Source organism: Streptomyces sp. BE303 (genome assembly GCF_036290945.1).
Lineage (GTDB): Bacteria > Actinomycetota > Actinomycetes > Streptomycetales > Streptomycetaceae > Kitasatospora.
In genome coordinates this window covers 1-44,212 of record NZ_JAQYWZ010000356.1, presented here as the reverse complement: position 1 = coordinate 44,212, position 44,212 = coordinate 1, and the positions used below count along the sequence as shown (strand labels likewise).

Annotated in this window: 41 protein-coding genes, 1 tRNA gene and 2 pseudogenes; 18 read left to right on the top strand and 26 right to left on the bottom strand. The window is 71.5% G+C overall.

Annotated elements, in window-relative coordinates:
- On the bottom strand, positions 1 to 189 hold a 189-nt coding region (locus PUR56_RS06115), incomplete at its 3' end, for a PIN domain-containing protein (RefSeq protein WP_329879723.1).
- A gap of 331 nt (positions 190 to 520) precedes the next feature.
- Entirely contained in the window at positions 521 to 1,315 is a 795-nt protein-coding gene (locus PUR56_RS06110) for an isoprenyl transferase (RefSeq protein WP_329879722.1), read from the bottom strand.
- 406 nt (positions 1,316 to 1,721) lie between these two features.
- On the opposite strand from PUR56_RS06110, the gene PUR56_RS06105 reads away from it, so the two are divergent.
- The gene (locus PUR56_RS06105) at positions 1,722 to 3,341 is read left to right on the top strand and encodes a chitinase (protein WP_329879721.1); all 1,620 of its coding nucleotides are present in this window, start codon (positions 1,722 to 1,724) and stop codon (positions 3,339 to 3,341) included.
- 141 nt (positions 3,342 to 3,482) lie between these two features.
- Here PUR56_RS06105 and PUR56_RS06100 read toward each other — a convergent pair whose 3' ends face one another.
- The gene (locus PUR56_RS06100) at positions 3,483 to 4,199 is read right to left on the bottom strand and encodes a prepilin peptidase (RefSeq protein WP_329879720.1); all 717 of its coding nucleotides are present in this window, start codon (positions 4,197 to 4,199) and stop codon (positions 3,483 to 3,485) included.
- A 144-nt stretch (positions 4,200 to 4,343) separates the two neighbouring features.
- Here PUR56_RS06100 and PUR56_RS06095 point away from each other — a divergent pair, with 144 nt between their 5' ends.
- Both PUR56_RS06095 and PUR56_RS06090 read left to right on the top strand, forming a co-directional pair.
- A complete protein-coding gene (locus PUR56_RS06095; protein ID WP_329948150.1) occupies positions 4,344 to 5,090 on the top strand; it encodes a hypothetical protein in 747 nt (248 codons plus the stop codon).
- 111 nt (positions 5,091 to 5,201) lie between these two features.
- Positions 5,202 to 6,416 (top strand): pyridoxal phosphate-dependent aminotransferase, encoded by a 1,215-nt coding sequence (locus PUR56_RS06090; RefSeq protein WP_329879718.1) that lies wholly within the window; start codon positions 5,202 to 5,204, stop codon positions 6,414 to 6,416.
- A gap of 200 nt (positions 6,417 to 6,616) precedes the next feature.
- Here the strand turns inward: PUR56_RS06090 and PUR56_RS06085 are convergent, their stop codons facing one another.
- Positions 6,617 to 8,458, bottom strand: coding sequence for a phosphoenolpyruvate carboxykinase (GTP) (locus PUR56_RS06085; RefSeq protein WP_329948149.1), 1,842 nt, complete (start codon positions 8,456 to 8,458; stop codon positions 6,617 to 6,619).
- Between the two features lie 281 nt (positions 8,459 to 8,739).
- On the opposite strand from PUR56_RS06085, the gene trhA reads away from it, so the two are divergent.
- A complete protein-coding gene (gene trhA / locus PUR56_RS06080; protein ID WP_329879716.1) occupies positions 8,740 to 9,414 on the top strand; it encodes a PAQR family membrane homeostasis protein TrhA in 675 nt (224 codons plus the stop codon).
- On the opposite strand, the gene PUR56_RS06075 is transcribed toward trhA, so the two are convergent.
- Entirely contained in the window at positions 9,385 to 10,050 is a 666-nt protein-coding gene (locus PUR56_RS06075; protein ID WP_329948148.1) for a hypothetical protein, read from the bottom strand. The genes trhA and PUR56_RS06075 overlap by 30 nt on opposite strands.
- A 308-nt stretch (positions 10,051 to 10,358) precedes the next feature.
- Here PUR56_RS06075 and PUR56_RS06070 point away from each other — a divergent pair, with 308 nt between their 5' ends.
- Positions 10,359 to 11,981 (top strand): MFS transporter, encoded by a 1,623-nt coding sequence (locus PUR56_RS06070; RefSeq protein ID WP_329948147.1) that lies wholly within the window; start codon positions 10,359 to 10,361, stop codon positions 11,979 to 11,981.
- An 8-nt stretch (positions 11,982 to 11,989) separates the two neighbouring features.
- Positions 11,990 to 12,646: a TetR family transcriptional regulator gene (locus PUR56_RS06065; RefSeq protein WP_329948146.1), complete on the top strand. Its 657-nt coding sequence runs from the start codon at positions 11,990 to 11,992 to the stop codon at positions 12,644 to 12,646.
- A gap of 96 nt (positions 12,647 to 12,742) precedes the next feature.
- Here the strand turns inward: PUR56_RS06065 and PUR56_RS06060 are convergent, their stop codons facing one another.
- Together PUR56_RS06060 and PUR56_RS06055 are read right to left on the bottom strand one after the other, a co-directional pair.
- Positions 12,743 to 13,582 carry a hypothetical protein gene (locus PUR56_RS06060; RefSeq protein ID WP_329948145.1) on the bottom strand — a complete coding sequence of 280 codons (840 nt, stop codon included), beginning with the start codon at positions 13,580 to 13,582 and terminating at the stop codon, positions 12,743 to 12,745.
- Between the two features lie 9 nt (positions 13,583 to 13,591).
- Positions 13,592 to 14,248 carry a papain-like cysteine protease family protein gene (locus PUR56_RS06055; protein WP_329879711.1) on the bottom strand — a complete coding sequence of 219 codons (657 nt, stop codon included), beginning with the start codon at positions 14,246 to 14,248 and terminating at the stop codon, positions 13,592 to 13,594.
- A gap of 264 nt (positions 14,249 to 14,512) precedes the next feature.
- Between PUR56_RS06055 and PUR56_RS06050 the strand changes: the two genes are divergently transcribed.
- On the top strand, positions 14,513 to 15,445 hold the full coding sequence (locus tag PUR56_RS06050; protein WP_329879710.1) for a hypothetical protein: 933 nt from the start codon (positions 14,513 to 14,515) through the stop codon (positions 15,443 to 15,445).
- A 10-nt stretch (positions 15,446 to 15,455) separates the two neighbouring features.
- Here the strand turns inward: PUR56_RS06050 and PUR56_RS06045 are convergent, their stop codons facing one another.
- The 3 genes from PUR56_RS06045 to PUR56_RS06035 form a co-directional block, all read right to left on the bottom strand.
- Positions 15,456 to 16,214: a sterol desaturase family protein gene (locus PUR56_RS06045; protein ID WP_329948144.1), complete on the bottom strand. Its 759-nt coding sequence runs from the start codon at positions 16,212 to 16,214 to the stop codon at positions 15,456 to 15,458.
- A gap of 97 nt (positions 16,215 to 16,311) precedes the next feature.
- Positions 16,312 to 17,235 (bottom strand): GNAT family N-acetyltransferase, encoded by a 924-nt coding sequence (locus PUR56_RS06040; RefSeq protein WP_329948143.1) that lies wholly within the window; start codon positions 17,233 to 17,235, stop codon positions 16,312 to 16,314.
- A gap of 54 nt (positions 17,236 to 17,289) precedes the next feature.
- Entirely contained in the window at positions 17,290 to 19,362 is a 2,073-nt protein-coding gene (locus PUR56_RS06035) for a thioredoxin domain-containing protein (protein WP_329948142.1), read from the bottom strand.
- Positions 19,363 to 20,332: 970 nt separating this feature from the next.
- Between PUR56_RS06035 and PUR56_RS06030 the strand changes: the two genes are divergently transcribed.
- Complete coding sequence (locus PUR56_RS06030; protein ID WP_329948141.1) at positions 20,333 to 21,199, top strand: toll/interleukin-1 receptor domain-containing protein; 867 nt, start codon at positions 20,333 to 20,335, stop codon at positions 21,197 to 21,199.
- A gap of 18 nt (positions 21,200 to 21,217) precedes the next feature.
- Here PUR56_RS06030 and PUR56_RS06025 read toward each other — a convergent pair whose 3' ends face one another.
- Together PUR56_RS06025 and PUR56_RS06020 are read right to left on the bottom strand one after the other, a co-directional pair.
- On the bottom strand, positions 21,218 to 22,078 hold the full coding sequence (locus PUR56_RS06025) for a hypothetical protein (protein WP_329948140.1): 861 nt from the start codon (positions 22,076 to 22,078) through the stop codon (positions 21,218 to 21,220).
- A 266-nt stretch (positions 22,079 to 22,344) separates the two neighbouring features.
- The gene (locus tag PUR56_RS06020; RefSeq protein WP_329948139.1) at positions 22,345 to 22,878 is read right to left on the bottom strand and encodes a Uma2 family endonuclease; all 534 of its coding nucleotides are present in this window, start codon (positions 22,876 to 22,878) and stop codon (positions 22,345 to 22,347) included.
- 209 nt (positions 22,879 to 23,087) lie between these two features.
- Here PUR56_RS06020 and PUR56_RS06015 point away from each other — a divergent pair, with 209 nt between their 5' ends.
- A complete protein-coding gene (locus PUR56_RS06015) occupies positions 23,088 to 23,654 on the top strand; it encodes a Uma2 family endonuclease (protein ID WP_329948138.1) in 567 nt (188 codons plus the stop codon).
- Between the two features lie 158 nt (positions 23,655 to 23,812).
- Here PUR56_RS06015 and PUR56_RS06010 read toward each other — a convergent pair.
- The 3 genes and pseudogenes from PUR56_RS06010 to mca all read right to left on the bottom strand — a co-directional run.
- Positions 23,813 to 23,971, bottom strand: a pseudogene (locus tag PUR56_RS06010) (DUF255 domain-containing protein); the annotation flags it as partial.
- 46 nt (positions 23,972 to 24,017) lie between these two features.
- Positions 24,018 to 24,209 carry a hypothetical protein gene (locus PUR56_RS06005; protein ID WP_329879706.1) on the bottom strand — a complete coding sequence of 64 codons (192 nt, stop codon included), beginning with the start codon at positions 24,207 to 24,209 and terminating at the stop codon, positions 24,018 to 24,020.
- 49 nt (positions 24,210 to 24,258) lie between these two features.
- Positions 24,259 to 25,164, bottom strand: coding sequence for a mycothiol conjugate amidase Mca (gene mca / locus PUR56_RS06000; RefSeq protein ID WP_329948136.1), 906 nt, complete (start codon positions 25,162 to 25,164; stop codon positions 24,259 to 24,261).
- A 242-nt stretch (positions 25,165 to 25,406) separates the two neighbouring features.
- Here mca and PUR56_RS05995 point away from each other — a divergent pair, with 242 nt between their 5' ends.
- Positions 25,407 to 25,817, top strand: coding sequence for a DUF4307 domain-containing protein (locus tag PUR56_RS05995; protein ID WP_329879704.1), 411 nt, complete (start codon positions 25,407 to 25,409; stop codon positions 25,815 to 25,817).
- A gap of 314 nt (positions 25,818 to 26,131) precedes the next feature.
- Positions 26,132 to 26,632, top strand: a complete 501-nt coding sequence (greA, locus tag PUR56_RS05990; RefSeq protein ID WP_329879703.1) for a transcription elongation factor GreA — start codon at positions 26,132 to 26,134, stop codon at positions 26,630 to 26,632.
- A gap of 142 nt (positions 26,633 to 26,774) precedes the next feature.
- Here greA and PUR56_RS05985 read toward each other — a convergent pair whose 3' ends face one another.
- From PUR56_RS05985 to ilvA, 3 genes are all read right to left on the bottom strand, one after another.
- The gene (locus PUR56_RS05985) at positions 26,775 to 27,632 is read right to left on the bottom strand and encodes an ABC transporter permease (RefSeq protein ID WP_329879702.1); all 858 of its coding nucleotides are present in this window, start codon (positions 27,630 to 27,632) and stop codon (positions 26,775 to 26,777) included.
- A gap of 1 nt (position 27,633) precedes the next feature.
- The gene (locus PUR56_RS05980; protein WP_329948135.1) at positions 27,634 to 28,698 is read right to left on the bottom strand and encodes an ATP-binding cassette domain-containing protein; all 1,065 of its coding nucleotides are present in this window, start codon (positions 28,696 to 28,698) and stop codon (positions 27,634 to 27,636) included.
- Positions 28,699 to 28,968: 270 nt separating this feature from the next.
- Complete coding sequence (ilvA, locus tag PUR56_RS05975) at positions 28,969 to 30,180, bottom strand: threonine ammonia-lyase (protein ID WP_329948134.1); 1,212 nt, start codon at positions 30,178 to 30,180, stop codon at positions 28,969 to 28,971.
- 122 nt (positions 30,181 to 30,302) lie between these two features.
- On the opposite strand from ilvA, the gene PUR56_RS05970 reads away from it, so the two are divergent.
- Complete coding sequence (locus PUR56_RS05970) at positions 30,303 to 30,782, top strand: MarR family winged helix-turn-helix transcriptional regulator (protein WP_329879699.1); 480 nt, start codon at positions 30,303 to 30,305, stop codon at positions 30,780 to 30,782.
- Between the two features lie 19 nt (positions 30,783 to 30,801).
- On the opposite strand, the gene PUR56_RS05965 is transcribed toward PUR56_RS05970, so the two are convergent.
- Positions 30,802 to 31,956 carry a cystathionine gamma-synthase gene (locus PUR56_RS05965; RefSeq protein WP_329948133.1) on the bottom strand — a complete coding sequence of 385 codons (1,155 nt, stop codon included), beginning with the start codon at positions 31,954 to 31,956 and terminating at the stop codon, positions 30,802 to 30,804.
- Between the two features lie 210 nt (positions 31,957 to 32,166).
- Between PUR56_RS05965 and msrA the strand changes: the two genes are divergently transcribed.
- Positions 32,167 to 32,835, top strand: a complete 669-nt coding sequence (gene msrA, locus PUR56_RS05960) for a peptide-methionine (S)-S-oxide reductase MsrA (protein WP_329948132.1) — start codon at positions 32,167 to 32,169, stop codon at positions 32,833 to 32,835.
- A 118-nt stretch (positions 32,836 to 32,953) separates the two neighbouring features.
- Positions 32,954 to 33,322, top strand: a complete 369-nt coding sequence (locus tag PUR56_RS05955) for a cupin domain-containing protein (protein WP_329948131.1) — start codon at positions 32,954 to 32,956, stop codon at positions 33,320 to 33,322.
- Positions 33,323 to 33,348: 26 nt separating this feature from the next.
- Here PUR56_RS05955 and PUR56_RS05950 read toward each other — a convergent pair whose 3' ends face one another.
- The 4 genes from PUR56_RS05950 to PUR56_RS05935 all read right to left on the bottom strand — a co-directional run bounded on the left by PUR56_RS05950 (position 33,349) and on the right by PUR56_RS05935 (position 37,686).
- Positions 33,349 to 33,843 carry a DUF1203 domain-containing protein gene (locus tag PUR56_RS05950; protein WP_329948130.1) on the bottom strand — a complete coding sequence of 165 codons (495 nt, stop codon included), beginning with the start codon at positions 33,841 to 33,843 and terminating at the stop codon, positions 33,349 to 33,351.
- Between the two features lie 152 nt (positions 33,844 to 33,995).
- Positions 33,996 to 35,339, bottom strand: coding sequence for a L,D-transpeptidase (locus tag PUR56_RS05945; protein ID WP_329948129.1), 1,344 nt, complete (start codon positions 35,337 to 35,339; stop codon positions 33,996 to 33,998).
- A 194-nt stretch (positions 35,340 to 35,533) separates the two neighbouring features.
- Positions 35,534 to 35,872: a hypothetical protein gene (locus PUR56_RS05940; RefSeq protein ID WP_329879693.1), complete on the bottom strand. Its 339-nt coding sequence runs from the start codon at positions 35,870 to 35,872 to the stop codon at positions 35,534 to 35,536.
- Between the two features lie 410 nt (positions 35,873 to 36,282).
- Positions 36,283 to 37,686, bottom strand: a complete 1,404-nt coding sequence (locus PUR56_RS05935) for a cystathionine beta-synthase (RefSeq protein WP_329879692.1) — start codon at positions 37,684 to 37,686, stop codon at positions 36,283 to 36,285.
- 373 nt (positions 37,687 to 38,059) lie between these two features.
- Between PUR56_RS05935 and PUR56_RS05930 the strand changes: the two genes are divergently transcribed.
- From PUR56_RS05930 to PUR56_RS05920, 3 genes are all read left to right on the top strand, one after another.
- The gene (locus PUR56_RS05930; protein ID WP_329948128.1) at positions 38,060 to 39,253 is read left to right on the top strand and encodes an SGNH/GDSL hydrolase family protein; all 1,194 of its coding nucleotides are present in this window, start codon (positions 38,060 to 38,062) and stop codon (positions 39,251 to 39,253) included.
- A 112-nt stretch (positions 39,254 to 39,365) separates the two neighbouring features.
- The gene (locus PUR56_RS05925) at positions 39,366 to 40,583 is read left to right on the top strand and encodes an acetyl-CoA C-acetyltransferase (RefSeq protein WP_329948127.1); all 1,218 of its coding nucleotides are present in this window, start codon (positions 39,366 to 39,368) and stop codon (positions 40,581 to 40,583) included.
- 292 nt (positions 40,584 to 40,875) lie between these two features.
- Positions 40,876 to 41,841: a hypothetical protein gene (locus PUR56_RS05920; RefSeq protein ID WP_329948126.1), complete on the top strand. Its 966-nt coding sequence runs from the start codon at positions 40,876 to 40,878 to the stop codon at positions 41,839 to 41,841.
- Between the two features lie 164 nt (positions 41,842 to 42,005).
- On the opposite strand, the gene PUR56_RS05915 is transcribed toward PUR56_RS05920, so the two are convergent.
- The 3 genes from PUR56_RS05915 to PUR56_RS05905 form a co-directional block, all read right to left on the bottom strand.
- The gene (locus PUR56_RS05915) at positions 42,006 to 42,383 is read right to left on the bottom strand and encodes a hypothetical protein (RefSeq protein ID WP_329879688.1); all 378 of its coding nucleotides are present in this window, start codon (positions 42,381 to 42,383) and stop codon (positions 42,006 to 42,008) included.
- 126 nt (positions 42,384 to 42,509) lie between these two features.
- On the bottom strand, positions 42,510 to 43,418 hold the full coding sequence (locus PUR56_RS05910) for a Bax inhibitor-1/YccA family protein (protein WP_329879687.1): 909 nt from the start codon (positions 43,416 to 43,418) through the stop codon (positions 42,510 to 42,512).
- A gap of 153 nt (positions 43,419 to 43,571) precedes the next feature.
- Positions 43,572 to 43,653: transfer RNA gene (locus tag PUR56_RS05905), tRNA-Leu, on the bottom strand.
- Positions 43,654 to 44,058: 405 nt separating this feature from the next.
- Here PUR56_RS05905 and PUR56_RS05900 point away from each other — a divergent pair.
- A pseudogene (locus PUR56_RS05900) lies at positions 44,059 to 44,212 on the top strand (ABC transporter ATP-binding protein); the annotation flags it as partial.

Below are 44,212 nucleotides of genomic sequence, written 5' to 3'. Positions count from 1 at the left end.
CGCCTGGCGGGCGAAGTAGCCCAGTTCGGGGTGGTGCCGCTTGGCTTCCAGCTCGGTGACCACGACCACCGGGAGAACGACCTCGTGCTCCTCGAAGCGGGTCATGGCGAGAGGGTCCGCCAGGAGCACGCTGGTGTCGAGAACGTACGTGCGCCGGTCTGGTGTCCGGCGGCTCTTGGAACTGACCACTAGGCCTCCAGGGCGGATGACCCTGCGTCATCCGCGGCAAGCCGGCCCCCGCTGCCCCGGTGGCCTCGGGGCCGGTCTGCCTGGAGTATTCCCAGGCGGGGGGCGGTGCATTCGCGTCCTCGGCGAACTGACGGATCATTGCCGGTGAACGTTTGGCCTCGCCCCGCCACCGGGTAGATCAGCCCCTACGGCGCTCTCCGCCCGGGCCTCCGCCCGGGCGGCGGCCGGTCCCGCCCGGCGGCCCCTCAGTCAGTCTCAGTCAGCCCCTCCGGCCGTGCCCGCACGGCGCTCCCGGGCGGGCCGGGCCTCCTCGACCGCGGTACGCGCCGGGTCAGAGTCCCATCCGCCGGTGCCGCTCCTCGTAGGCGCGCAGCGCCCGCAGGAAGTCGACCTTCCGGAAGGCCGGCCAGTACGCCTCGCAGAAGTAGAACTCGCTGTGCGCGCTCTGCCAGAGCAGGAAGCCGGAGAGCCGCTGCTCGCCCGAGGTGCGGATGACCAGGTCGGGGTCGGGCTGCCCCCTCGTGTAGAGGTGCTCGGCGATGTGCTCGACGTCGAGGATCTCGGCCAGCTCCTCGATCGAGGTGCCCCGCCCGGCGTGCTCCTGGAGCAGCGAGCGGACGGCGTCGGCGATCTCGTGCCGGCCGCCGTAGCCGACGGCCACGTTCACGGTGATCCCGTCGATCCCGGCGGTCTCCTCGGCGGCCTTCTTGAGGACGTCGGCGGTGTGCTGCGGCAGCAGGTCCAGTGCACCGACCGGGTTGACCCGCCAGCGGCGGGCGGCGGCCAGGTTGGTGACGGCGTCCTCGATGATCCCGAGCAGCGGGACCAGTTCGCCGGCCGGGCGGGAGAGGTTGTCGGTGGAGAGCATCCACAGGGTGACGACCTTGACGTGGGTCTCGTCGCACCAGCCGAGGAACTCGCTGATCTTGTCGGCCCCGCGCTGGTGACCGTAGGCGGTGGACCCGCCGGTCGCCTTGGCCCAGCGGCGGTTGCCGTCGAGGATCACGCCGATGTGGTGCGGGGTTCGGGCGAGGTGCACCTCGACCCGACGGCCGTACAGGCCGTACATCCCGTCCAGCAGGGTGCGCAGACCCGGCGTGCGTTCGACGACATCGCGCAGACCCATGCTTTTCGGCCCCTCCGTGCTCACTTCACCGGGTGCTTCACAACCCCCGGCGCAGCCTACTCCCGCGTTGTGTCGGCAAGGAAAGCCGCAGGTCCCGGGAGGGTCACGGTCCGGTGCGGAGTCTGTTGCGACGCGTGTGGCCCGGATGGCCGGAAGGCGCCCGCGAGAACCCCGGGTGTCCACAGGGGCGCCGGATACGGAACGGTCTCCGATTCCTTAAGGAATCCGTAAGCCGACGGTTCAATGCTTGACGACCACTAATGGTCTAGTCCAGCTTTTGACCCAAGGCGGAACGAACACAACCGGACCGCCCCACCGAGGCAGTACTGCGGACCTCCCCTCCCCCACACGCGGCCGCCGCGCCCCCCACCGCGGCGGCCGCTCCTCCCCACAGGAGCGCACCTCCATGGCCCGTACGCTGAACCAGCCCGCGCACAAGCGTCGGCGCAGCCCCCTCCCCGCCCTCGCCGCCGGCGCCACCGCCCTCGCGCTGGCCGGCACCGGGCTCGCCCTCTTCGCCGGGGGCGCCAACGCCGCCGCCGGGAACCTCGTCGGCAACGGTGGCTTCGACTCCGGCTCGCTGAGCGGCTGGACCTGTACCGGCGCCGCCCGCGTCGTCACCACCCCGGTCCACTCGGGTGCCGGCGCGCTGCAGGCCACCCCGGGCGCCGCGGACACCGCCGAGTGCACCCAGACCATCAGCGTGCTGCCCAACACCAGCTACACCCTCAGTGCCTGGGTCCAGGGTCCGTACGTCTACCTCGGCGCGCGCGGCACCGGCGGCACCGACCCGAGCGCCTGGTCCAACCAGAACAGCTGGAACCAGCTCTCCACCACCTTCACCACCGGCGCCAACGCCACCAGCCTCACCCTCTACCTGCACGGCTGGTACGGCCAGAGCGCCTACCTCGCCGACGACGTCGTGCTGAGCGGCCCGGGCGGGACCACCACCCCGACCCCCACCCCGACCGTCACCCCCACCCCGACGCCGACCGCCACGGCCACGCCGACCACGACGGCCTCCCCCACGGCCACCGCGACGCCGACCCAGACCGTCACCCCGACCCCCACCCAGACGGTCACGCCGACCCCCACGGCGACCAGCACCGGCAACCCCAACACCGGCCTGCCGAAGCACGTCGTCACCGGCTACTGGCACAACTTCGACAACAAGGGCAACAACCTCCAGAAGCTGAGCGACGTCCAGAGCGCGTACGACATCATCGCGGTCTCGTTCGCCGACTCCGTCGCCAACCGCCCCGGCGCCATCACCTTCAAGCTGGACGCGGAGCTCTCCGCGGGCCTCGGCGGCTACACCGACGCCCAGTTCCGGGCCGACGTGAAGGCCAAGCAGGCGGCCGGCAAGAAGGTCATCATCTCCATCGGCGGCCAGAACGGCGCCATCCACGTCAACGACGCGGCCGCCGCGAGCGCCTTCGTCGAGACCGCCTACGCGGTCATCAAGGACTACGGCTTCGACGGCCTCGACGTCGACCTGGAGAACGGCCTCAACCCGACCCACCTGGGCAACGCGCTGCACGCCCTGCAGGCCAAGGTCGGCCCGAGCTTCATCCTGACGATGGCGCCGGAGACCATCGGGATGTACTCCACCGCCGGCTCCTACTTCCAGCTGGCGCTGAACACCAAGGACATCCTGACCGTCGTCAACACCCAGTTCTACAACTCGGGCGGCATGAACGGCTGCGACGGCAAGGTCTACAACCAGGGCACCATCGACTTCATCACCGCCCAGGTCTGCACCCACATCCAGGGCGGCCTGCGGCCCGACCAGGTCGGCATCGGCGTCCCCGCCTCCTCCAAGGCGGCCGGCGGCGGCTACGTCTCGCCGAGCGTCGTGAACAACGCCCTGGACTGCCTGGCCACCGGCAAGAACTGTGGCAGCTTCGTCCCGCCGGCCAAGTGGCCGACCATCCGCGGCGCGATGACCTGGTCCACCAACTGGGACGCCAACAACGGCAACGCGTTCTCCAACGCGGTCGGCCCGTTCGTCCACCAGATGCCGTAATCCCCCACGGCGCGCCGCCCCGTGAGGGTGGGGCCAGCGCGTCGGCGCCGGGCCCGTCGTACCTTGACCGGTACGACGGGCCCGTCCGCCGTTTCCGGGGCGGGTGCGCCATGGTCCGCCGTAGCTCGGGGCCGCCCCGCGCTACGGCTGGACCAGGACCGTGAGCAAGGTGCCGAGCAGCAGGAACGGACCCATCGGCACCTCCCGGCCGCGCACCGGACGCCGGCGCACCAGGGCCGCCACCAGCACGCCGACCGACCAGAGCCCGGCCAGCAGCACGACCGTGATCAGCCCGGTCAGCGCCGCGGACCAGCCGTACCGTCCGAGCAGCGCGCCGAGGCCGAGTGCCAGCACGCTGTCCCCGGGGCCCATCAGTCCCAGCCAGACCGGCAGTTCGAACAGCGCGCCGGCCGCCAGCGCCACCAGCAGGCAGCGCAGCAGCACGTCCGGGCTGCCGTCCACCAGTTCCAGCACCGTCAGCAGCACCGCGAGCCCCGCCGCCAGCGTCAAGCTCAGCGGGTACGGCAGCCGGTGCACCCGGGCGTCGGTGAAGCCGAGCACCACCCCGACGCCGGCCGCCCAGAGCAGCAGCAGCGCGTCGGACGGCCGGCCGGCCGTCAGCGCGGCGGCGGCCGCGGCGGCGGTGACCGCCTCCACCTGCCAGGCGCCCGGGCCCAGCCCGGTCCGGCAGCCCGGGCAGCGGCCGGTCGGCGGCAGCCCGCGCAGCTCCCGCGCGCAGGACGGGCAGGTGGTGCGCCACGGCTCGCCCTCGGGCACGGCGTACCGCACCACCAGGCCGCGCAGTGCCGGCGCCGCCAGCAGACCGGCCAGCACGGCCCCGACCACGCTCGCGATCACGACGTCCTCCCCCTCCGCGCGGCGACGGTACGATCCGGCGGGTCCCGGTCAGGAACCGGCCGGACGCCGTCCGCGTCCGACTCAGGCGGCACCCCTTGATCCGGGTGCCGCGACCGACCACATCATCCACGGGGGAGACACACCTTGACGAAGCACCGGACCACTCTGCGCGCGGCCGTCCCGGTCGCGGCGCTGGCGCTGGCCCTGACGGCCTGCGGGCCGGAGAACGACGACCCGGCCGTCGTCGCCGCCCCGACCGCCGCCGGCACCACGGCGGGCGCTCCGGCGGGGGCCCCCACGGGCGCGCCGACCACCGCACCCACCGGGGCCCCGGCGGCCACCGGCGGCGGCGCGGCGGGAGGCGGCGGCACCGCGACCGCCAACCCCGCCCCCTCGGCCGCCACCAGCGGCAACCCGATCGGCGGGGCGAGCGGGGGCGGCAGCAAGATCACCTTCGAGAACCCGCTGCCGCTGACCGCCACCGGCAGCTACCTCGGCAAGACCAAGGCCGACGTGACCCCGGTCTCGGTGGTCAAGGGCACCGCCGCCGACCTCGCCCCGTTCAACTTCAAGCCCGCCGACGTCGCCGGCAAGACGCCGTACTACGTGACCGTCTCGTTCACCAACAGGACGGGCGCCCCGCTGAACGACGAGTACTTCATGATGCGGTTCAAGGTGAACACCGACGCCAAGGCGACCGGCATCCTGGCGGCCCCGACCGTCCTGAAGTCCATCCCGGCCTGCGACTCCGGCAAGAAGCCCGGCACGCTCGCCGACGGCCAGAGCCAGCAGCAGTGTGCCGTCTATCTCGTGCCCAACGACACACCGCCGCAGTTCCTCACCTTCGGCAGCGTTCTGGACACCCAGCCACTGATCTGGAAGGCGAGCTGACGCCTCCGCCTCCCGATCCAAGGAGTGGCTGAGCAGTAGCGTCCGGGCGGTCCGGCGGGTGTCCCACGACACGCGCCGGACCGCCCGGTTCTGCCCCTAAAGTAGGCAGGCATGCAGGTCATCCAGTCCAGCAAGCTCGCCAACGTCTGCTACGACATCCGCGGCCCGGTGCTCGACGAGGCGATGCGGCTGGAGGAGCAGGGCCACCGCATCCTGAAGCTCAACACCGGCAATCCCGCGCTGTTCGGCTTCGACGCGCCCCCGGAGATCCTCCAGGACATCCTGCGCAACCTCTCCTCCGCGCACGGCTACGGCGACTCCAAGGGGCTGCTCTCGGCCCGCCGCGCCGTGGTCATGCACTACGAGGAGCGCGGCCTGCACGGGCTGGACGTCGAGGACGTCTTCCTCGGCAACGGCGTCTCCGAACTCATCCAGCTGGCCATGACCGCCCTGCTGGACGACGGCGACGAGGTGCTCGTCCCCGCCCCGGACTACCCGCTCTGGACGGCCTCCGTCTCGCTGGCCGGCGGCACCGCCGTGCACTACCGCTGCGACGAGCAGTCCGAGTGGTACCCGGACCTCGCCGACGTCGAGGCCAAGGTGACCGACCGGACCAGGGCGATGGTCGTCATCAACCCCAACAACCCGACCGGCGCGGTCTACCCGCGCGAGGTGCTGGAGGGGCTGGTCGAGATCGCCCGCCGGCACCAGCTGGTGATCTACGCGGACGAGATCTACGACAAGATCCTCTACGACGACGCCGAGCACATCCCGCTGGCCACCCTGGCCCCCGACCTGTTCTGCGTCACCTTCAACGGCATGTCCAAGTCCTACCGGGTCGCGGGCTTCCGCTCCGGCTGGATGGTGCTCTCCGGCGACCGCCACCGCGCCCGCAGCTACGTCGAGGGCCTGACCGTGCTCGCCTCGATGCGGCTCTGCGCCAACATGCCGGCCCAGCACGCGGTGGCCGCGGCGCTCGGCGGTCGGCAGTCGATCAAGGACCTGGTGCTGCCCGGCGGCCGTCTGCTGGAGTCCCGCGACGCCGCCTACCGGCTGCTCAACGACATCCCCGGGGTCAGCTGCGTCAAGCCGAAGGGGGCGCTCTACGCCTTCCCCCGGCTGGACCCGAAGGTCTACAAGATCAAGGACGACGCCCAGATGGTGCTCGACCTGCTGCGGGCCGAGCGGATCCTGCTGGTCCAGGGCACCGGCTTCAACTGGCCGGAGCCGGACCACTTCCGGCTGGTCACCCTGCCGCGTCCGGAGGAGATCACCGACGCCGTCACCCGGATCGGCACCTTCCTCGGCGGCTACGCGCAGCCCTGACGCGGGCCGGGCGCGGACGGGACCGCACGCCGGGCGCAGGCCGGGCGCGGGCGGGAAAAGCGCTACGGCCGGAGTCCCGGTCCGGACGATCTCCTTGGTCGGGGAAAGATCGTCCGGCGGGGCTCCGGCCGTCCTGTCGCTCGTCGGTGCGCGATTCGTGCCACGCACCGACCACTTACTCGCCTTACTGAGGCTCAGGCTCAGCCGAGGCGGGCGACAAGGTCTCGGTACTCGTCCCACAGCTCGGTGGGCGTGTGGTCGCCGAACAGTTCCAGGTGGGCCGGGACGAGCGCGGCCTCCTGGCGCCAGATGTCGGCGTCGACGGTGAAGAGCAGGTCGAGGTCCTCCTTCGACAGCTCCAGGCCGGCGAGGTCGAAGGACTCGACGGTCGGCAGCACGCCGATCGGCGTCTCGACACCGTCGCCGGTGCCCTCCAGCCGCTCGACGATCCACTTGAGCACGCGGCTGTTCTCGCCGTAGCCGGGCCAGACGAACTTGCCCGCGCCGTTCTTGCGGAACCAGTTCACGTAGTAGATCTTCGGCAGCTTGGCGGCGTCCGCCTCGGCGCCGACCTTCAGCCAGTGGGCGAAGTAGTCGCCCATGTTGTAGCCGCAGAAGGGCAGCATCGCGAACGGGTCGCGACGCAGCTCGCCGACGGTGCCCTCGGCGGCCGCGGTCTTCTCGGAGGCGATGTTGGCGCCCAGGAAGACGCCGTGCTGCCAGCCGAAGGACTCGGTCACCAGCGGGACGGCGGTGGCGCGGCGACCGCCGAACAGGATGGCCGAGATCGGCACACCCGCCGGGTCCTCCCACTCGGGGGCGATGGTCGGGCACTGCGCGGCCGGGACGGCGAAGCGGGCGTTCGGGTGGGCGGCCGGGGTGCCGGACTCCGGCGTCCAGTCGTCACCGCGCCAGTCGGTGAGGTGGGCCGGCTTCTCGTCGGTGAGGCCCTCCCACCAGACGTCGCCGTCGTCGGTGAGCGCGACGTTGGTGAAGACCGTGTTGCCCCAGAGGGTGTCGATCGCGTTGGCGTTGGTGTCGACACCGGTGCCGGGCGCGACGCCGAAGAAGCCGGCCTCCGGGTTGATGGCGCGCAGACGGCCGTCGGCGCCGAAGCGCATCCAGGCGATGTCGTCGCCGATCGTCTCGACCTTCCAGCCCGGGATGGTGGGCTGGAGCATCGCGAGGTTGGTCTTGCCGCACGCCGACGGGAAGGCCGCCGCGACGTACTTGACCTCCGACTCGCCCGTGGGGCCGGCCGGCGGGGTGAGCTTCAGGATGAGCATGTGCTCGGCCAGCCAGCCCTCGTCACGGGCCATGGTCGAGGCGATGCGCAGCGCGTAGCACTTCTTGCCGAGCAGGGCGTTGCCGCCGTAGCCGGAGCCGAACGACCAGATCTCCCTGGCCTCCGGGAAGTGCGAGATGAACTTGGTGGAGCTGCACGGCCACGGGACGTCCGCCTGTCCCTCGGCGAGCGGGGCACCGACGGTGTGCACGGCCTTGACGAAGTCGCCGTCCTCGCCGAGCTGGTCCAGCACGGCCCGGCCCATGCGGGTCATCACGCGCATCGAGACCGCGACGTAGGCGGAGTCGGTGATCTCGACGCCGTACGCGGCGAGCGGGGAGCCGACCGGGCCCATCGAGAAGGGCACGACGTACATCGTGCGGCCCTTCATCGCGCCGCGGAACAGACCGTTCTCGCCCTGGAAGATCTCCCGCATCTCGGCGGGGGCCTTCCAGTTGTTGGTCGGACCGGCGTCCTTCTGCTGCTCGGAGCAGATGTAGGTGCGGTCCTCCACGCGCGCCACGTCCGTGGGGTCCGAGGCGGCGTAGTAGGAGTTGGGGCGCTTGTCCTCGTTGAGCTTCTTGAAGGTGCCCTGGGCGACCAGCAGGTCCGCAAGGCGCTGGTACTCCTCGTCCGAACCGTCGCACCACTCGACGCGGTCCGGCTGGGTGAGCTCCGCGATCTCGCTCACCCAGGCCAGCAGACGCTGGTGGCGGGTGGGCGCGGCGCTGAGAGCAGCCGAGTTCTCGTTCGACACGATCGCTCCTTCACGCCATCCCGGCGGGGAGATGGCGTAGCGGGGTTTGAGGGTGATTGCAGCGTAGCTCCGGGTCCGGGCCCCGAATACGGCGAGGAGGCAAAGTTGGCGCATTTTTTACTACAGTAAGGATAATTACTGGCCAGTAGTGGAGCACCTTCGGCGGGTGAGGAGCCCCGCCACCCCGACTTCGAATACTCCAAAACGTCCAACTAGTGACGGCCGACACTTCCTACGCGTCAGTAACCTACGGAGCCGTAGGTAGCGGGTAGCATGCGGACATGACTGCTGAGCTCCTGGAGAGCACGGAGCGTGTCGAGCCCAAGCCGACATGGCGCGGCTGGCTGCACGCCGGAATGTTCCCTGCCGCGGTGGCCGCCGGGATCGTGCTGATCTGCCTGGCCGAACCGGGCCCCGCCAGGATCGCGTGCGCGATCTACTCGGTCAGCGCCTGGCTGCTCTTCGGGGTGAGCGCGGTGTACCACCGCTTCACCTGGGGGCCGCGCGGCGACGCGGTCCTGCGCCGGCTGGACCACGCGAACATCTTCCTGATCATCGCGGGCACCTACACCCCCTTCACCATCCTGCTGCTGGACGGCGCCGACCGGCAGTTGCTGCTCTGGGCGGTCTGGGGCGGGGCGCTCGCCGGGATCGCGTTCCGGGTGTTCTGGGTCGGCGCGCCGCGCTGGCTGTACACGCCGGTGTACCTCGCGCTGGGCTGGGCCGCCGCGTTCTACCTGCCCGACTTCCTGCGCACCGGCGGAGTCGCCGTCCTGGTGCTGATGATCGTCGGCGGCGTGCTCTACAGCGTCGGCGGCGTGGTGTACGGGCTCAAGCGGCCCGATCCGTCACCGGGCCGCTTCGGCTTCCACGAGGTGTTCCACGCCTTCACCCTCGGGGCCTTCATCACGCAGTACGTCGGGATCTCACTGGCGGCCTACAGCGCGGCCGGCTGAACCCGGCGCCCCGTGACGGGCGGTCGGCCGGTCCGCGGACCGGGCGGCCGCCCGTTCGGCCGTCCACTCGCGGACCGGGCGGTCGTGCGTCACCGCGGTCTCGTGACCACGGGACTCGTGCCCCCGTGACTCGGGGCCGCGCGCGTCGGGGCCGTGCGACCCGCGGGGGTCATGTACCCCGCGGGGGTCGTGCGCACCGCGGGCGTCGTGCGGCGGCTGGCTTCCGCGCACCGGCCGGTGGTGGCCGGCCGAACGCTCGTACGACCGGCGCTCGCGGACCGGGCGGCCGGGCGCCGCGGGCTCGCGCCCCGGGCCCGGCAGAGTCCGCCGGAGCCGCTCGGCCTGCCGCGCGTCGATCGCCTCGCGAGCCCGCCGGCAGCGCTCGCAGTGCGCGGCGTCCGGACTGCCGCCGGCCGTCCGGTGACCGCGCGCCGGGGGCCGTCCACCCGGCTCGGCCGCCCGGTGGAGCAGCTGCCAGCGCAGCCCGACGTACACCATCAGCAGCAGCACCTCGACCCCGGCGACCGCCAGCACCAGCGCGGCGCCGTTGATCAGGTAGGCCGCGACCACCGCCAGCGCCGAGCCCACCACCACTGCGGCACCCCAGATCTGGGCACCCGACTTCCGACCAGCCATTTCGGCTTCCCCTTCCTGCGCCGGGCTCGTGGTCGGCTCCTGCCGCCCCACCCCTTCTCCGCTCTCGGCACGCATCGGCCCGCACTGACCGACCGCCACATCCTATCTACCGTCAGTCACCCGAAACCGCCCGAAAGCGGCGAACGACAGATCAACGTTGCGTCAATTCCATGTGCGGAACGCGCACTTCCAGGACACATCACGGAGCGTGATGGCACGACCACCCGAGGCCGACATTGACGGGAGCCATCTTTTGGAGGTTACTGTCATTTGACAGCGACCATCTTCCAGGTCTCCGGAGGTTGTCCGTGACCACCCCGCCCACCGACCGGGCCCCGGCCCCGCCCGGGCCCGACCCGCGGCGCTGGCTCGCGCTCGTCGCCGTCGCCCTCAGCGTCCTGGTGATCAGCTTCGACATGACGGTCCTCAACGTGGCATTGCCCACCCTGGCCTCCCAGTTGGAGGCCACCACCGGGCAGCAGCAGTGGATCGTCGACTCCTACAGCGTGGTCTTCGCCGCGGCGATGCTCCCCGCCGGGCTGATCGGCGACCGCTTCGGCCGACGCCTCGTCCTCACCCTGGGCCTCGCGCTGTTCGGCCTCTCCTCCGCCGTCGGCATGCTCGCCGACAGCCCCGGCACGCTGATCGCCGCGCGCGCCGCGATGGGCCTGGCCGGCGCGCTGGTGATGCCGATGTCCATGGCGGTGATCCCCGGGATCTTCCCGGCCGCCGAGCAACGCCGCGCCACCGCGGTCCTGGCCGCCGCCCTCGCCGTCGGCACCCCGCTCGGTCCGCTGATCGGCGGCTTCCTGCTCCAGCACTTCTGGTGGGGCGCGATCTTCGTGGTCAACCTCCCGCTGGTCGCGATCGGCATCACCGCCTGCCTGATCCTGCTGCCGGAGACCCGCAACCCCGCCGCACCCCGGATCGACCTGCTCGGCACCCTGCTCGGCGCCGGCGGCCTGGCGGCGCTCACCTACGGCATCATCGAGGGCCCCGAGCGCGGCTGGTCCGACCCCCTGGTCCTCGGCACGATCGGCGGCTCGCTGGTCGCGCTCACCGCTCTGGTGCGGCGCAGCCGGCGCCGGCCCGACCCGATGCTCGACCTCACCCTGCTCGCCGACCGCACCTTCCGCTGGTCGGTGGTGGCCGCGACCCTGGTCTCTCTGGTGCTGTACGGAGCCTTCTTCGTGCTGCCCCTCTACTTCCAGAGCGTGCTCGGCGCCGACGCCTTCGGCACCGGCCTGCGGCTGATGCCGATGATGCTCGGCCTGATGGTGGCGGCCCGGTTCAGCGACAAGCTGGTCGCCCGGACCGGCCACCGGCCGGTGATCACCGCCGGGCTGGCCGTCCTGGCCGGAGCCCTGCTGATCGGGAGCCGGACGGACGCCTCCGACGGTTACGGCCCGGCGGCGGTCTGGCTGGTCCTGCTCGGGTTCGGCATGGGCCTGTCGATCATCACCGCCCAGGCCACCGCGCTGCTCACCCTGCCGCCCGCCCGGGCCGGCGTCGGTTCGGGGCTGCTCCAGACCTTCCGTCAGGTGGGCGGGGCGATCGGGGTCGCGCTCTTCGGCAGCCTGCTGGCCGGCTCGTACCGGGGAGCGCTGGACACCACCGGGCTCCCGGCGGGCGCCGCGGACCGGGCCGGGCAGTCGGTGGTGGCCGCCGACGCCGTCGCCGCCTCCACCGGGGACCCGTCACTGGCCGCCTCCGCGCACGCCGCCTACGTCCACGGGATGACGGCGGTGCTGCTGACCGCCGGGGTGGTCGCGGTGCTGTCGGCGGTTCTGGTCGCCCTCCGGATGCCGTCCGTCGAGCCCACCGGGCCCGCCGAGCCCTCCGTCGGCGGAGCGGTCACCGGTGAGCCCGCCGCCGACGGCCCCGGCACCGGTCCCGGACCGTCCGCCGCGCCCGCGGCCGATCACGGATAATCGAAGGTATGAGCGCAGCGCAGCCGACAGCGGCACCCCCGGCGGGCCCGGACGATCCGGTCCAGGCGATGCCGGCGGCGCCGCTGTCGCTGCGCGAGCGGAAGAAGCTGAAGACCCGCCGGGCGATCCGCCGCGAGGCGTACCGGCTCTTCGCCGAACTGGGCTACGAGAACACCACGGTGGACCGGATCGCGGACGCCGCCGAGGTCTCGCAGTCGACCTTCTTCCGGTACTTCGCCACCAAGGAGGACGTCGTCCTCACCGACGAGTACGACCCGGCGATGATCGCCGCCCTGCTGGCACGGCCCACTGACGAACCGTTCCTGCGCTCCTGCCGGGAGGCCCTCACCGGGCTGATCCGCACACTGGTCCGAGACGAGCGCGAGGAACTCCTCGTCCGGATGCGGCTGGTCACCGAAGTCCCCGCGCTGAGGGCCCGGATGCGCGACAGCGCCAACGACCCGCAGCAGCTCTACCTCACCGTGCTGATGCGGCGGGCCGGTGTCCAGGAGCCGACCTTCGCGATGCGGATCACCGCCGCCTCGCTCGGCGCGGCCACCACGGAGGCCGTCCTGCGCTGGGCCGAGAGCGGCGGCACCGAGGACATGGCCGAGCTGGTCGACCGCGCCTTCGCGATCATGGAGAGCGGCTTCACCGAGCTCTAGGCGCCCGGACGTACGGGGCCCGGACGGGGCCCGGACGGGCCCGGGCCTGCGGCGGGGCCCGGTCGCCGTGCCGGGCCCCGCCGCCTCGGTCCGGCGCTACCCGCGCCGGACTCCCACCCGCCGCCGCAACGCGAGGCCCGCGCCCGCGACAGCGGTGACGCTCAGGGCCGCGGTCGCCGTCGCGGCGGGCAGCACGCTCCCGCCGCTCCCGGCCGGCTCACCGGCCGCGTCCGGGCGGTAGCCGCCGCCCTTGCCCGCCCGGTCGTACGCCGAGCCGGGCAGTTTGTCGCCGTACCGCTCCCGGACCAGCTGCCGGTACGCCGCCAGGGTCACCCCGGAGTCGCCCACCGAGCCGCGGGCCTCGTCGTCCAGCGGGAGCACCCGGCCGTCCCGCAGCACGTACCAGGCGTTGAGCTGCGGCTCGCGGAACGCCGTCCCGCCGCCGGTGCTCGCGGCCTGCGCCGCGTAGTCGTTCTCGTCCCCGCCGGAGGCGATGTTGACGACCCGCCAGGCGCCGCCCTCCTTCACGGTCCAGACCGAGGCGACCTGCCCGTCGGTCGAGACCACCCGGCTCGCGGTGAACTCCGCCCTGGCCACGGCCGCACCCGGGGTGCCGGCCACGAACGCCGCGTCCAGGGTGTAGACCGGCACGGTCTCGCCGGTCAGCCGCGGGGCCGCCGCACTCGCGGCCCGCGCCTCCTCGGCGGCGCCGATGGTGAGCTGCTTGGTCGGCGGGACGCCCTTGCGGGCGAAGAAGCGCCCCAACTGGTCGAGCACGGCGGGGCTCTGCACCGCGCTCCTGGCCTGGGCCAGCTCGGCGGCGGAGACGGGAGCGGGGCCCTGTGCGGGCTCTGCCGCGGACGCCGCCGGAGCGACGGCCAGGCCGATCCCGGCCGCCAGCAGGACGCCGGCGGCGACGTTACGGATGCTGGTCATGGTCGCCCCTCACGCGCCGATCCGGTACAGGGAGTGGGTCCAGGAGAACGTGCCGTTCGACACGTAGTAGTTGTAGTCCGCCCAGTTGTAACGGGTGTTGGACGGCCACGGGTCGCCCCAGTAGACCCAGTTGTTGGAGGTGTCGAACCCGTAGACCACGTGCATGTGGCCGCCGCCCGAGCTCCACTGGATCCGGGTCTCGATCGGCCGGTTGGCGTTCACCTCCGTCTGCACCGTGCTGTAGCGCAGGTAGCCGGTGACGTAGGAGCCCGGGTTGATGCCGACCCAGCGCAGGCCGGTCTGCACGTCGCCCAGGGTGGCCTGGTTGTTGGGGCAGCTGGAGTTCGCCGAGCGGCCGAACGCGGCGTTGCAGAACTGGTTCTGGCTGTAGGTGTAGCCGTACCAGGTCGCGATGGTGTTGCCGCTCGCCGCCCAGCACCAGTTGGTCTGCTGTTGCTGCTGCATGGTGATGTTGAGCTTCTTGAAGGTGCCGGCCAGGTCGGCCGTGGCACCCGGCGCGGCGGCGGGCCGGATCTGGTCGGTCCCGGCGAGGGCCGTGGGGGTGGCCTGGGCCGGGGTGACGGCCGCGACGCTGAGCGCCGGACCGAGGACGCCGAGCGCGAGCACCGCGACGGCGCGGCGCAGGCGTGTCCGTGGAACTGACATGGGGGATTTCCTCCTTGCGACAGGCAGAGGAGTCGAGAGCTGTGGGGGTGCGGTCCGGATCCGCGCCATGAGCATCGCGCCGTTGACATGGCCGGTCAACGCCCCCGGCGGTCCGCCGACCCGGGTGTGAACGGCCCCGTTCCCGGTGTGAACGCCGCCCCGCAACCCCCGCCCGGAACGCCCGGACCGGTGACAAACCCCCTTCCACATGTGAATATTCACGACCAGCCGGACCCGCCCCGTCCGCCACCCGAGGAGGCCGCCATGCAGCGGACCGACCACCCCGACCTCGCCACCGCCCTGCGCACCGGCCCGTTCCACCTCGCCCTGCGGACCGCGATCACCACCCGCGGCCTCGCCCTGCACCGCGTCCGCGAACACCTCGCCCTGCGCGGCGTCCACATCGGGGTCACCAGCCTCAGCTACTGGCAGCAGGGCCACCGACGCCCCGAACGGGCCGAATCCCTGCGCGCGGTACGAGCGTTGGAGGACGTCCTGGACCTCCCCGAGCACTCGCTCACCCGGCTGCTCGGACCTCGGCGCACCACCCCCGACGGCCCGGCCGGCCCTCCCGTCCGCCCCTACCGCGACCTGATCGCCCCGGCCGCCGCCGTCGACGACCTGCTCGCCACCATCGCCGGACCGCGCGACACGGGGCTGCACACCATCACCCACATCGAGCGGATCCGGATCGGCGCCGACCGCCAGCTGGTCCGCCGCGACTCCCAGCACGCCCTGCGCGCCCACCGCGACGGCATCGACCGCTACCTCGCCATCCACCAGGGCGACCCCGGCAGCGACATCACCCGGGTCGGGGTCAGGGCCGAGGAGAACTGCCGCCCGGGCCGGATCCGGCGCGACCAGACCCACGACCTGCTGGTCGCCGAACTCCTCCTCGACCGCCGGCTCCGGGCCGGTGACACCCACCTGCTCGGCTACGGCTTCGACGACGCGCCGTCACCCACGCCCAGCTGCGAGTACGTCCGGGGCTTCAACTCCGGGGCCGGGCAGTACGTCCTCCAGATCACCTTCCACCCCGCCGCGCTCCCCGTCCGCTGCCGCCGCTTCGCCCGCCGCGCCCCGGGCGAGAAGTCCTACGAGAGCGAGGAGTTGACGCTCGACGGCCACCGCTGCGTCCATCTGGTGGCCACCGCGCTCCGGCCGTGCCTGCTGGGCATCCGGTGGGACTGGGAGTAGCCGCCTCCCTTCACGGCGCCGGGTTCTCCGCCGTGCGGCGGGTGTCGTAGGCGGGGTCGACGGTGCCGAACAGCCGGTCCCAGACGGTGGTGTAGAAGCCCAGATTGACCCCGGGGTCGACGTGGTGGCCCGCGTGGAACATCGGCAGCGCCACCCAGCGGAACACCGCGAGCCGCCGGGCCCGGGCCGGGAACGGCTCCACGCCCAGGTGGCCGAGCAGGCCGAAGACCAGGTTGACCACGACGTACCCGGCCAGCGCCAGGGCGGAGATCTCCCAGAGGCAGAGCACCGCGAGCCAGGTACCGCCGAAGCCCAGCACCTCCAGGGGGTGCAGGACGAAGAGCGTGGACGGGCGCGGGTCCGGGTAGCGGTGGTGCAGTTCGTGGGCCAGCCGGTAGAGCCGGCGACGGTGGGCGAGCCAGTGGCCCGCGTACATCAGGGCGTCCATCACCAGGGAGAACAGCAGCAGCTCGGCCACCGCCCGCAGACCGGTGTCCGCCGAGAGCCGCAGCAGACCGTGCTGCCAGAGTGCCCAGCCGGCCACTCCCACACCGGAGTTGAGAAGGACGGCGGTGGCCGTCAGCAGCCACTCGCGGCGGTCCGGCGGCGGGGGCGCCGGCGCCACCCGCCGGTCGCCGAAGCGGCGGACCAGCAGGCTCCCGGCGACCAGCGCCACCGCGAACAGGGCGAGGTTGCCGGCCAGCGCGCCGGCCACCACCTCCCCCGGGCCCAGCCGGCCCGCCCGTTCGAGCAACCCGTCCACCGTCACGGCCACCTCCCCCGGCGGCCGTGGCGGCCGCCCCGTCCGGATCGGACGCCGGCCCGGGACGGGCGGTTCCCCCGTCCGCACCGGCCGGCGGCGCCGCTCAGGCTACGCGGGCCCGCCGGGCCGCCCGGCCCCGGAACTCCAGCACGGTGCAGTCCTCCACCGGCCGGTAGCCGATCTGCTGGTAGATCGAGTTGCTCGTCGGATTGGCGAGGTCGGTGTACAGCAGCACCTCCGTCGCACCGAGCCCCAGCGCGTGGGCCGAGGCCGCCGCCGTGACCCCGCTCCCGTAGCCGCGTCCGCGGTGGTCGCCCGGCGTGTAGACCGGGCCGATCCGGGACATCCCGGCGATCACCGCACTGTGCCCGGCGAGCGCCACCGGGCGCCCCCCGTCCTCCCAGAGGTGGAGCTGCCGGGCGGCGATCCGGTCGTCGGCGAGCGTCGCGACGCCGGAGGCCACCAGCCGGGCCTCGACCACGAACCGTCCGAGCCACTCGATCACCAGCTGCCGGTCCGACGGGTCGGCAAGCCTGGCGCCGCCGGCCGGCGGACGCGGCGGTTCGGTCGGCTCGCCGAGCCGGTAGAGCCGCTCCCTGGTCCGGACGGACCCGGTGGCGCCGGTGGCGGCCTGCCAGGCCGCGGAGAACGCCGCCACGGCCGCGTCACTCCCGGCGACCTCGACGACGTCCGCCGAACCGGCCCCGACCGCAGCCCCTATCGCCGCCCCCGCTCCGGTCCGGGCGGCGGCGAGTTCGGCCGCCAGCTCGCCGGCCGCCGACACCGGCATCTCCCCGAGCCGCAGTGCGAACGGGGGCGTTCGCAGGAAGGCCCCGCCGACCGGCCCGCCGGGCTCGGGGCACCACCAGCCGAAGACCGGCGCGTCCCCGCCGTAGTAGTGCGGACCGCGCTCCCTCAGCCGGTCCGTCACGGTGAGCAGCACGGTGTTCCGGGCCGGGCTCGCGGCGAGGGACCCGCCCGCGCGGGTGTGGAACTCGTCGACGGAGGTGCTCAGGGTCCAGGCCATGGACCATCTTCGCCCGCCCTTTCGTCCGCGCACCACCCGATTTCCGGGGCACGGTCAGGAGGGCGCGCCGCCCGCCTCCGCCGTCGCGCCCAGCCGCTCCGCCAGCACCGCGGGGTCGGTGGTCGGCGCGTCGCAGACGAAGTGCCGGCAGACGTACGCGGCCGGCGCCCCGCCCACCAGCGGTCGGTCGGCCAGCAGCGGCACCTCGTCGCTGCCCGCTCCCGGCTCGCCGAGCGCGACCACCGCGCCGGGTGCGGTACCCAGCAGGGCGACCCGGTGCAGCGCGGCGGTGGCCGGGTCGCCGGCCGACCCGATCACGGCGACCTCGCGCGGCCCGTCGGCCAGGGCCTCGGCGGCGGCCAGGCCCCAGCCGATGAAGCGGGGAGCGCGCGGGGCGAGTGCGCCGACGATGCCGAGCGCCCGCTCGGCCGCGGTCCGGTGACGTGCCGAACCGGTGTACGCGGCGTACGTGAGCAGGGCGTTGGCGGCGGCGGTCCAGCCGGACGGGGTGGCGTTGTCGGTCGGGTCCTGCGGACGCCGGATCAGCTCCTCGGCGTCGTCGGCGGTGTCGAACAGCGCCCCGGTGGTCCCGTCGGCGAAGTGCTTGAGCACGGTGTCCAGCAGCCCGCCGGCCAGCTGGAGCCACTCGGCCTCCCCGGTCACGGCGAACAGGGCGAGGAAGCCCTCGGCGGTGTCGGCGTAGTCCTCCAGCACGCCCGCGTTCGGACCCGGGCGGCCGTCGCGCGAGGTGCGCAGCAGCCGGCCGTCGGGGGTGAGGTGAACGGCGAGCAGCAGGTCGGCGGCACGCTCGGCGGCCTCGACGAGGTCGGGCCGGTCCAGCAGGGCGCCCGTCTCGGCGAGGGCGGCGACGGCCAGCCCGTTCCAGGCGGCGACCACCTTGTCGTCCCGGGCGGGTGCGGGCCGGGCGGCCCGCACCTCGAACAGCCGGGACCGGACGCGCTCGTGGGCGGCGTCGTCCGCCGGGTCGGCGAGCAGCTGGAGCACCGAGGCCCCGTGCTCGAAGGTCCCCGCGCCGGTCACCTCGAACAGCTCGGCGGCGTACCCGCCGTCCGCGTCCCCCAGCACCTCGGCCAGCTGGGCGGGCGTCCACACGTAGTACGCCCCCTCGACCGAGCGGCCGGTCGCCGGGTCCGTGCTGTCCGCGTCCAGCGCGGAGGCGAACGCGCCCTCGGGGGTGCGCAGTTCGCGCAGCAGGAAGTCCGCGGTGGTCAGTGCGGTGCGGCGGGCGAGCGGGGAGCCGGTGGCCCGCCACAGGTGCAGGTAGGCGCGGAGCAGCAGCGCGTTGTCGTACAGCATCTTCTCGAAGTGGGGGACGACCCAGTCGGCGTCCACCGCGTACCGGGCGAACCCGCCGCCGAGCTGGTCGTGGATGCCGCCGCGGGCCATCGCCTCGCCGGTGCGGACGGCCATCTCCAGCGCCGCCTCCGAACCGGTCCGGGCGTGGTGGCGCAGCAGGTACTCGACGACCATGGCCGGCGGGAACTTGGGTGCCCCGCCGAACCCGCCGCGCCGTTCGTCGAAGTCACGGCTGAGCGCGACCAGCGCCTCGTGCAGGCCGGTCTCCCCCGGCGGCTGGTGCACGCCGCTGCCGACCGCGTACACCGACGCCCGCTCGGAGAGGTCGGCCCGGATCCGGGCGGCGACCTCGCCGACCTCGTCACGCCGGTCCCGCCAGGCCGCGTGCACGCCTTCCAGCACCTGCCGGAAGGACGGCATGCCGTGCCGCGGCTCGGGCGGGAAGTAGGTGCCGAAGTAGAACGGCTCCTTGTCAGGGGTCAGGAAGACGGTCATCGGCCAGCCGCCCTGCCCGGTCGCCGCCTGCACCGCCTCCATGTACACGGCGTCGACGTCCGGCCGCTCCTCGCGGTCGACCTTCACGGCCACGAACCGCTCGTTGGCGTACGCCGCGACGCCCTCGTCCTCGAAGGACTCGTGCGCCATCACGTGGCACCAGTGGCAGGCGGCGTACCCGACGCTCAGCAGGACCGGCACGCCGCGGCGGCGGGCCTCCTCGAACGCCTCGGGGCCCCACGGCCACCAGTCCACGGGGTTGTCTGCGTGCTGCAGCAGATACGGGGACGTGGCGTCGGCAAGTCGGTTCGGCATGCTACATGGTCCCTCACGCTCAGGTGCCACGGTCAAGCGACACGGAGACATGGAGGCTGGCGCGGCGCCCCTCTACTCGTCAGGCATTCCCGGTAACGGAAGTCAGGATGGCCCGGCCAACCGTAGGGGAATGGACAAACCGATCAGGTGGTCGGGTCGTCCATCCAGACGGACTGCCGTCCGTCTGGATGGACTATCACACCAAAGCGGATCAATTGAGGCTTACCCTCGCCAGCTACCACAGAAGGGCCACCTCGGCCGCATTGCAGGACGTGGAAATAAAAATAATATTTTCAGACGATTGGCGCAATAGGTTTACTTACGGCTGCCCTTGGACATCACGCGAAGCAACACCATGGAGGCTGCATTGATCGCATCAATCGTGACGGCCGGAGCTAGCATTCTAATTGCGGTCATGGCTTACTGGCTGAATCACCGAGGAGAAGTTCGCAGGTCCCTCAGGAAATCACGAATCGATTGGGTCAGTAGCCAGCTAAAAGATCTCTATGGCCCACTTCTTGTTCTGGCGGAGACCAACGAACGAGCATGGAGAGAGTATCGAAGGGCGCACTTTCCAGTGAATTCGGGGGACCCAACGGAGAGCCAAATGTCGGAGTCAATGTCGATGCGATGGCACATTTGGGTCGAAACGGTTTTCGCTCCGAGAGCTCGCCAAATAAGGGACATCGTTACCGCACGCGGAGATCTTATCATCGAAAGAGAAATGCCAGCGGTGGTACTCGACTTCTGTGCCCATGCAGCATCATACGACGCCCTTCTGGCGGACTGGGACAACGCCGGTGTCAATAATTCCACGCTGGTCCGCCATCCAGGAAGCAGCTTCCTGTCGTACGTCCGCGAGTCGTACGATGCCTTGAAAGAAGAACAGGAATACCTACTGAGCTCTACAAGGTGACCCAAATAGCTGGCCTGCAAGATTTGCAATAATCCCAAGGGGAAAGGATTGTTCATGAAGGTATTCCTGAGCTGGTCCGGGGAGCGCTCAAGGCGAGTCGCCGAGTGCCTGAAATCCTGGTTGCAAGATGTCATTCAAGAGATTGATCCATGGGTTTCCACTCAAGATATCGCCAAAGGAGGGAGGGGAATTAATGAGATCACTCACGAGCTCGCCTCGACAGACTTTGGGATCGTATGCATAACTCCAGAGAACGAGGCGTCAAAATGGATCAACTTTGAGGCCGGCTCACTGGCCAAGCAATTCAAAATTGCACACGTTGTCCCATTTCTTATCGACATGAAAATAGCAGACCTGGCTGGCCCTCTCGCACAGTTCCAGGCAACCGTTGGCGACAGTCGAGACGACGTCAGGAAGCTCATTGGCGACATGAATAAAGCATCGACAGGAAGGGCGGTGGCGGAGGATCGCTTAGATCGAGCGTTCGCACGGAGCTGGCCCGAGCTGGAAATAAACCTCCAAGATATCCGCAGCACCTCTCCCAATGAAGGCGTGCGGCATTCGGTCAAGCGGTCCGAGGCGGAGATGCTGGAAGAGGTCCTCTTGCTAGTTCGGAATCAAGAGTATCGCCAGGCAGATATGGATGGAAACGCAACTGAAGTTGAGGAAAAACTATCGCGGAGCCGGCGCATCAGCGAGGAGGAGTTCATCCTCTTGTCATTTGCAAAGATAGGATGGCGGGTACTCAGGTCCACATGGGAAAGCTCAGTAGTGAACATCACAGCACGCCACTCGGAGGGCGCCAGCGCCTCACTATCGCGTGATTTCATCGAGCGGGTAGCCAAGTCTTTGGACAGGCCCGTGGTTGTAGTAGGAGAGTCGGGTGTCGTGATAATCCGTAGCGCTTCCAGATTTTCTTAGCGCGGCGCAATTTTAGATTCACCGGTCAAACCTTGCCTCCACGGGAACTGGCATCTTCTCCGTCTTCCTGAAACGCAGATTGTCAATTTTTTCTTCCTGGACCCACGCATTCCAGGATTTGATATACAGGGCCACCTGCTCACGCATGGAATACCGACGCCTGGGACCGCGCCTCTGAATATGGGGAACCTTGAGCAGGGCAAGTCGCGGGTCTCCCACTTCGAGGTTTGCACCCGAGGTCAGTCCTTCGATCCAGCTGCCAACCTTCACGGCGGGAGCAGCCTCGGTCGTGACGAAATAGCCTACCGCCGCTGCAGTCTGGCTCGCGAACACGTGCTTCGAAATATCGCGTCCTGCGACCACAGCTTCTCGATACATTTCACTGTCCTCGTTGTATCCTGCCAGGATCCGGCCGTTCGCGATTCGAGCCCCATTCCCGGTCCACGAGGAGTCAGGCATGGCCTTGAACAGGAGAACGTGGCGAATAGTGGAGTGAAGCAGAGGGAGATATTTCTCACCAGTGGAAGAAAGTGTGTCCACACCACTACGGCGCTTCCCTGTATCGAGTACAGGGAATGCAGTTCGCGGAAGCCCTTCGAATACGTAAATCCACACAGGGATGCCAGCCTTGATGATGGCATTCAAGCGGTGCTGACCATCCAGTAGGCACCCTGCCTCAAGCGGCCCGTCAAGCGCGATTCCCTGGTGCGTCAACTGCCACTCATCGCGGATTATTGAATCAACCAAGAAATCAACTTGCCCCCAGTCCAGACGCCGATTTACCATGGCTCTGGACAACAAGTCCTTTGCGATATTTGGAGTGACATAGACGAGGCGTGGAGTGGGCGCGCCCTCTGGAACTCCTCCATTAGTGATCATTCCAAGACCGTACAGGCCTTGATGGCGTTGTTCAGCGAAAGATCTGAAGTGATCAGTTTCGCGCAATCATGTTCAAAGATGGACCACACTAGACCGATTAAGCCCAATGCATGGGATGTCTATCCATCTTTGGGTTGATACATATAACTTGCCCGGATCTGTCCCCTCGTTGAGCAGGCGAGGCCCGTCGCGTGACGCTCCCGAGCATCGAGTTCCGCAGGTGCATGCTACTCACTAGTCGGGCGTTACAAAGGTGGCAACAGCCGTCAGGCGAAGCTGCGAATCGAGTTCGGCTCTTCCAAGCGGCTGTAAATGGACGTCGCATGCCGTGCGTCAGTTGGCGTCTGCCTGGGCCGGGGCAGCTCGTCCAGGTCGAACGTGTAGTTGCGTCCGTCGGCCAGCTCGATGGGCAGCTTGCCCGAGCCGTACTTGCGCGTGTGGGCCGCGATGTAGCCGGAGCCGGTGAGCTGGGTGTGGACGACGACCTCTGCGGCGTACGGGTCCACCACCACGTAGACCGGGATGCCGTAACGGCCGTACTTCGCGGTGCAGTCGTCGTAGTCCTTGCAAGCGGAGGAGGCCGACACCACCTTGGCGATCAGCAGCACGTCCTCGAACACGTGGCGCGTGCCCTGCCGTTGCGCACCCTCCCGCAGGATCACGACGTCCGGTGCCGAGTTCTCGTCGGCCGGGAAGTCGATGCAGACGTCGGAGATGCCCTTGACGTGTCGACCCAGGGCGCAGGAGTCGATCTGTATCGACTTGATCGTGCTGAAGTGCTCTTCGCTCCGCGGGGTCATGACCACCTTCTGTGTGCATGACCGAGTCGACGCTCATCGGCGGATCCCTCCAGTCGTCCTTCGGCCCCTGGCGCCCGGAGCCGTACGGGCCCACGACAACACGCTGCCACGGGTGGACCATCCGATCCGCAGAGCAGCGTCCCGGAGTCGCAGAACAGTACGCTGGGCCCAGCAGCACCGAGCCCGTCGAGTCCCGAGGAGGTACGCCGATGACCGCCGAGATGGTCGCTCCCGAGTGGATGCACCACCAGATCACCGCGGACGAGTACGACTCCTGGTCCGAGGAGCAGTGCGCGGGTATCGAGATCGTGGACGGGATGGTCGTCGTGAGCCCGAGTGCGTCCAAGCGGCACAACCGCCTGGCCCGGATCCTGGCAAATGCCCTGGATGCAGCCGCCGGTCCGGACTGGAACGCCGACACGGACTTCGATGTCCGATTGCAGGACGTGCCACTCACCAACCGACGGCCCGATGTCGTGGTCTACCGGGCCGAGACCATCGACATCACGCCTACCCGCCCGGAGCACGTCCTCCTGGTCGTCGAGGTCGTGTCACCGGGTTCGGAGACCACCGACCGCATCGTGAAGGTGGATCAGTACGCCCAGGCCGGCATCGCCTTCTACTGGCGGATCGAGCAGACCGCCAACGGCGTCCCTCTCGTCTACACCTACGTCCTCGACCCCGCGAGCCGGTCCTACCGCGACGCGGACGTGTTCACGGGCGCGATCAGAACAACCGCTCCGTTCGCGGTCGAGATCGACCTCAGCGTGATCTGACCCGCCCTCCGGACGCGTGACTGGCCGGCCTCGGGCTAGGCGGCCAGCTGGTGTCAAGCTCAGACGTCTGCACCCCCCAACCGCTCACCATGCGCGTCCATGCCGCTACTTTCTGGAAACGCCCCACGTCAGAACTACCTGGTTGTGTCAAGTCACTGGCACCAGTGGCAGGCGGCGTACCCGACGCTCAGCAGGACCGGCACGCCGCGGCGGCGGGCCTCCTCGAACGCCTCGGGGCCCCACGGCCACCAGTCCACGGGGTTCCCGGCGTGCTGGAGCAGGTACGGGGACGTCGCGTCGGCGAGGCGGTTAGGCATGCCCCCATCCTTGCGCATCGGGCCGGCGCGCGGACGGGCGCCGGACTCACTCCTTCGAGGCCTCCGGCTGCTCGACGAAGTCGACCTTCTTGAACTGTCGGTTCATCGACTTGGCCAGGAACCAGGTGGCCACGCCGAGGACGGCGAAGACCACGAAGCCCAGCAGGCCGGGGGTGACCTTGGCGTCGTCGACGGCGAGCTCGGCGGCGAGGTGGGTGAGGTTCACGGAGGCGCTCATATCTCTATGGTGGCCCGGCTCACGGGGAGCCGGGCCGTCGGGGGGTGGTTCAGTCGCGCGTGTCGGCCGATTCGGCCGTCAGGCTGGGCGTGCGAAGGCCGGCGAACAGGTCGTCCTCCGGGAGGTCCACGTCGATGAGGGTACGGGCGAGCTCGTAGTCCTCCGTGGGCCAGACCTCGCGCTGGACCTCCAGCGGGACGCGGAACCAGGGGCCGTCCGGGTCGATCTGGGTGGCGTGCGCGATCAGCGCGCGGTCCCGGGTCTCGAACCAGTCGTCGCAGCGGACCCGGGTGGTGATCTCGCGCTCCTTGCGGCCGCTCTTCTCCCAGCCGGCGATCCACTCGCCGTAGGGGGACTCGTGGCCGTTGTCGGAGAGGTACTGGTGGAGCGCGCGGATCCGGCCCATCGGGAAGCCGTGGTTGTAGTAGACCTTCAGCGGCTGCCAGGGCTCACCAGCGTCCGGGTAGGCGTCCGGGTCCCCCGCGGCCTCGAAGGCCAGCATGGTGATCTTGTGGGTCATGATGTGGTCGGGGTGCGGGTAGCCGCCGTTCTCGTCGTAGGTCGTGATGACCTGCGGCTTGAACTCCCGGATCAGGCGGACCAGCGGTTCGGCCGCGTCCTTGACGTCCTGGAGGGCGAAGCACCCCTCGGGGAGCGGGGGCAGCGGGTCGCCCTCCGGCAGGCCCGAGTCCACGAAGCCCAGCCAGGCCTGCTTGACCCCGAGGATCGCGCGGGCCTCGTCCATCTCCTTGGCCCGGACCTCGTGGATGTTCTCCTCGATCTCCGGCCGGCCCTGCAGCTTGGGGTTGAGAACCGACCCGCGTTCCCCTCCCGTGCAGGTGGCCACGAGCACGTCCACCCCCTGGTCGACGTACATGGCCATGGTCGCCGCGCCCTTGCTGGACTCGTCGTCCGGGTGGGCGTGCACCGCCATCAGTCGCAACTGCTCAGTCAACGCGTGCGTTCCTTCCACAATGTCTGGGCGTCCCGCGCAAGCCGGTCTGCCCACCGTCTGAGCCGCTCGGTACGGGACCGCGTCACCGCGGGACCGGCCGCCGCACCTGTCGCCGACACGGCCGAGCCCCGCCCCCGCCGGACCGGCCGTGGGCGTGCCCCTCCTATAGTGACGGACTGGAGGAGCACCGCATTCCCCCGCACCACCCGCGCGGCCCCCTCCCCACGAGAGGACTGAGCCCGATGACCGCAGGCACCAGGACGCCGCAGCTGCCCGAGGGGCGCTACGGACGGCGCGGCGACCGCGAGGCGGACCGGCGGCTCAAGGTGATCGGCGCGGTCTGCGGAGTGCTGGCGCTGGGCCTGGTCACGTGGCTGGGAGCCTCGTACCTGATCCGCGAGACGAAGATCAACGGCGCCGTGCCGTCCTTCGAGGCGGTCTCCGACGTCGAGATGCAGCTGCACCTGTCGGTGCGCAAGAGCGACGGCACCGCGGGCAGCTGCACCGTCCGCTCGCAGGGCGAGAACGGCGCGGTGGTCGGGGTGGCCGACTTCCCGGTACCGGCGGACGGCTCCGGCTACGACGCGGTGGTCAGTCTGCGGACCACCTCCCGCGGCACCACCGCCGAGCTCCTCGGCTGCACCCCCGCGTAGCCGCCCGCGGAGGGCCGGCCCCCGGTAGTCACTGGCGGCGCCGGCCACCCGGAGCGCATATTCGATCTGGAGAGCGGGCATCCGTAGAGGAGTCGCGCACCGCTGCTGTACATCTCGGCGCAATGTCGTCGTCAATGACGCGCCAACGGCCCTCCCGCTTGTCGGTGGGAGTTGTTAGGCTCGTGGTTTCGCCCCTTCCGCACCAGCTGGTACGGGAGCGGGCGTTGCTTTGTAGTTAAGACCGATATCAGCACCACCAGACGCGCTGACGACTCACACCCTCAGCACAGCCCCAGCACCTACGAGGAGCACCCGTGACCCAGACCAGCGAGAACGTGACCTGGCTCACTCAGTCCGGCTACGACCAGCTCAAGGCCGAGCTGGACCACCTGACCGGCCCCTGGCGCATCGAGATCGCCCAGAAGATCGAGGCGGCGCGCGAAGAGGGTGACCTCAAGGAGAACGCCGGCTACCACGCGGCCAAGGAGGAGCAGGGCAAGTACGAGCTGCGCATCCGCCAGCTCACCCAGCTGCTGGAGCGCGCCAAGGTCGGCGAGGCTCCGGCCGACTCGGGTGTGGTGGCTCCGGGCATGGTCGTGACGGTCGCCTTCGACGGCGACACGGACGACACCATGAAGTTCCTGCTCGGCTCGCGCGAGGTGGCCGGCGACGACGACCTGGAGATCTACTCGCCGCAGTCCCCGCTGGGCCGCGCGATCGACGGCAAGACGATCGGCGACGAGGCGACCTACGAGCTGCCGAACGGCAAGCGGGCCATGGTCAAGATCGTCGAGGTCAAGCCCTACGCCGGCTGACCCCTTCCGACCGGCATCGGCCCCGGGACCGGACCACCCGTCCGACCGGCGCCGGCCGACCCCCGCAGAACGCCGACGAGGGCGGCCGTGGCACGAGCCACGGCCGCCCTCGCGCGTACCCGCCCACGGGCCGCGCCGCGGGTCAGCCCACGGCCGAGCGGTACTTGCGCACCGACAGCCACGAGAACGCCGCGATGATCGCCAGCGACCAGAGCACCGACATCAGTTCCGCGTGCTGCATCGGCCAGGCGTCGTCCACCGGGCCCACCTGGTTGCCGAAGAGGTTCCGGCAGGCCTGCACCGTGGCGCTGAACGGGTTCCAGTAGGCGATCCCCTGCAGCCAGCCGGGCATCGAGCTGACCGGCACGAAGGCGTTCGAGATGAAGGTCAGCGGGAAGAGCCAGATCAGCCCGGCCGAGGTGGCCGCCTCGGGGCTGCGCACCGAGAGACCGATCAGTGCGCCGATCCAGGAGAAGGCGTAGCCGAGCAGGAGCAGCAGTCCGAACGCGGCCAGCGCGGACAGCAGGCCCTCGTGGATCCGCCAGCCCACCAGGAGCGCCACCAGCGCGAGCACCACCAGCGTGAACGCGGTCTGGACGAGGTCCGCCAGGGTCCGGCCGACCAGGACCGCCGAGCGGGCCATCGGCAGCGAGCGGAACCGGTCGACCAGGCCCTTGGACATGTCCTCGGCGATGCCGGCGGAGGCGCCGGCCGTCGCGAAGGTGACCGTCTGGGCGAAGATGCCGGCCATCAGGAACTGGATGTACGTCGAGGAGCTGGACTGCGTCCCGGGGATCTGGATCGCCCCGCCCATGACGTACGAGAACAGCAGGACGAACATCACCGGCTGCATCAGGCCGAACACCACGATCTCGGGTATCCGGGACATCCGCCGCAGGTTGCGCTTCGCCACCACCCAGGAGTCGTGCAGGGTGGCGGCCGCTCCGCGGCGCTGTTTGGGTACCGCCCCGCCGATGGCGTGCTGGGTGGCCGTCGTCATCTCACAGCTCCTTGCCGGCCGTGACGGCCTGCTTGTCGGCGCCCGGGCCGCTCCCGGCCGGTCCGCCGCGGCCCTTGCCGTGGCCGGCCCCGCCCTTGCCCGCGGCGCCGTTCTCCTCACTCTCGGCCTCGGTGGCGTGGCCGGTGAGCGAGAGGAAGACGTCGTCCAGGGTCGGACGGCGCAGGCCGATGTCGTCGATCTCGATCGAGCGGGTGTCCAGCTCGCGGATCACGTCCGCGAGCACCCGGGCGCCGCCGCTGACCGGGACGGTGATCCTGCGGGTGTTGCGCTCCACGGTCGGCTCGCCCTGGGCGTACCCGGAGAGCGCGGCGAGCGCGTCGGCGACCAGGTCGGGCCGGTGCACCACGACCTCGATCCGCTCGCCGCCGATCTGCGCCTTGAGCTGGTCGGCCGTCCCGCGCGCGATCACCCGTCCGTGGTCGACCACGGCGATGTCGTGGGCGAGGCGGTCGGCCTCCTCCAGGTACTGGGTGGTGAGCAGCAGCGTGGTGCCCTGGTCGACCAGGGTCTCGATGACCTCCCACAGGGCGAGCCGGTTGCGCGGGTCGAGGCCGGTGGTCGGCTCGTCCAGGAACATCACCGGGGGGCGGACCACGAGGGCCGCGGCGAGGTCGAGCCGGCGGCGCATGCCGCCGGAGTAGGTCTTGGCGGTCCGGTCCTTGGCCTCGGTGAGGTTGAACCACTCCAGCAGTTCGAGCGCCCGGACCTTCGCCTCGCGGGCGGTCATCTGGTAGAGCTCACCGACCATCTGGAGGTTCTCGAAGCCGGTGAGGTACTCGTCGACCGCGGCGTACTGGCCGGAGAGGCCGATCAGGCTGCGGACCTCGTTGGGGTGCTTGAGGACGTCGACCCCGGCGACCACGGCACGGCCGGAGTCGGGGCGGAGCAGGGTGGTGAGGACGCGCACGGTGGTGGTCTTCCCGGCGCCGTTCGGGCCGAGCAGCCCGAGCACCGTGCCCTCGGGGACGTCGAGGCTGACGCCGTCCAGGGCTCGTACGTCGCCGAAGGTCTTCACCAGGTTCTCGGCTTGGATGGCTGGCGCCATGGCCTGCCTCATCTCCTTGGACGGTTGAGCGGTTCTGTCCCACTTTGCCCCGAATAAGGGCACGCAAGCGACTCGGTTCTCGCCTGCACGGCAACAAGACGCGATGTATCGCGAGTTTTGCAGAACGCGATATATCGCGCAAGGGAATTCGCTCCGCCATGGTGACACGCACCACTGACAACGGGAGCCCCACGGGAACCCCACCCGGGGCCCCACCCCCCTGCCCGGGCACCCCGCACCCGCACCCCGCACCCCGCACCCGCACCCCGCCTAGCGGGAGACCACGAACCCCGCGTCCCGCAGGTCGCCGAGCACCGCCGCGCAGTGCTCCGGCCCCTTCGTCTCCAGGTGGAGGTCCACCTCGACCTCGGTCAGCCCGAGCTGCGGGTCGACCCGCACGTGCGCCACGTCCAGCACGTTGGCGTCGACCTTCGTCAGCACCCCCAGCAGGTCCGCCAGCGCGCCCGGCTTGTCCGCCAGCCGCACCCGCAGCGACAGGTAGCGGCCGGCCGCCGCCAGCCCGTGCCGCAGCACCCGCTGCATCAGCTGCGGGTCGATGTTGCCCCCGGAGAGCACCGCCACCACCGGCCCCTCGAAGGAACCCGGCTGCTCCAGCAGCGCCGCCACCGGACTCGCCCCGGCCGGCTCCACCACCAGTTTCAGCCGCTCCAGGCCCAGCAGCAGCGCCCGCGAGAGCGAGTCCTCGGAGACCGTCCGGATGCCGTCCGCCAGGGTGTTGACGATCTCGAAGGGGATGTCCCCGGGCCGACCGACCATGATCCCGTCCGCCATGGTGGCGAACCGCTCCAGCGAGACGGGGCGTCCGGCCGCCAGCGAGGGCGGGTACGCGGCCGCGCCGGCCGCCTGCACCCCGATCACCCGCACGTCCGGCCGCAGCGGCTTGACCGCCGCCGCGATCCCGGCCAGCAGACCGCCCCCGCCCACCCCGACCAGGATGGTGCGCACCTCCGGGCACTGCTCCAGGATCTCCAGCCCGACGGTGGCCTGCCCGATGACGATGTCCCGGTGGTCGAAGGGGTGGATGAACACCGCGCCGCCCGCGTCCGCGTACCGCTGCGCGGCCTGCAGCGCCTCGTCCACGGTGGCGCCGTGCAACCGGACCTCGGCGCCGTACTCGCGGGTCGCGGCGACCTTGGGCAGCGGCGCGGCCACCGGCATGAAGACCGTGGAGCGGACCCCGAGCAGCGAGGCCGCCAGCGCCACCCCCTGGGCGTGGTTCCCGGCGCTCGCCGCGACCACCCCGCCGGCCCGCTGCACCGGCGAGAGACCCGCGATCCGCACGTACGCCCCGCGCAGCTTGAAGGAGCCGGTCCGCTGGAGGTTCTCGCACTTCAGGTGGACCGGCGCGCCGACCAGTGCGGACAGGTGCCGGCTGCCCTCCATCGGCGTCACCCGGGCTACCCCGACGAGCATCTTCTGGGCGCCGCGGACGTCGTCGAGGGTGATCGGCCAGCTGTGCATGACAGCAGCGTATGCCTTGGTGGAGGACCACCCGGGGACGTCGGACCTGTTCCCGGGCCCGCCCGGCCCGCGTACGCTGCTGGTTCTGAGCCTCTCTCACCGCACGACGATCGTGAGCCGCGATGACGACGACCTCGCCCCAGGCCACCGACCTCACCGACCCCGTGCACACCCAACTGCAGTACCAGCTCGCGGTGTTCGCCCGCAGGATGGAACAGGTCCGCGGCTCCGACGGAGTGGCCGCCCTGGTCCGGGCCGCCTACCTGCTGCTGGAACGCCTGGAGCGGGTCGGGCCCGCCAACGTCAAGGCCCTGGCCGACGCGCTCGGCGTCGACTCCTCCACCGTCACCCGGCAGGTCGCCCCGCTGGTGGCGGCCGGCCTGGTCGGCCGGGTCCAGGACCCGGCCGACCGGCGCGCCGTCCGGCTCGCGCTGACCCCGCTCGGCTCCGACCGGCTGGCCGAAGTCCGCGCCGGCCGGGCCGAGTTGACCCGACAGCTGGTGGCCGACTGGCCACTGGAGGAACAGCGCGAGTTCTGCGCCCTGCTGGCCCGCTTCAACCACTCGATGGAGTCGTACTCGGCGGGCCGGCAGAGCGCCTAGGCGTACTCGGGCCGGGAGTTCAGCCCAGCGCCCGCGTGAGGTCGGCCAGCAGGTCGTCGATCGACTCGATGCCGACCGAGACGCGCACCAGGTCCGCCGGCACCTCCAGGGCCGAACCGGCCACCGAGGCGTGGGTCATCCGGCCGGGGTGCTCGATCAGCGACTCCACGCCGCCCAGCGACTCGCCGAGGGTGAACAGCTCGGTCCGGTTGCAGACCTCGACCGCCGCCTCCTCGCCGCCGTGGACGCGGAACGACACCATGCCGCCGAACGCCTTCATCTGCTTCGCGGCGATGTCGTGGCCGGGGTGCTCGGGCAGGCCCGGGTAGAGCACCTGGCTGACCTTGGGGTGGCCGGCCAGCAGCTCGGCGACCTTCTCCGCGTTGGAGCTGTGCCGGTCCATCCGGACGCCGAGGGTCTTGATGCCGCGCAGCACCAGCCAGGCGTCGAACGGGCCGGAGACCGCGCCCATCGCGTTCTGGTGGTACGCGACCTCCTCGCCCAGCGCCGCGTCGGCCAGCACCAGGGCGCCGCCGACGACGTCCGAGTGGCCGCCCATGTACTTGGTGGTCGAGTGCACGACCGCGTCGGCGCCGAGCGCGATCGGCTGCTGCAGGTACGGGCTGGCGAAGGTGTTGTCGACCACCAGCAGCGCGCCGGCGCCGTGCGCGATCTCGGCCAGCGCGGCGAGGTCGGTGATGCCCAGCAGCGGGTTGGACGGGGTCTCCACCCACACCGCGCGGGTGTTCGGGCGCAGCGCCCCGCGGACGGTCGACAGGTCCTGGGTGTTGGCGACGGAGAACTCGACGCCCCAGCGGGTCAGCACCTTGGCGAAGAGCCGGAAGGTGCCGCCGTAGGCGTCGTCGGGGATGACGATGTGGTCGCCCGGCTTGAGGATCGTCCGCAGCAGGGTGTCCTCGGCGGCGAGGCCGGACGCGAAGGCGAGGCCGCGGGCGCCGCCTTCCAGCGCGGCGAGGCACTCCTCCAGCGCGGTACGGGTCGGGTTGGCGCTGCGGCTGTACTCGTAGCCGCCCCGCAGGCCGCCCACCCCGTCCTGCTTGTAGGTGGACACCTGGTAGATCGGCGTGACGACGGCCCCGGTCTGGGGGTCTGCTTCCTGACCCGCGTGGATGGCGAGAGTCTCGAAGCCCTGGGGAAGCTGGTGCTCGGTCATGCTCCGAGCGTAGTCGGCGAACGGCGGGGTGCCGCCCCGAAGGCGGCCACGCCCCGCAGGCCCGGCCGCCGCAGGCCCTACCGCCGCCGACCGCCGCCCCGGCCGCCGCACGCCCGGCCGGGCGGGGGCGGGCGGGGCCTCCCCCGGAATCCCCGGCGTCCCGTCCGCGTTGGAACGTCCGCAACCCTTCCCGACCCGCTGGAGCAGGCCGTGCTGTTCAACCGCCACAAGACCTCGCTCGTCCCCGCCGACCAGGCGCTCCCCGGCCGGGAGGCCCCGGCCTTCACCCTCGGCGAGCCGCACACCGTGCTCGGCCACCCGCTGACCGGCCCGTACCCGGCGGGGCTGGAGGTGGCCGACTTCGGGCTGGGCTGCTTCTGGGGCGCCGAGCGCACGTTCTGGCGCCTGCCGGGCGTCTGGACGACGCTGGTCGGCTACCAGGGCGGCCACACCCCGAACCCGACGTACGAGGAGGTGTGCAGCGGCCTGACCGGGCACACCGAGGCGGTCCGGGTGGTGTTCGACCCCGCGGTGATCTCCTACGAGCAGCTGCTGAAGACCTTCTGGGAGTCGCACGACCCGACCCAGGGCAACCGCCAGGGCAACGACGTCGGCACCCAGTACCGGTCCGCGGTCTACACCCACTCCCCCGCCCAGGCGGCGTCCGTGGTCGCCACCCGGGACGCCTTCCAGCCGGAGCTCACCGCGCTCGGCCTCGGCCCGGTGACCACCGAGATCGCCCCGGCCGGCCCGTTCTACCCCGCCGAGCCGTACCACCAGCAGTACCTGTCGGACGCCAAGAACCCGAACGGCTACTGCGGCCTCGGCGGCACCGGTGCCAGCTGCCCCATCGGCGTGGCCCGGACCACCGAGGGCTGAGCCCGCGGGTCCCTCCGGCTTTCCGCCGCCTCCCGGCGGGCGCAGACTGGAAGGACCAGTAGGGCGGCCCCGCCACCCCTCCTGGTGGCGGGGCCGCCTCGTCCCCGAGGAGCCCCTCATGGCCGGCCTCATGCGCAGAAGCTTCGACACCGATCCCGAGGAAGTCCGCCCGTTCGAGGGCGGCAAGGGAGAGGTGCGCCTGGTCAACCTGGACGGCGGTGCCGTCGGACGGGGGGTGTTCGAGCCCGGCTGGCAGTGGTCGAAGCACGTCAGGCCCATCGCGCAGACCGACAGCTGCCAGGCCGCCCACGTCGGCTACGTCGTCTCCGGCCGGATGGCGATCGCCATGGACGACGGCGAGGAGGCCGAGTTCGGCCCCGGCGACTTCATGATCTGCCCGCCCGGCCACGACGCCTGGGTGGTGGGCGACGAGCCGGCGGTCATCCTGGACTGGCAGGGCTTCGGCGACTACGCCAAGCGCGGCTGAGCACCCCGCGGCGCCCCGGACGCGGGTCAGGCCCGCCGGACCTCGTGCATGAAGCACCCGAAGTGCAGCGCGCGGACGTGCACCACGGCCACCTCCGGATCGGCGAGCAGGGCCGCCGCGCCCGCCTCGGCGGTCTCCGGGACGACCGGCACGCCGCCCAGGATGTGCCCGCGCCGGTCGTACGCGCGCAGCACCCGCTCGCTGCCGTGGAACCCGGTCGGCCAGCCGTCCCCGCCGACGCCCGCGCACGGCCCGTCGTGCACGAAGACCGGGCCGACCTCGTCGTACGGGCCCGGTTCGGCCCCCGTCTCGGCGGCCCAGCGGCGCAGCGGCGCGTAGGAGACCAGGGCGATCCGGTCCCCCGGCAGGCCCTTGCTCAGGCAGCAGCGCAGCGGGGCGCCGCCGGTCTCGTCGACGGACCGGACCGGCGGGCGGCCCGCGTCGTCGCGGACCAGCAGGGAGCGGTGGACGCCCGGGTCGATCGGGCGGACGGCCAGGGCGGGCGTGGTGGTTGTCCTCATGCCGTCCACCCTGCCGCCGGAGCCGCGCCGGGTCCGGCGGGTTTCGGTCGTCGCGTTCGGCGGCGCCGGGAGGTCCGGCCCGCCCGGGACGGGGTCTGCGGCGGGGCCCGTGACGGGCCCGCGGCGGGGGTCAGACGGGCCCGCGGCGGGGGTCAGACGGCGCTGGCGGCCTTCCAGTCGGCCCAGTCCATGTTCCAGCCGTTGAGGCCGTTGGACGGCACCACGGTCTTGTCGCCGGAGTTCACGACCTCGACGACGTCGCCGATCATCGAGCTCTTGAAGAACCTGGCGCCGTCGGCGCCCTGGTCCTGCCCGCCCTTGACGTCCCGCAGGCCGATGCAGCCGTGGCTGGTGTTCTGGCTGCCGAAGATCGACGGCGAGGACCAGTAGTTGCCGTGGATGAAGGTGCCGGAGGTGCTGAGCCGCTGGGCGTGCGGCACGTCCGGGATGTCGTACTCGCTGCCGAGGCCGACGGTCTGCGAGTTCATCCGGGTCTGCTGGTACTGCTCGGTGATCACCATCTTGCCGCCCCAGGTGCGGAACTCGGGCGAGCCGCCGGAGATCGCGTAGACGGCGCTGACCTGGCCGTCGGTGGTGACGGTGAGCTTCTTGGTGGCGAGGTCGGCGACGCTGGTCTGCGCCCGGCCGACGGTGAAGCGGACGTCCTTGGACTGGGTGCCGTAGACGCCCTTGGCGCCCTGGACGTCCTTGAGCCTGAGCTTGACGGTCACCTTGGTGCCCTTGGCCCAGTACTGCTGCGGCCGGAAGTCGAGGCGGGTGCTGGAGAACCAGTGCCCGACGATCTCGACGCCCGGCTCGGCTATGACGGTGATCGCCTGCTGGACGGTCCTGCGGTCGGTGACCGGCTTGCTGAAGTTGATCGAGACGGGCATGCCGACGCCGACGACCGAGCCGTCCTCGGGGGTGAAGTAGCCGACGAAGGTGTTGGCCGGGGTCGCCGTGGTGAAGACGGCGTTGGCGTCGGCCTCCAGCTTGTCCTTGTCGGTGGCGGCGGCGGTCACGGTGTACTTGGTGCCGCTGGCCGGCGCGGCGGCCGAGGTCCAGCCGGTGCCGTCGGCGGAGAGCTGGCCGGCCAGGGCCTTGCCGGTGGAGTCGGTGACCTTGACGGCGGTGAGGGTGCCGTTCGCGACGGTGACCTTGACCGGGTCGCTGAAGCTGGCCGAGGTGGCGCCGTCGGCGGGCGTGACGGTGATCACGGCGACCGAGGTCTTCGGCGTGCTGGTGGCGCTGGGCGTCGCCTGGCCGCCGCCCGTACCCGCGCCCGTGGTGCCGGTGGCCGTGCCACCCGTGCTGCCGCCACTGCCGCTGCCAGTGCCAGTGCCAGGACCGCCGCTGCCTCCGGCCCCGCTCTCGCCGCCCTTGGTGTCGTTGCAGGCCGCCAGCAGCAGGACCGGGGCCCCGATGAGACCGGCCAGCACACCGCGCCGGCTCCAGCTGCCTCCGGCCGACCGGCCCTGACCGTCCCCTGCCGCCACGTCGCCCACTCCCTGCTCATCATCCGGGCATTACGGATAGAGAAACGCAATCCATGCGTTCACGGTTCCATCACCAACGGGTAGCGATCGTACGAGATGACGAAACTTACCGCCAAATATGGACAAAACGCCCGGCCTGCGAAGGCAGACCGGGCGATCACGGGCCGTGACGGACAGGCCCTACTGGGCGGGCCCTACTCGGCGGGCTCCTCCACGGTGTACTCGTCCCACTCGTCGCCCTCGGGATCGAAGTCGGTCTTCGCGGACTCCCAGGTCGCCGAGGCGAGCTCGACGCCCGGAACGTCGCCGAGCAGCGCCACCGGGTCGATGAAGTGGGCGAGCGAACCCGACGGGTCCACCTCGATGGCCTCGACGGACTGCGCGCGCTCGTCGTCGTCGAGGTACTCGTCCACCGCCACCTGCTGCAGGGCCGCCGCCTTCAGCGCCCCCTCGTCGGTGATCTCGGCGATGAGCTCGATGTTGAGCCGGACGTAGCGGGGAGCGTCCTGGCCGGTCGTGTCAGTGCTGGTCATGCGTGCGAGATTACGGGAAGGGCCGGCCCCTCCGGAGAGGGACCGGCCCTGCCGCCTCCGCCGGACTCCCCCACCCGGGAGTCGCGGAGACGCGCCAAGCGGCGCGGTTGCCGCGGGAGCCGCCGCACCCTGCGGTCCGGCCGGAGCCGGGCAGGGGCGGGACGACGGCGTCTCCCGCGGGCAAGGACACCGCCGGCCGGGTCAGGGCCGGCCGTCGTGCCCGGAGACGATCGGCGCCGCCGGGGAGCCGCTCCCGGACCGTCGTCGTCGCCTCACTCGGCGTCTTGCCGTTGACCACAACGATGGCGCAGCGTTGTTAAGCGCGTGCTGCGCGCAGGTGACGCGGGTGTACCAGTTCGCCCGGAAACGGAACCTCAGCCGTCCGGTCGGGGAGGGCGGCTGACCGGGCCTCAGTGCCCGGCGCGGCTGCCGGCCAGGAATCCGAGCAGGTCCTGGCGGGTGACGATGCCCTGCGGCTTGCCCTCCACCAGCACCACCGCGGCGTCGGCCTTCTCCAGCACCGACATCAGGTTGGTGACGGTCTCGCCCGAGCCGACCACCGGCAGCGGCTTGGACATCACCTTGTCCAGCGTGTCGCTCAGCTGGATCTCGTTCGCGAAGACGCCCTCCAGGAGCAGCTTCTCCGCCACCGAGCCGATCACCTCGCCGGCCATGATGTCCGGGTGGCCGGCTCCCGGCGAGACCACCGGCATCTGCGAGACGCCGTACTCGCGCAGCACCCGGACCGCCTCGGCGACGGTCTCGCTGGGGTGCATGTGGACGAACTGCGGGATGCCCTCGTGCTCGATGGCGTCCTTGCGGGCCAGCACCTCGCCGATGTGCGCCTCGTCGGTGGCGGACGGCAGGAAGCCGTAGTCGGCCATCCAGTCGTCGTTGAAGATCTTCGACAGGTAGCCGCGGCCGCCGTCCGGCAGCAGCACGACGACCACGTCGTCCGGGCCCAGCTTCTTGGCGACCTCCAGCGCGGCGACGACCGCCATGCCGCAGGAGCCGCCGACCAGCAGGCCCTCCTCCTTGGCGAGGCGGCGGGTCATCTGGAAGGAGTCCTTGTCGGAGACCGCGACGATCTCGTCGGCGACACCCCGGTCGTAGGCGGTCGGCCAGAAGTCCTCACCGACGCCCTCGACCAGGTACGGACGGCCGGTGCCGCCGGAGTAGACCGAACCCTCCGGGTCGGCGCCGACCACCTTGACCTTGCCGCCGGACGCCTCCTTCAGGTAGTTGCCGGTGCCCGAGATGGTGCCGCCGGTGCCGACGCCGGCCACGAAGTGGGTGATCTTCCCGTCGGTCTGCTCCCAGAGTTCCGGACCGGTGGAGTGGTAGTGCGAGGCCGGGTTGTCCGGGTTGGAGTACTGGTCCGGCTTCCAGGCGTTGGGGGTCTCGCGGACCAGGCGGTCGGACACGTTGTAGTAGGAGTCCGGGTGCTCGGGGGCGACGGCGGTCGGACAGACGACCACCTCGGCGCCGTACGCGCGCAGGGTGTTGATCTTGTCGGTGGACACCTTGTCCGGACAGACGAAGATGCACCGGTAGCCCTTCTGCTGGGCCACGATCGCCAGGCCGACGCCGGTGTTGCCCGAGGTCGGCTCGACGATGGTGCCGCCGGGCTTCAGGGCGCCCGAGGCCTCGGCGGCCTCGATCATGCGCATCGCGATCCGGTCCTTCACCGAGCCTCCGGGGTTGAAGTACTCGACCTTCGCGAGCACGGTCGCGCTGATCCCCTCGGTGACCTTGTTCAGCTTGACCAGTGGCGTGTTGCCGACCAGGTCGATGATCGAGTTGTGGTACCGCACGGGGGTCCTCCCGGTCTGTGGGCATGCGAGTGCTTTTCGGTACTGCAAAGCCTAGGCCGTGCCATCGACCCCGGCCCGCCCCTTCCTCCCCGCCCTGCACCCCGGCCACACCGGGGGCGTCCCGCCCCTCTTCCGCACCCGCGCACCGGGCGCCGCCCGGACCGGCTCCCGGCGGGCCGGGCGGCGCCCCCGCCGCGCCGTTCCGGTCCGGGGACCGGCCGGAAGCCGGCCCCGGCCCGGCCTCCCCGCCCCGCTCCCGGTGCCACGAACGGCCCACCCCCGTCGTAGCCCGGCGCCAACCCGGGTAGGAGGGGTGTACACGCATCGGCAACGGCCCCGTCGGGGCGGCACGAGGACGCGAAGGGGGTACCGGATGCCAGGGGCACACGAGTCGCGGGCCCGGGTGGCGCGCCGGATCGCCACCGCGGCGGCGTACGGCGGAGGCGGGCTCGGTCTGCTGGGCGTGGGCCTCGTCGGCCTGCTGCTGACCGAGAGCAAGCTGGCCGTCCAGGCCATCGGCGTCCTGGAGGGCGATCCGCCCCGGGCCGACGGCGTCTACGGCGAGGCGTTCGCCGACGCCTCGGCCGGTTCGCGGCCCCCTCTGGTGCTGGCCTTCCTCGGGGACTCCACCGCCGCCGGCCTCGGCGTGCTGCGGGCCCGGGACACCCCGGGCGCGCTGCTCGCCGCGGGCCTGGCCTCGGTGGCCGAGCGCCCGGTCCGGCTGGTCAACGTGGCGTTCTCCGGCGGCCGGTCCGCCGACCTGGCCGGCCAGCTGGACCTGGCCCTGCCGCACCGCCCGGACATCGCCGTGATCATGGTCGGGGCCAACGACGTGACCCGGCACAGCCCGGCCCAGCTCGCGGTGCGCCAGCTCGGCGAGACGGTCGCGGCGCTGCGGGCGACCGGCTGCGAGGTGGTGGTCGGGACCTGCCCGGATCTCGGCACGATCAAGCCGGTCCACCCGCCGCTGCGCTGGGTGGCCCGCCGGCTCAGCCGCCAGCTGGCCGCCGCGCAGACCATCGCCGTGGTGGAGGCCGACGGCCGGACGGTCTCGCTGGGCTCGCTGCTCGGGCCGGAGTTCGCCGCCCGCCCCGAGATGTTCGCCGCCGACCGCTACCACCCGTCGGCCCAGGGGTACGCGACGGCCGCGATGGCCGTGCTGCCCTCCGTCTGCGCCGCGCTGGGCCTCTGGCCGGAGGAGGAGCGGCCGGCCGGCCGGGTGCCGGGCGAGACGGTGCTGCCGGTGGCGGTGGCCGCGGCGGCAGCGGCGGGGCGGTCCGGCACCGAGGTGGCGGCGGTCGGCACCGAGGGCGCGGTCCGGCGCTGGGCGCTGCTGCGGAACCGGCTGCGGATCGGCCTTCCCGGCTCCTGGGCGGTCTCGGACCCCGACACCGGGCGGACCGCCGGGCCCGCCCCCGCACGAGGGCCCGGGCAGGGCCCGGCGCGGGCCGCGGCGCCCGGTCCGGCACAGGGCCCGGCGCACGCCCCCGCGAAGGCCGCCCCGGCGCAGGCCGCGGACGACGGGAACACGTCGGCCAGCTCACACGCCGGGGCGGGTGACGCCTGACCTACCAGGCGGTAACTTTCCTACCCGGGCGTCCGTCGTCCGGCCCGCGCCCACCCGGCCCGGGGCCGCCCCGGGCACCCGTAGCCGAAGGTCACCCAGCGAGGAGCCCGCCATGCCCGAAGCCGTCATCGTCAGCGCCGCCCGTTCGCCGATCGGCCGGGCCTTCAAGGGCTCCCTCAAGGACGTCCGCCCCGACGACCTGACCGCGCACGTCATCGGCGCCGCACTCGCCAAGGTGCCCCAGCTCGACCCCCGCGAGATCGACGACCTGATGCTCGGCTGCGGCCTGCCCGGCGGCGAGCAGGGGCACAACCTGGCCCGCATCGTGGCCGTGCAGATGGGCATGGACTACCTGCCCGGCACCACCGTCACCCGTTACTGCTCGTCCTCGCTGCAGACCACGCGGATGGCGCTGCACGCGATCAGGGCCGGCGAGGGCGACGTCTTCCTCTCGGCCGGCGTGGAGACCGTCTCGCGCAGCGTGAACGGCACCTCGGACCTGCCCGGCACCACGAACCCGCTCTTCGACGAGGCCCAGGCCCGCACCGCCGAGCGCGCGGCGCAGGGCGGCGGCGAGTGGCACGACCCGCGCGAGGACGGCCTGCTGCCGGACGCCTACCTCGCCATGGGCCAGACCGCCGAGAACCTGGCCGCGCTCAAGGGCATCACCCGCGCCGAGCAGGACGAGTTCGGCGTCCGCTCGCAGAACCTCGCCGAGGCCGCCATCCGGGCCGGCTTCTGGGAGCGCGAGATCACCCCCGTGACGCTGCCCGACGGCACCGTCGTCTCCGCGGACGACGGCCCGCGCGCCGGCGTCACGCTGGAGGGCGTCTCGGGCCTCAAGCCGGTGTTCCGCCCCGACGGCACCGTGACCGCCGGTAACTGCTGCCCGCTGAACGACGGCGCCGCGGCGCTGGTCATCATGTCCGACACCAAGGCCCGCGAGCTGGGCATCGCCCCGCTCGCCCGGGTGGTCTCCACCGGGGTCAGCGCGCTCTCCCCCGAGATCATGGGCTACGGCCCGGTCGAGGCCTCGAAGCAGGCCCTCAGGCGGGCCGGCCTGACCATCGGCGACATCGACCTGGTCGAGATCAACGAGGCCTTCGCCGCCCAGGTCATCCCGTCCTACCGCGACCTCGGCGTCGACCTGGACCGGCTGAACGTCAACGGCGGCGCCATCGCGGTCGGCCACCCCTTCGGCATGACGGGCGCCCGGATCACCACCACCCTGATCAACTCCCTGCAGTGGCACGACAAGCAGTTCGGCCTGGAGACCATGTGCGTCGGTGGCGGCCAGGGCATGGCGATGGTCGTCGAGCGGCTCAGCTGACCGCTCCGGCGTCAACCCCCAAGGGTCCAGACCACCCGTTTGGAGTGACGCTGCGTAATTGAGGGCCGGATCACACCGAAAGGTCGATCCGGCCCTCGATTCATTCATTTCCGGGCCGAAAATCGACAGTGCGGAGCGGATCAACTCCGCAGCGTAGAACGGTGTTACCTAACAATTTGGGGACAAGGAGGAAAGTCACTGACAAATTGGACATTCACCCCTGCGGTAACACGGCCGTATGCGGCAATGTGGAGACGTAACCCCGTTCCACTCCTCCCTAGGAGTACGTTCCGTGAGCGTCGTCTACGCCATCCTGCTGCTGATCCCGATCGCCCTGTCGACCACCGTCCTGTTCCACCTCCGGGGAATCTCCCGCCGTCTGGACGCGCAGGCCGCGGCCGCCGACCACCCCGCCGCGGTCGACGAGACCGCGATACGCCGGGCCGTCGCCGAGGCACTGGCCGCCGACCGCGAGCGGGAGATCACCGAGGCCCGGGCGTTCTGGGCCGAGCAGGAGGCCCGCGCGGCCGAGGACGCGCCGCTGTTCGACTCCCCCTTCGCCGGTGTCCTCAGCAGCACCGAGGAGTGGCCGCTCTTCTTCCCCCGGCCGACCGGGCCGCAGGAGGCCGCCGACAACGCCGGCACCATGGACCCGGAGTTCGGCGAGGCGCTGCGCTCCGCCCTGGAGGACCTGATCAACGAGGGCGGCGCCCACCCGGCCGATCCCGTCACCGAGGGCGGCAGCCCGCTGCGCCCCGGCCACCCGGCCGGCCACCCGGCCGGTGGCCCGGCCGGCGAGACCGCCGGGGACGCCCGGGCCCGGCGCGAGGCCGACCTGCTGGCCACCGGGCTGGAGGCCGGGCTGCTGGACGCCGGCTCGGCCGTCGAGGAGGCCCCGGTGGCCGCCCCCGACCCGCGCCGCCACCCCTCGCACCCCGACTTCGTGCCCAGCCAGGCACCGTCCCGCGAGTGGACCGACACCCGGCTGACCGCGCTCGCCGAGGAGGGCACCGCCCTGGTCGACGTCCGCCCCGGCCCGCTCGGCACCCTGGACGTCTACGCCTTCGCCGACGGCACCACGCTCTGCGTGGCCCCGGGCGACCGCGAGGCCGCGTACCGGCTGATCGACGCCGTACGGGCCGGTGAGAACGTCCGGCTGCTCGGCGGCTCCCGGTTCTCCGGCTCCTACTCCCTGACCTTCTCCACCGACGAGGACGCCGTGTACGTGCTCGCCGACCGGGTGGTGGCCAGCATCTGACGCAGCGGCGGGAAGGCCGGCCGGGTCAAGGGGTTACCGACCCGGCCGGCCTTCGGCGTGTCCGGGACCGGCGCGGCCCGGCGAGGGCCCGGACGAGGGCCCGGCCCGGCCCCGGCGCGGCAGGCTCCCGGTGACGTTCCCGGCGGGGCACTCGCCCGTCCCGCTCAGTGGCAGAGTGCGGCCGCCCGCGCCACCCGGGCCGACGCCTCGGCCCGGACCGCCGCGACCGTCGACGGCCCGCCGAGCTCCGCCGGCAGCGCCACCCCGTCGTCCCCGGGCAGCCCGGCCAGTGCCGCCACCAGGTCGTGCCCGGTCACCGCGAGCTGGTCGCCGACCGCGAACGCCCCGGCCTCCGGGAGTTCCCGCACCGGCCCGCCCTCGACCGCCCGCGCCGCCGCGGCCAGCCACCGGGCCAGGGCCAGCGCGGCCGCCGCCCGCGACGCGTGGCCGGGGACCACACCGTGCAGCCGGCTCTGCGGCATCGAACGGAACCGGTCCGCCAGGGCGTCGACCGCCTCGGCCAGGGTCTTCTCATCGGACATGCCGCGAGCATACGGCGCGGCCCGCGAGCGCCCGTACGCGAAAGCCGCCGGGCCCCGGAGCGAGTGCTCCGGGGCCCGGCGGCCGTGTGCGCACGAGGCGCGAGAGGCGTCCGCGAGGACCGGCGGCTAGTCGTCGCCGCGCAGGATCGCGATGAGCCGCAGCATCTCGATGTAGATCCAGACCAGCGAGAGGGTGAGCCCGAAGGCGGCCCGCCAGGACTCCTTCTGCGGCGCGCCCTGCGCGATGGCCTCCTCGATGGCGGCGAAGTCCAGCGAGAGGAAGAAGGCGCCGAGGGCGATCCCGATCAGACCGACCGCGATGCCCAGCGGGCCGGAGCGCAGGCCCATGTCCGCGCCGAACATGGACGCGACCATGTTGATCATCAGCAGCAGAACGAAGCCCATCGCGATCGCGATGCCGATCCGCGTGTAGCGCGGGGTGACCCGGATCCGGCCGGTCTTGTAGGCGATCAGCATCGCGGCGAAGACCGCCGCGGTGCCCAGGACCGCCTGGATCGCGATGCCCGGCAGGGCGGCATTGAGCATCTTGGTGATCGCACCGAGCGCGAAGCCCTCCAGGGCCGCGTAGGTGAGGATCAGCGGCGGGCTGACGCTCCGCTTGAACGAGACCACCATGCCGACCACGAAGGCGACCAGACCGGCGCCGATGGCGAGGCCGTAGTTGCGGTCCGGCAGGAGGAACCAGGCCAGGCCGCCACCGGCGACCAGGGTGAGCAGCGTCATCGCGGTGCGCGCGACCACGTCGTCGAGCGTCATCCGGCCCGTCGCCAGCGGACCGGCCGACGGAGCCCGGTACATCTCGACCAGCTGGTCGTCGGTCAGCGGCGCCTGGCCCTGCGGCTGCTGCGCGTAGGGGCTACCGGCGTACGGGTTGTTCCCGTACGGGTTGTTGCCGTACGGGTTGGTGGCGGACGGGCCCCCGGCCGACGGGGTCTGGGTCGTCCCGAAACCCGCGTAGCCGGACTCGCGGGTGAAGGACCCTTCCCGCGAGAAGACCGGGTTGCTGCTTCTCATTGCTCATTCCCTCCGTGGCGGTACTGCACCGCCCGTCACAAGGGTAATGGCTTGGCAAAAAAACCAACATCCGCCGCGAGGAGGATCCGGCGGGAACGTGCGGCGGGGGACGTCCGGCGGGGACGCCGGTCGGCGTCCCCGCGAGTCGGTCGGTGCCCGGAGCCGGACTCGAACCGGCACGGCCTCACGGCCAAGCAGTTTTAAGCTGCCCGTGTCTGCGTTCCACCATCCGGGCGTCCTGCGGACCCGGCCTCGCCTGCGGACCGGAGAGCAGCGCTCCGCCCCCGTACGGGCCACCCCTGAGCCTAGTATCCCGGCCTCCCCTTTCGCATGTTCCGAGCCAGGGAAGTTGTCATGTTTCCTTGCCATCTGACGAACAGTTCGTGATTTGGCCACCCAGGGCGTGCGATCCGGCCACCGGCCCTCCGGTCAGGGTCGGTGTCATACCGCAGGAGGAGGGCGTCAGCTGGGCGTACGCCCAGCGGTGGTCAGGCCAACCGTCCGGCGGAGCGACGAGAAACCATGATCACGTGGCCGAGCATGGAGGTACGGCTGGACACCCCCGGAAGGGGCCCGGCCGGCCAACGACTTCCCCGGCGCCGTCCGGGCCCGTCCTGCCCGCGACCCCAAGGAGCACCCCGTGACCACGTCGACCGCAACCGCCGTCCGCACCGGCCGGGCGGCCGCCCGCGCCACCGGCCTCAACAAGGTCTACGGGGAGGGCGAGACCCGCGTCGTCGCCCTCGACAACGTCAGCGTCACCTTCCCGCAGGGCGAGTTCACCGCCATCATGG

Bases quoted from the DNA above. Each gene is read 5' to 3' on its own strand.
- PUR56_RS06020 (WP_329948139.1), bottom strand. From the start codon at position 22,878: ATGACCCCGCGGAGCGAAGAGCACTTCAGCACGATCAAGTCGATACAG.
- PUR56_RS06025 (WP_329948140.1), bottom strand. From the start codon at position 22,078: ATGATCACTAATGGAGGAGTTCCAGAGGGCGCGCCCACTCCACGCCTC.
- PUR56_RS06110 (WP_329879722.1), bottom strand. From the start codon at position 1,315: ATGGGTCTGCGCGATGTCGTCGAACGCACGCCGGGTCTGCGCACCCTG.
- PUR56_RS05955 (WP_329948131.1), top strand. From the start codon at position 32,954: ATGGCCGGCCTCATGCGCAGAAGCTTCGACACCGATCCCGAGGAAGTC.
- PUR56_RS06035 (WP_329948142.1), bottom strand. From the start codon at position 19,362: ATGCCGAACCGACTTGCCGACGCCACGTCCCCGTATCTGCTGCAGCAC.
- PUR56_RS06090 (WP_329879718.1), top strand. From the start codon at position 5,202: ATGCAGGTCATCCAGTCCAGCAAGCTCGCCAACGTCTGCTACGACATC.
- PUR56_RS05925 (WP_329948127.1), top strand. From the start codon at position 39,366: ATGCCCGAAGCCGTCATCGTCAGCGCCGCCCGTTCGCCGATCGGCCGG.
- PUR56_RS06030 (WP_329948141.1), top strand. From the start codon at position 20,333: ATGAAGGTATTCCTGAGCTGGTCCGGGGAGCGCTCAAGGCGAGTCGCC.
- PUR56_RS05995 (WP_329879704.1), top strand. From the start codon at position 25,407: ATGACCGCAGGCACCAGGACGCCGCAGCTGCCCGAGGGGCGCTACGGA.
- PUR56_RS05985 (WP_329879702.1), bottom strand. From the start codon at position 27,632: ATGACGACGGCCACCCAGCACGCCATCGGCGGGGCGGTACCCAAACAG.
- PUR56_RS06065 (WP_329948146.1), top strand. From the start codon at position 11,990: ATGAGCGCAGCGCAGCCGACAGCGGCACCCCCGGCGGGCCCGGACGAT.
- PUR56_RS05980 (WP_329948135.1), bottom strand. From the start codon at position 28,698: ATGGCGCCAGCCATCCAAGCCGAGAACCTGGTGAAGACCTTCGGCGAC.
- PUR56_RS06015 (WP_329948138.1), top strand. From the start codon at position 23,088: ATGACCGCCGAGATGGTCGCTCCCGAGTGGATGCACCACCAGATCACC.
- PUR56_RS06105 (WP_329879721.1), top strand. From the start codon at position 1,722: ATGGCCCGTACGCTGAACCAGCCCGCGCACAAGCGTCGGCGCAGCCCC.
- PUR56_RS05970 (WP_329879699.1), top strand. From the start codon at position 30,303: ATGACGACGACCTCGCCCCAGGCCACCGACCTCACCGACCCCGTGCAC.
- trhA (WP_329879716.1), top strand. From the start codon at position 8,740: ATGACTGCTGAGCTCCTGGAGAGCACGGAGCGTGTCGAGCCCAAGCCG.
- PUR56_RS06055 (WP_329879711.1), bottom strand. From the start codon at position 14,248: ATGTCAGTTCCACGGACACGCCTGCGCCGCGCCGTCGCGGTGCTCGCG.
- PUR56_RS06075 (WP_329948148.1), bottom strand. From the start codon at position 10,050: ATGGCTGGTCGGAAGTCGGGTGCCCAGATCTGGGGTGCCGCAGTGGTG.
- PUR56_RS05950 (WP_329948130.1), bottom strand. From the start codon at position 33,843: ATGAGGACAACCACCACGCCCGCCCTGGCCGTCCGCCCGATCGACCCG.
- PUR56_RS06005 (WP_329879706.1), bottom strand. From the start codon at position 24,209: ATGAGCGCCTCCGTGAACCTCACCCACCTCGCCGCCGAGCTCGCCGTC.
- PUR56_RS06050 (WP_329879710.1), top strand. From the start codon at position 14,513: ATGCAGCGGACCGACCACCCCGACCTCGCCACCGCCCTGCGCACCGGC.
- PUR56_RS05915 (WP_329879688.1), bottom strand. From the start codon at position 42,383: ATGTCCGATGAGAAGACCCTGGCCGAGGCGGTCGACGCCCTGGCGGAC.
- PUR56_RS06060 (WP_329948145.1), bottom strand. From the start codon at position 13,582: ATGACCAGCATCCGTAACGTCGCCGCCGGCGTCCTGCTGGCGGCCGGG.
- PUR56_RS05910 (WP_329879687.1), bottom strand. From the start codon at position 43,418: ATGAGAAGCAGCAACCCGGTCTTCTCGCGGGAAGGGTCCTTCACCCGC.
- PUR56_RS05930 (WP_329948128.1), top strand. From the start codon at position 38,060: ATGCCAGGGGCACACGAGTCGCGGGCCCGGGTGGCGCGCCGGATCGCC.
- ilvA (WP_329948134.1), bottom strand. From the start codon at position 30,180: ATGCACAGCTGGCCGATCACCCTCGACGACGTCCGCGGCGCCCAGAAG.
- PUR56_RS05965 (WP_329948133.1), bottom strand. From the start codon at position 31,956: ATGACCGAGCACCAGCTTCCCCAGGGCTTCGAGACTCTCGCCATCCAC.
- PUR56_RS06040 (WP_329948143.1), bottom strand. From the start codon at position 17,235: ATGGCCTGGACCCTGAGCACCTCCGTCGACGAGTTCCACACCCGCGCG.
- PUR56_RS05940 (WP_329879693.1), bottom strand. From the start codon at position 35,872: ATGACCAGCACTGACACGACCGGCCAGGACGCTCCCCGCTACGTCCGG.